Source organism: Streptomyces sp. NPDC000134, assembly GCF_042899225.1.
Classification (GTDB): Bacteria; Actinomycetota; Actinomycetes; order Streptomycetales; family Streptomycetaceae; genus Streptomyces.
Genome location: NZ_JBIAZN010000026.1, coordinates 54,982 through 112,652, shown reverse-complemented (window position 1 = coordinate 112,652; position 57,671 = coordinate 54,982). Strand labels below are relative to the sequence as shown.

Annotated in this window: 33 protein-coding genes (1 of these 33 running past the window's edge); 19 read left to right on the top strand and 14 right to left on the bottom strand. The window is 73.3% G+C overall.

Going from position 1 to position 57,671, the window contains the following annotated elements:
* From ACFY32_RS30510 to ACFY32_RS30470, 9 genes are all read left to right on the top strand, one after another.
* Positions 1 to 2,022, top strand: partial view of an amino acid adenylation domain-containing protein gene (locus ACFY32_RS30510; RefSeq protein WP_390675977.1) — the final stretch only. 3,903 nt of this gene lie to the left of the window's left edge; only the last 2,022 of its 5,925 coding nucleotides appear in the window; the start codon falls outside the window, past its left edge; the stop codon is at positions 2,020 to 2,022.
* Positions 2,023 to 3,180 carry a cytochrome P450 gene (locus tag ACFY32_RS30505; protein ID WP_390675976.1) on the top strand — a complete coding sequence of 386 codons (1,158 nt, stop codon included), beginning with the start codon at positions 2,023 to 2,025 and terminating at the stop codon, positions 3,178 to 3,180.
* A gap of 15 nt (positions 3,181 to 3,195) precedes the next feature.
* On the top strand, positions 3,196 to 18,645 hold the full coding sequence (locus tag ACFY32_RS30500; RefSeq protein WP_390675975.1) for an amino acid adenylation domain-containing protein: 15,450 nt from the start codon (positions 3,196 to 3,198) through the stop codon (positions 18,643 to 18,645).
* 108 nt (positions 18,646 to 18,753) lie between these two features.
* Positions 18,754 to 24,507 carry a condensation domain-containing protein gene (locus ACFY32_RS30495; RefSeq protein WP_390675974.1) on the top strand — a complete coding sequence of 1,918 codons (5,754 nt, stop codon included), beginning with the start codon at positions 18,754 to 18,756 and terminating at the stop codon, positions 24,505 to 24,507.
* Positions 24,504 to 25,493 (top strand): 3-oxoacyl-ACP synthase, encoded by a 990-nt coding sequence (locus ACFY32_RS30490; RefSeq protein WP_359201250.1) that lies wholly within the window; start codon positions 24,504 to 24,506, stop codon positions 25,491 to 25,493. The genes ACFY32_RS30495 and ACFY32_RS30490 overlap by 4 nt, the downstream gene beginning before the upstream one ends.
* A gap of 38 nt (positions 25,494 to 25,531) precedes the next feature.
* A complete protein-coding gene (locus tag ACFY32_RS30485) occupies positions 25,532 to 25,810 on the top strand; it encodes a phosphopantetheine-binding protein (protein ID WP_359201248.1) in 279 nt (92 codons plus the stop codon).
* Positions 25,803 to 26,924: an acyl-CoA dehydrogenase family protein gene (locus tag ACFY32_RS30480; protein ID WP_359201246.1), complete on the top strand. Its 1,122-nt coding sequence runs from the start codon at positions 25,803 to 25,805 to the stop codon at positions 26,922 to 26,924. The genes ACFY32_RS30485 and ACFY32_RS30480 overlap by 8 nt, the downstream gene beginning before the upstream one ends.
* Before the next feature lie 8 nt (positions 26,925 to 26,932).
* Positions 26,933 to 27,973 (top strand): HAD-IIIC family phosphatase, encoded by a 1,041-nt coding sequence (locus tag ACFY32_RS30475; RefSeq protein WP_359201244.1) that lies wholly within the window; start codon positions 26,933 to 26,935, stop codon positions 27,971 to 27,973.
* Complete coding sequence (locus ACFY32_RS30470; RefSeq protein WP_359201242.1) at positions 27,970 to 28,833, top strand: 3-hydroxyacyl-CoA dehydrogenase family protein; 864 nt, start codon at positions 27,970 to 27,972, stop codon at positions 28,831 to 28,833. Before ACFY32_RS30475 ends, ACFY32_RS30470 begins: the two co-directional genes overlap by 4 nt.
* 17 nt (positions 28,834 to 28,850) lie before the next feature.
* Here the strand turns inward: ACFY32_RS30470 and ACFY32_RS30465 are convergent, their stop codons facing one another.
* The 4 genes from ACFY32_RS30465 to ACFY32_RS30450 all read right to left on the bottom strand — a co-directional run bounded on the left by ACFY32_RS30465 (position 28,851) and on the right by ACFY32_RS30450 (position 32,811).
* Positions 28,851 to 29,495 carry a dihydrofolate reductase family protein gene (locus ACFY32_RS30465; protein ID WP_359201240.1) on the bottom strand — a complete coding sequence of 215 codons (645 nt, stop codon included), beginning with the start codon at positions 29,493 to 29,495 and terminating at the stop codon, positions 28,851 to 28,853.
* A 111-nt stretch (positions 29,496 to 29,606) separates the two neighbouring features.
* Positions 29,607 to 30,629, bottom strand: a complete 1,023-nt coding sequence (locus tag ACFY32_RS30460; RefSeq protein ID WP_359201238.1) for a TolB-like translocation protein — start codon at positions 30,627 to 30,629, stop codon at positions 29,607 to 29,609.
* A 32-nt stretch (positions 30,630 to 30,661) separates the two neighbouring features.
* On the bottom strand, positions 30,662 to 31,936 hold the full coding sequence (locus tag ACFY32_RS30455; RefSeq protein ID WP_359201236.1) for an MFS transporter: 1,275 nt from the start codon (positions 31,934 to 31,936) through the stop codon (positions 30,662 to 30,664).
* A 26-nt stretch (positions 31,937 to 31,962) separates the two neighbouring features.
* On the bottom strand, positions 31,963 to 32,811 hold the full coding sequence (locus tag ACFY32_RS30450; protein WP_359201234.1) for a glycosyltransferase: 849 nt from the start codon (positions 32,809 to 32,811) through the stop codon (positions 31,963 to 31,965).
* 342 nt (positions 32,812 to 33,153) lie between these two features.
* Here ACFY32_RS30450 and ACFY32_RS30445 point away from each other — a divergent pair, with 342 nt between their 5' ends.
* From ACFY32_RS30445 to ACFY32_RS30410, 8 genes are all read left to right on the top strand, one after another.
* The gene (locus ACFY32_RS30445) at positions 33,154 to 34,593 is read left to right on the top strand and encodes an exopolysaccharide biosynthesis polyprenyl glycosylphosphotransferase (protein WP_390675973.1); all 1,440 of its coding nucleotides are present in this window, start codon (positions 33,154 to 33,156) and stop codon (positions 34,591 to 34,593) included.
* A gap of 23 nt (positions 34,594 to 34,616) precedes the next feature.
* Positions 34,617 to 35,666, top strand: a complete 1,050-nt coding sequence (locus ACFY32_RS30440; protein ID WP_359201230.1) for a Gfo/Idh/MocA family oxidoreductase — start codon at positions 34,617 to 34,619, stop codon at positions 35,664 to 35,666.
* Positions 35,667 to 35,716: 50 nt separating this feature from the next.
* Positions 35,717 to 36,691, top strand: coding sequence for an NAD-dependent epimerase/dehydratase family protein (locus ACFY32_RS30435; protein WP_359201228.1), 975 nt, complete (start codon positions 35,717 to 35,719; stop codon positions 36,689 to 36,691).
* Positions 36,688 to 37,830 carry a DegT/DnrJ/EryC1/StrS family aminotransferase gene (locus ACFY32_RS30430; RefSeq protein WP_359201226.1) on the top strand — a complete coding sequence of 381 codons (1,143 nt, stop codon included), beginning with the start codon at positions 36,688 to 36,690 and terminating at the stop codon, positions 37,828 to 37,830. Before ACFY32_RS30435 ends, ACFY32_RS30430 begins: the two co-directional genes overlap by 4 nt.
* Positions 37,827 to 38,525 (top strand): NeuD/PglB/VioB family sugar acetyltransferase, encoded by a 699-nt coding sequence (locus ACFY32_RS30425; RefSeq protein WP_359201224.1) that lies wholly within the window; start codon positions 37,827 to 37,829, stop codon positions 38,523 to 38,525. Before ACFY32_RS30430 ends, ACFY32_RS30425 begins: the two co-directional genes overlap by 4 nt.
* On the top strand, positions 38,522 to 39,640 hold the full coding sequence (locus ACFY32_RS30420) for a DegT/DnrJ/EryC1/StrS family aminotransferase (protein WP_359201222.1): 1,119 nt from the start codon (positions 38,522 to 38,524) through the stop codon (positions 39,638 to 39,640). The genes ACFY32_RS30425 and ACFY32_RS30420 overlap by 4 nt, the downstream gene beginning before the upstream one ends.
* Positions 39,641 to 39,716: 76 nt before the next feature.
* On the top strand, positions 39,717 to 43,307 hold the full coding sequence (locus tag ACFY32_RS30415) for a DUF4082 domain-containing protein (RefSeq protein WP_359201220.1): 3,591 nt from the start codon (positions 39,717 to 39,719) through the stop codon (positions 43,305 to 43,307).
* A gap of 13 nt (positions 43,308 to 43,320) precedes the next feature.
* Positions 43,321 to 44,367: a glycosyltransferase gene (locus ACFY32_RS30410; RefSeq protein ID WP_359201218.1), complete on the top strand. Its 1,047-nt coding sequence runs from the start codon at positions 43,321 to 43,323 to the stop codon at positions 44,365 to 44,367.
* A 17-nt stretch (positions 44,368 to 44,384) separates the two neighbouring features.
* Here the strand turns inward: ACFY32_RS30410 and ACFY32_RS30405 are convergent, their stop codons facing one another.
* Positions 44,385 to 45,056 (bottom strand): hypothetical protein, encoded by a 672-nt coding sequence (locus ACFY32_RS30405; protein ID WP_359201216.1) that lies wholly within the window; start codon positions 45,054 to 45,056, stop codon positions 44,385 to 44,387.
* A gap of 125 nt (positions 45,057 to 45,181) precedes the next feature.
* Between ACFY32_RS30405 and ACFY32_RS30400 the strand changes: the two genes are divergently transcribed.
* Positions 45,182 to 47,203 carry an O-antigen ligase family protein gene (locus ACFY32_RS30400; RefSeq protein WP_390675972.1) on the top strand — a complete coding sequence of 674 codons (2,022 nt, stop codon included), beginning with the start codon at positions 45,182 to 45,184 and terminating at the stop codon, positions 47,201 to 47,203.
* Positions 47,200 to 48,099, top strand: a complete 900-nt coding sequence (locus ACFY32_RS30395; RefSeq protein WP_359201212.1) for a glycosyltransferase family 2 protein — start codon at positions 47,200 to 47,202, stop codon at positions 48,097 to 48,099. Before ACFY32_RS30400 ends, ACFY32_RS30395 begins: the two co-directional genes overlap by 4 nt.
* Positions 48,100 to 48,107: 8 nt before the next feature.
* Here the strand turns inward: ACFY32_RS30395 and ACFY32_RS30390 are convergent, their stop codons facing one another.
* From ACFY32_RS30390 to ACFY32_RS30350, 9 genes are read right to left on the bottom strand one after another with little or no spacing between them, the layout of a single operon-like run.
* The gene (locus ACFY32_RS30390; RefSeq protein ID WP_359201210.1) at positions 48,108 to 48,782 is read right to left on the bottom strand and encodes a class I SAM-dependent methyltransferase; all 675 of its coding nucleotides are present in this window, start codon (positions 48,780 to 48,782) and stop codon (positions 48,108 to 48,110) included.
* A 43-nt stretch (positions 48,783 to 48,825) separates the two neighbouring features.
* Entirely contained in the window at positions 48,826 to 49,629 is an 804-nt protein-coding gene (locus ACFY32_RS30385; protein WP_359201208.1) for a glycosyltransferase family 2 protein, read from the bottom strand.
* A complete protein-coding gene (locus tag ACFY32_RS30380) occupies positions 49,626 to 50,747 on the bottom strand; it encodes a hypothetical protein (protein WP_390675971.1) in 1,122 nt (373 codons plus the stop codon). The genes ACFY32_RS30385 and ACFY32_RS30380 overlap by 4 nt, the downstream gene beginning before the upstream one ends.
* A gap of 5 nt (positions 50,748 to 50,752) precedes the next feature.
* Positions 50,753 to 52,306, bottom strand: coding sequence for an oligosaccharide flippase family protein (locus ACFY32_RS30375; protein ID WP_390675970.1), 1,554 nt, complete (start codon positions 52,304 to 52,306; stop codon positions 50,753 to 50,755).
* The gene (locus tag ACFY32_RS30370; protein ID WP_390675969.1) at positions 52,278 to 53,123 is read right to left on the bottom strand and encodes a chain length determinant protein; all 846 of its coding nucleotides are present in this window, start codon (positions 53,121 to 53,123) and stop codon (positions 52,278 to 52,280) included. The genes ACFY32_RS30375 and ACFY32_RS30370 overlap by 29 nt, the downstream gene beginning before the upstream one ends.
* Positions 53,124 to 53,174: 51 nt before the next feature.
* Positions 53,175 to 54,344: a non-hydrolyzing UDP-N-acetylglucosamine 2-epimerase gene (wecB, locus tag ACFY32_RS30365; protein ID WP_359201200.1), complete on the bottom strand. Its 1,170-nt coding sequence runs from the start codon at positions 54,342 to 54,344 to the stop codon at positions 53,175 to 53,177.
* Between the two features lie 3 nt (positions 54,345 to 54,347).
* The gene (locus tag ACFY32_RS30360) at positions 54,348 to 55,607 is read right to left on the bottom strand and encodes a nucleotide sugar dehydrogenase (protein WP_359201198.1); all 1,260 of its coding nucleotides are present in this window, start codon (positions 55,605 to 55,607) and stop codon (positions 54,348 to 54,350) included.
* Positions 55,607 to 56,377, bottom strand: a complete 771-nt coding sequence (locus ACFY32_RS30355) for a WecB/TagA/CpsF family glycosyltransferase (RefSeq protein ID WP_359201196.1) — start codon at positions 56,375 to 56,377, stop codon at positions 55,607 to 55,609. Before ACFY32_RS30355 ends, ACFY32_RS30360 begins: the two co-directional genes overlap by 1 nt.
* Positions 56,374 to 57,540 (bottom strand): hypothetical protein, encoded by a 1,167-nt coding sequence (locus tag ACFY32_RS30350; protein ID WP_359201194.1) that lies wholly within the window; start codon positions 57,538 to 57,540, stop codon positions 56,374 to 56,376. The genes ACFY32_RS30355 and ACFY32_RS30350 overlap by 4 nt, the downstream gene beginning before the upstream one ends.
* Between the last annotated feature and the right edge of the window lie 131 nt (positions 57,541 to 57,671).

Sequence of the window (57,671 nt, the reverse complement as noted above, 5' to 3'; positions counted from 1 at the left end):
CTCGCCGGCAAGCTGGCCGCCCGGGGCATCGGACCGGAGGACGTCGTGGCCGTGGCGTCGCCGCCGACCACGACCCTTGCCGCCGCACTGCTGGGCGTGCTCAGGTCCGGCGCCGCCTGCCTCCTCACTCACCCCTCCCGACCGCTCGCCGCGGCGCCCCGCCCGGCAGCCCTGGTCCGCACCCCGGCCACGGCCCGGCAACGGCCCGCGGACAGTGCGGTGCCGGTGGTGACGCTCGACGATCCCCGGTCGGCCGCCACCACCGCCGACACCACCGCCACGACCACGACCACGACCACGGCCACGGCCACGGCCACGGTCACGCGGGGACACGCCGACGGTGGGCCGTCCTCCAACGGCGCTCGTAACCGCGCCGGCACACCACTGCCCGGTCACGCGGCACTCGTCCTCCCGGACCTCCACGCCCCCGACACCGGGGCCATCACCGGCCCGCACACGGTCATCGAGCACCGGGCACTGCTCAACCACACCGTGCACGGCATACCGGGCTCCCCGTCCGGCCGAGCGGTCACGCTCGACGTCCGTGCCCCGCTGCCCGCGCTGCTGACCCCGCTGCTCGCCGCCCTCGGCACGGGTACCGGCGTCCGCCTCCTCGACCCCACCCGCCCGGCCCATCACCCGGACGAATCCTCGACCCTGGTCACCACCGCCGACCTGCTGCGGGGCACCGAGTGGCCGGGCGGCGAGGAAACGCCGTACGCGCGGGTCGTGGTGGTGGACGACTCGGAACTGGAGGAGTGGCCCGTCCGGCGGCCCGGGACGGTGATGGCCGGTGGTCACGCCCTGGCGGAGACCGGCGGGCGGTGGCTGGACCGCCGTACCGGCCCCGGACTGACCCAGCCGTCCCCGGGGAAGCCGATGACCAACACCCGCGCCTACGTACTCGACGACCTCCTGCGGCCCGTGCCGCCCGGGGCCGTGGGAGACCTTTACGTGGCGGGCGCCTCGCTGGCACGGGGTTACGCCGGAGCCCCCGGCCGGACCGGTGAGCGCTTCGTCGCCTCCCCCTACGGCCCCGAGGGCGAACGGATGTTCCACACCGGCAGGCGGGCCAGGCGAACCGCCGAGGGCCTGCTCACGCTGTCGGCCAACGGCCGGGACACGGACCGCGGCGAGCGGCCGGCCCCGCTCCCGGGGACGGTCAGCAGGCGGTACAGCCTCGATGTGCTGCTGCCGCTGCGCGCCGGCGGCAGCCGCCCCCCGCTGTTCTGTCTGCACCACGGCAGCGGGCTGAGCTGGGGTTACGCGGCACTGCTCCAGCACCTGCCGCCCGATCTGCCGGTGTACGGCGTGCAGGCCCGCGGCCTGGTGGACGCCGCGCTCCTGCCAGAGACCGTCGGGGAGATGGCGGCGGACTACGCCGACCGGGTCCGCACCGTCCAGCCCGACGGCCCCTACCACCTGCTGGGCTGGTCGTTCGGCGGAATCGTCGCCCAGGCGATCGCCACCCGACTGCAAGAACAGGGCGCGGAGGTCCGGCTGCTGGCACTGCTCGACGCCTACCCGGACGGCGCCGGCGGAACCGCCACCGCCACCGCCACCGCCACCGGAGCCTCCTCCGCCACCGGAATCGCCACCGGAATCGCCACCGCCTCCGGGGCCTCCTCCGTCTCCGACGAGCCGGGCGCACGGCACCTCGTGCACGAGGCCGGCGACCCCCACCCCCCGGCCGGTGATCCGCTCCCCGTGGACGAACCGCTGCGGACGAACATGCGCACGGTGATGCGCCACGCCGCCCGGCTCGCGCGGCAGCACAGCCCCGACCGCTTCCGGGGTGACGCCGTCCTCTTCCTCGCCACCGAGAACCGTCCCGCGGATCTGCCGCTGCCGCTCGCGCGGACGAGCTGGGCGCCCTTCGTCACCGGCGAGATCGAGACGTACGAGCTGGCCACCGACCACGACGGCCTGCTCCAGGCCGCCCACCTGCCGCACGTCGGGCGGGTCATCACGGAGAAACTCCACGCCTCCGGCCGGGCCCGGACCGACGAAAGGGGCACGTGAATGTCAGACCCGTTGGACGTCGTCACACACCGGGACGGTCTCGACCCACTGCCGGAGCTGCGCCGCATGAGCGCCGAGACACCCCTCGTCGAAGCCGGCGACCACCTGTGGATGGCGGTCGGCCGGACAGAGATACGGGCGGTCCTCAGCGACACGGCAAGGTTCACCACCAGGCCGCCCGCGGAGAACGAGGAGGCGTCCCGAAGGCTGGCCGAACCCGGAAACCCCTTCCACTACGACCCGCCCGAACACACCCGCATCCGGCGGATGCTGACGCCCGAGTTCACGGTCGGCCGGACGCGGAGCATGCAGCCCCTCATCGAGGAGATCGTGCGGGAGCGCCTGGATTTCCTGGAGCGCACCGGCCCGCCCGCGGACCTCATGCGCCTCGTCGCCTGGCCCGTCACCGGCCTGATCACCTGCTCGCTGCTCGGTATCCCCCGCGACGACGTGGACGAGATCACACGCAACACCACCGTACGCGCCAACGGAACCGGCACCAAGCAACTGGCGGCCGGGAACGCGCACCGCGCCTACCTGGAGGCACTGGTGGCGCGGAAGCGCCGGCACCCCGATGGCGACGACCTGCCGAGCCGACTGATCCGGGAACACGGCCCGGAGGTCACCGACGACGAACTGCGGGGCATGTGCTCGGCCGTCCTGCTCTCCGAACTGGAGGGCGGCGCCCACATGCTGGGAGGGAGCGCGTTGGCGCTGATGCAACACCCGGACCAGTTCGCCCTCCTGCGCGCCCGGCCGGAGCTGACGGACCGGGCCGTGGAGGAACTGCTCCGCTACCTCACGATCGTTCCCGGTGTCTCACCCCGCACCGCCCGGGAGGACGTGCCCCTCGCCGGGCGGGTCATCAAGGCCGGTGACATCGTGCACTGCGCGCTGCTCGCCGCCAACCGCGCGCAGCCCCCCGGCGCACCGCGCGACGACCTCGACATCACCCGTGACAGCACCGGACACATGGCCTTCGGGCACGGTATCCACTTCTGCGTGGGGGCACCCCTGGCCAGGACGCAGACGAAGATCTTCCTCGCGGCGCTGGTCGAACGGTTCCCCGGCCTGCGCCTGGCCATACCGCCGGACAAGCTGCGCTTCCGGCTGCGGTCGCCACAGCACGGACTGGAAGCGCTGCCCGTCGCCTGGTAGGAGGGGGAGAAGAGGATGAACGCTCGGTCCGGCGAAAGCCTGCCGCTCTCGGACGCCCAGCAGGGAATCTGGCTGGCCCAGCACATCGACGGCGCCCGCGGCGCCTACCGCGCCGGCCAGCAGGTCGAGATACTGGGCCCGGTCGACACGGACCTCCTCGAACGCGCGCTGCGGCAGGTCACCGCCGAGACCGACGTCCTGCGCGTCCGCTTCACCGAGTCGGCCGCCGGCGTGCGCCAGCACCTGGGCCCGGCACCAGGGTGGCAGCTCCCCCTGATCGACCTCAGCCTGCGGGACGACCCGAGGCAGGCCGCGGAATCGTCGATGCGCGGCCAACTGCGCCGGCCGACGGACCCTGCCCGGGACCACCTCTTCTCCCACACCCTCTACCGACTGGCGGACGACCACTACCTCTGGTTCCACTCCTACCACCACCTCCTGATGGACGCCTTCGGATGCTCCCTGGTGGCCCGCCGCGCCGCCGACGTGTACACGGCCCTGCTGCACGGCGACCCCAGCGACCCGCCGCGACACGCAACCCTCCACGAGCTGGCGGCGCGGGAGGCCGCCTACCGGGACTCCGCACAGTACGAACGCGACCGCCGGTACTGGCGCGACCACTTCGCGGACCGGCCCGGCCTTCCGAGCCTCCCCGGCCACGGGGCGACCACCACCGCCGACGACGACGCACCACGCGAGACGGGCCGCCTCACCCCCGCCACCGCGGGCGCCCTGCGAACGACCGCCGCACGCGCCGGGACCAGCGTGTCCCGGCTCATCATCGCCGCGACGGCGCTGTTCACCAGCAGGCTGACCGGCACCCGTGAACCGGTGATCAGCCTCCCGGTCACTGGCCGCACGACGGAACAGGACCGGCACACGCCCTGCACGATGGCCAACCTGCTGCCACTCCGGCTGACGATCGGCCCCGGCACGAGCCTGACCGAACTGGCCCGGCAGACGGAGACCGAGGTGAGCGGGCTGCTGGACCACCAGCGCTTCCGCGGGGAGCGTCTGCGCCGGGAACTGAACTGGCCGGACGGCGACCGCCGGCACTTCGGCCCCTACGTGAACATCGTGCCCACCGGCGGTGACCTCTGGTTCGGCGAACACCGGGCCATCGTCCGGGACCTGTCCAGCCGACGCGTCGAGGAATTCGGCGTACTGGTCGACGGCATCCGAGACGACCAAGGTCCGCTGATCACCCTGGAATCCGACCCCGCGCGGAACGACCTGGCCTGGACCCGGGCCGCCCACGGCTCCTTCCTGCGGCTCCTGGAACACCTGGCCACCGACCCTTCGACAGCCGTGGACCGGCTCGACGGACTGGGCGAGGGCGAGCGGGCGCGGGTGGTGGGGGAGTGGAACGCCACCGCACGGGAGGTGCCTTCCGGTTCCGTGGCGGACCTCATCGCCGCGCGGGCCGGGCGGTCGCCGGGGGCGGTGGCGGTGCGGTGTGGTGCGGATGCGGTGTCGTACGGGGAGGTGGAGGTTCGGTCGAATCGGTTGGCGCGGTATCTGCGTGGTGTGGGGGTGGGGCGGGAGTCGCGGGTTGGGTTGTGTCTGCCGCGTGGGGTGGAGATGGTCGTCGGGATGCTCGCGGTGTGGAAGGCGGGTGGGGCGTATGTGCCGCTGGACCCGGCGTATCCCGCTGACCGGCTGGCGTTCATGCTCGCCGACAGCGGAGCCGACTTGGTGGTGTCCGTCTCGAGCCTGTCGCCGGTGGGCGAGCGGGTGCTGTTGCTCGATGAGTGCGCCGAGGCGATCGCGTCCGAGTCCGCTGAGCCGCTGGCTGATGTGCGGGTGGGACCGGACGAGTTGGCGTATGTGATCTATACGTCGGGTTCCACCGGGCGTCCCAAGGGCGTGGCCGTCGCTCACCGGGGCGTCGCGAACCTGGTGGCGGCTATGCGTCCCGTACTGGGTGCGGGTGAAGGGGTCACCACCCTCCAGTTCGCGTCCTTCAGCTTCGACGCGGCCGTTCTCGATGTCGCCGTGACTTTGGCGGCGGGTGGCACGCTGGCGATCGCCTCCGAGCAGGTGCGGGAGGACCCTGGGGCGCTGGCCGAGATGATCCGTGCCTGCGGTGTGAGCACGGCGAGTGTGGTGCCCTCGCTGTTGGGAGTGCTGGACCCGGCCGAGGTGCCGGGGGTGGAGAACTGGGTCCTGGGTGCGGAACGGCTGACGGCTGACCTGGCGGCGCGGTGGAGTGCGCGGGCTCGGGTGTGGAACACGTACGGGCCGACCGAGGCGACCGTGATCAGTACGGTGACGAGGGCTCCGCTGGATGCGGGAATCCGGCCGGGGGACGTGTCGCCGGCTATCGGTGCTCCGATCGGCAATGCCCGGGTGTACGTGCTCGATGGGTTCCTCCAGCCGGTGGCGCCGGGGTTGGTGGGGGAGGTGTATCTCGCCGGGCCGGGGCTGGCGCGGGGGTACGTCAGTCGTCCGGGGCTGACCGCTGAGCGGTTCGTGGCCTGCCCGTTCCTTCCCGGTCAGCGGATGTACCGCTCCGGTGACCTGGCGAAGTGGTCGGCGGACGGGCAGTTGCACTTCGCCGGGCGTGCTGATGAGCAGGTGAAGATCCGGGGCTTCCGGATCGAGCCGGGCGAGGTCGAGGCGGTGCTGGCCGCTCACCCGGATGTCGGCCAGGCCGCCGTGGTCGTACGCGAGGATCGCCCCGGGGACAGGCGGCTGGTCGCCTATGTCGTCCCCGGTGAGCTGGACGGTGCTGAACTGCGTGAGTACGTCGCGAAGACCTTGCCGGAGTACATGGTCCCCGCCGCCGTCGTGACCCTCGACGCGTTCCCCCTCACCCCCAACGGCAAGCTCGATCGCTCTGCTCTACCCGCCCCCGACCGGGTCGGCGGGGGTGTGCGGCGCGGGCCGGGCACGCCGACGGAGGAGGTGCTCTGCGGGCTGTTCGCCGAGGTGCTGGGTGTGGAACGGGTCGGTGCCGAGGACTCGTTCTTCGAACTGGGCGGGGATTCCATCCTCGCGATGCTGGTCGTCTCCGGCGCGCGACGGGCGGGACTGTCGATCACTTCGCGGCAGATGTTCGACCTGCGGACCCCGGCGGCCCTGGCGTCCGCGGCGAGCACACCCGAGGCGGCCGTCGACGGCGACGAGACCGGAGTCGGCGAGGTGCCGCTGACTCCGGTGATGCGGGAGCTGCTGGCGCGGGTCGGCCCCGACGAGGTGGGCGGGATCGTGCAGTCGGGCGTACTGCTGACTCCGCCCGACCTGGACATGGACGTGCTGGCCGGGGCGGTCCAGGCACTGGTCGACCACCACGACGTGTTGCGGGCACGGCTGGTCCACGGTCCGGGCAGGCAGGACTGGCGACTGGCGGTGCCGGAACCGGGGACCGTGCCGGCCGGCTCCTGGCCGCGTCGGGTCGACGCGGCCACGGGGGAACTGGACCGGTTGGTGGTGGAGCAGGCGCGGGCGGCGGTGGAGCGGCTGGACCCGCGGGCCGGGGTGATGGTGCAGGCGGTGTGGCTGGATGCCGGGGCGGGGGTGCCGGGCCGCTTGCTGCTGGTGGTGAATCACCTGGTGGTGGACTCGGTCTCCTGGCAGGCGCTGTTGCCGGACCTGGCCGAGGCGTACGCCGCGCTGGCGGCCGGCCGGGAGCCGATGTTACTTCCGGTGCCGACGTCGTTCAGGCAGTGGAGCCGTGCCTTGACCGACCAGGCCGAAAGCCGGGATCGTGCCGCGGAGTCGGCGCAGTGGACGAGCCTGCTTCAGGGGGCGGACGCTCTCCTGACGGCGGAGCCGGTGGACCCGGCCCGGGATGTGGGGGTCACCGTTCGGCGGACGTCGGTGACGGTCCCGGCCGAGACGACGACGGCCTTGCTGACGCAGTTGCCCGCCGCGTTCCATGCGGGAGTCGACGAGGTCCTGTTGACCGGCTTGGCGGCGGCGCTGGCGGAGTGGGCCGGCGGGAGTGCGGCCGACGGGTTCCTGGTGGACGTGGAGGGGCACGGCCGGGTGCCGCTGCGTCCGGGCATGGAACTGTCCCGCACTGTCGGCTGGTTCACCGGCATCCGCCCGGTACGGCTGGGCACAGGGACACTGGAACCGGCGGAGATACGGGCGGGCGGCCCGGCGGCGGGGCAGGCACTGAAGCGGGTCAAGGAGCAGATACGGTCCGTGCCCGGCGACGGACTCGGCCACGGGCTGCTCCGCCACCTGAACCCGCACACCGCGCCCACCTTCTCGACCCTCCCGGCCTCTCAGATCGGTTTCAACCACCTCGGGCGGCGCAGCGACCGTGTGCGGTACTGGGAGTTGATGGCCGAGCACGGCCCCGGTGACCACTCCGGCGGGCGGGCACCGGTGATGCACGCGCTCGAAGCCGAGACCGTGGTACGTGACCGGGCCGGCGGTCCCGAGCTGACGTTGAGTGTGGCGTGGCCGGAGCGGTTGCTGGGCGAGGCGCGTGCGCGGGAGTTGGTGGAGGGGTGGGCGGCGATGCTGGCCGGGCTCGCCGCTCAGCAGGCCGGTGGTCACACCCCGTCCGACTTCCCGCTGGTGGCACTGGAGCAGGCGCACGTCGAGGAGGTGGAGGCGGACCTGCCGCTGCTGGCGGACGTGCTGCCGGTCACGCCGTTGCAGGAGGGCCTGCTCTTCCACGCGCAGTACGACGACGTAGGCACCGACGTCTACGTCGAGCAGATCGTCCACTGTCTGGACGGCCCACTCGACACGGAGACCTTGCGGAAGTCCTGGCAGGCACTGCTCGACCGGCACACCAGCCTGCGCGCGGGCTTCCGGCAGCTCGCCGGGCTGGAACATCCCGTCCAGGTCGTCGCCCAGGGCGTGGCACTGCCGTGGCGGCAGGAAGACCTGTCCGCGCGTGCGACGGGCAGCGCCCAGGCCGAGGCGGAGCGGCTGGAGCGGACGGAACGGGCCCGCCGCTTCGATCCGACGAAGCCGCCGCTGCTGCGCATCCTTCTGATCGAGGTGTCGCCCGGCCGGTTCCGCATGGTGATCACGTTGCATCACCTGGTGCTGGACGGCTGGTCGCTGCCGGTGCTGATGCGTGAGCTGTGGGCCTGTTACGAGGCGGGCGGCAGTGCGGCCGGGCTGCCTGCTGTGACGCCGTACCGGGAGTATCTGGCGTGGCTGGCCCGGCAGGACAAGGAGGCCGCGCGGCGGGCGTGGCGGGAGGCGTTGGCCGGGGCCGACGAACCGACCCTGGTCGCACCCACCACTTCGCAGGCCGGACAGGCGGCCGTCGGCCATGTGAGCAGCACGCCGGACGAGGAACTGGTCGCCTCGCTACGAGACCTGGCGCGAGGCCACGACCTCACCCTCAACACGGTCCTCCAGGGCGCCTGGGCCCTGCTGATCGCCAAGCTGACCGGGCGGTCCGACGTGGTGTTCGGGGCGACGGTGGCGGGGCGGCCCGCGGAACTCCCCGGCATGGAGAACATGCTCGGACTGTTCCTCAACACCGTGCCGGTGCGGGTGCGGATCACCCCCACCGGGACCGTCGGCGGGTTGCTTGCCGAACTTCAGTCCCAGCAGTCCGCGTTGCTCGACCACCAGCATCTGGGGCTGACCGAGATCCAGCGGGTGGCCGGGACCGGTGCCACCTTCGACACGCTGCTGGCCTTCGAGAACTACCAGGCGGATCGGAGCGGCCCGCCCGAGCCCCTCCGCCTCACGCGGACCACCTTCAAGGAGTCGACCAACTACGCACTGGTCCTGGGCGTTGATCCGCGCGAGGGACTGCGGCTGCGGCTGGACCACCGGCTGGACGTGTTCGAAGAGGACACCGCCCAGGCATTGATCGACCGGTTGACGCGGGTGCTGGGACAGATCGCGGCAGATCCTCAGATCCGACTCGGTGACGTGGAGGTGTTGAGCGCGGGTGAGCGGGCGCGGGTGGTGGGGGAGTGGAACGCCACCGCGCTACCGGTCGCCGAAGACCTGCTGCCCGACCTGATCCGATCCCGCGCGCTGGCTTCACCCGCTGCTGTTGCCCTTCGCTGCGGCGCGGATGCGGTGTCGTACGGGGAGGTGGAGGGTCGGTCGAATCGGTTGGCGCGGTATCTGCGTGGTGTGGGGGTGGGGCGGGAGTTGCGGGTGGGGTTGTGTCTGCCGCGTGGGGTGGAGATGGTCGTCGCGATGCTCGCGGTGTGGAAGGCGGGTGGGGCGTATGTGCCGCTGGACCCGGCGTATCCCGCTGACCGGCTGGCGTTCATGCTCGCCGACAGCGGAGCCGACTTGGTGGTGTCCGTCTCGGGTCTGTCGCCGGTGGGCGAGCGGATGCTGTTGCTCGATGAGTGCGCCGAGGCGGTCGCGTCCGAGTCCGCTGAGCCGCTGGCTGATGTGCGGGTGGGACCGGACGAGTTGGCGTATGTGATCTATACGTCGGGTTCGACCGGGCGTCCCAAGGGCGTGGCCGTCGCTCACCGAGGTGTTGCGAACCTGGCGGCGGCTATGCGTCCCGTGCTCGGTGCGGGTGCAGGGGTTACCACCCTTCAGTTCGCGTCCTTCAGCTTTGACGCGGCTGTTCTGGATGTCGCCGTGACATTGGCCGCCGGTGGCACGCTGGCCATCGCCACGGATGAGGAACGGGAAGACTCGCAGGCGTTGGCGGAGATGATCCGTACCTCCGGTGTGTCGGTGGCGAGTGTGGTGCCGTCCCTGCTGGGAGTGCTGGACCCGGCCGAGGTGCCGGGGGTGGAGAACTGGGTCCTGGGTGCGGAACGGCTGACGGTCGATCTGGCGGCGCGGTGGAGTGCGCGGGCCCGGGTGTGGAACACGTACGGGCCGACCGAGGCGACCGTCATCACCACCGCCACCCACGCACCCGTGGTCGCGGATTCCCGGCCGCCCGCTATCGGCGGCCCGATCGGCAACATGCGCGTCTTTGTCCTCGACGGTTTCCTCCAGCCGGTGCCGACAGGCGCGGTCGGTGAGGTCTACATCAGCGGTCCCGGTCTGGCCCGTGGCTACATCGGCCGCTCCGGTCCGACCGCCGAGCGGTTCGTGGCCTGCCCGTTCGTCCACAGCCAGCGCATGTACCGGTCCGGTGACCTGGCGAAGTGGTCGGCGGACGGGCAGTTGCACTTCGCCGGGCGTGCTGATGAGCAGGTGAAGATCCGGGGCTTCCGGATCGAGCCGGGCGAGGTCGAGACGGTACTGGCCGCTCACCCCGATGTCGTCCAGGCCGCCGTCGTCGTACGCGAGGACCAGCCCGGCGACCGGCGGCTGGTCGCTTACGTCGTCCCGGCTGCTCTGGACCGCGCTGAACTGCGCGAGTACGCCGCGAGGACCCTGCCGGAGTACATGGTCCCCGCCGCCGTCGTGACCCTCGACGCCTTCCCCCTCACCCCCAACGGCAAGCTCGACCGCCCCGCCCTGCCCACCCCCGGACCCGCGGTCGAGGGAGGCCGTGCTCCTGGCAGTCCCGTCGAGGAACTGCTCTGCGGACTCTTCGCCGAGGTGCTGGGCGTGGAGCAGGTCGGTGCCGAGGACTCGTTCTTCGAACGCGGCGGGGATTCCATCCTGTCGATGCTGCTGGTCTCCAACGCCCGCCGCGCCGGGTTGGCCATCACCTCGGCGCAGGTCTTCGAGCGGCGTACCCCGTCCGGGCTGGCGGTGGTCGCCGCCGCTACCGCCACCCCGGGCGCGGTGGAGACCGGAGTCGGTGAGGCGCCGCTGACGCCGGTGATGCACGAGGTGCTGGACCGGGTCGGGGCCGATCGCGTCGGCCAGGTGGTGCAGTCGGCGCTCGTACGTACCCCTGCCGGGGCGCGGTTGGAGACGTTGACCCGGGCCCTGGAAGTCGTGGTGGACCGGCATGACGTGCTGCGGGCGCGGCTGGACGTGGAGCCGCGGCGGTTGGTGATACCGGAGCCGGACGGCGGGAGGGTCGGTTCGTGGATTCGTCGGGTCGACGCGGCCACGGGGGAACTGGACCGGTTGGTGGTGGAGCAGGCGCGGGCGGCGGTGGAGCGGCTGGACCCGCGGGCCGGGGTGATGGTGCAGGCGGTGTGGCTGGATGCCGGGGCAGGGGTGCCGGGCCGCTTGCTGCTGGTGGTGAATCACCTGGTGGTGGACTCGGTCTCCTGGCAGGTGCTGTTGCCGGACCTGGCGGAGGCGTACGCCGCGCTGGCGGCCGGCCTGGAACCGGTGCTGCCCCCGGTCCCGACGTCGTTCCGGCACTGGGCGCAACTTCTTGCCGCCGAGGCGGATTCGCCCCGGCGAAAGGCGGAATCGTCGCGGTGGGCCGAACTGCTCCAGGGCGCTGACCCACTCCTGACGGCGGAGCCGGTCGATCCGGTGCGGGATGTGCAGGGCACGGTACGGCGGGTGGCGGTGACCGTTTCGGCCGGGACGGCGGACGCGCTGGTGAGCAGGGTACCGGCGGCCTTCCACGCCGGGGTCGACGAGGTGCTGCTGGCCGGGCTGGCGGCGGCGGTGGCCGACTGGCGCGGCGGGAGCGGCGGGTTCCTGGTGGACGTCGAGGGCCACGGCCGGGTGCCGCTGCGCGCGGGTACGGAGCTGTCCCGCACCGTGGGCTGGTTCACCGGCGTCCACCCGGTGAAGCTGGACGCCGGGACCGTCGCCGGGGTGCGCGCCGGAGGCCAAGCCGCGGGGGCGTTGCTCAAGCGGGTCAAAGAACAACTGCGGTCGGTGCCGGGCGACCGGCTGGGCTACGGACTGTTGCGCCACCTCGCCCACGACACCCCGGACACCCTCACGGCACTTCCGACACCCCAGGTGGGGTTCACCTACCTCGGCCGTGTCGCGACCGACCAGGGCGTCGCCGATTGGCAGTCGGCCGAGGAAGGCGGATTCGGGCACGGTCTGGGGTTCTACGGTACGTTTCCCGTCTTCCACGCGCTGGAGGTCATGGGCGTCGTCTACGACCGGGCCGGCGGTCCCGAGCTGACGTTGAGTGTGGCGTGGCCGGAGCGGTTGCTGGGTGAGGCGCGTGCGCGGGAGTTGTTGGAGGGGTGGGCGGCGATGCTGGCCGGGCTCGCCGCTCAGCAGGCGGGCGGTCACACCCCGTCCGACTTCCCGCTGGTGGCACTGGAGCAGGCGCACGTCGAGGAGTTGGAGGCGGACCTGCCGCTGCTGGCGGACGTGCTGCCGGTCACGCCGTTGCAGGAGGGTCTGCTCTTCCACGCGCAACATGACGTCGAAGGCATCGACGTCTACGTCGAACAGATGGCGCTGGGCCTGGAAGGGCCGTTGGACCCTGACGGGTTGCGGGCCTCCTGGCAGGCGTTGCTCGATCGGCACGAGCCCTTGCGCGTGGCCTTCCGGCAGCCGTCGGAGCACACGGAGCCACTCCAGGTGATCACGCGGGGGGTGACACTTCCCTGGCGGGAGGAGGATCTCACCGGCCTGGACGCGGACGCGGTGACGGCACAGGCGGAGCGGCTCGCGAACGAGGAGCGCGAGCGCGGCCTCGACATCACCCGGCCCCCGCTGCTGAAGGTGTTGCTGATCCACCTGTCGCCCGGCCGGTTCCGCATGGTGATCACGTTGCATCACCTGGTGCTGGACGGCTGGTCGCTGCCGGTGCTGATGCGTGAGCTGTGGGCATGTTACGAGGCGGGCGGCAGTGCGGCCGGGCTGCCCGCTGTGACGCCGTACCGGGAGTATCTGGCGTGGCTGGCCCGGCAGGACAAGGAGGCCGCGCGGCGGGCGTGGCGGGAGGCGTTGGCCGGGGCCGACGAACCGACCCTGGTCGCGCCGCTCGGCGCGGCTGCCACCTGGGTACCTCCCCAGGTCGTGGACGCCGAACTGGGCCAGGAGTCGACCGAGGCGTTGCGGGAGGCGGCTCGTGGGCTCGACGTGACCCTGAACACCGTCGTCCAGGGTGCCTGGGCGTTCGTGATCCGCCAGTTGACGGGGCGGTCCGACGTGGTGTTCGGGGCGACGGTGGCGGGGCGGCCCGCGGATCTCCCCGGCATGGAGAACATGCTCGGACTGTTCCTCAACACCGTGCCGGTGCGGGTGCCGATCACCCCCACCCGGACCGTCGGCGGGTTACTTGCCGAACTTCAGTCCCAGCAGTCCGCGTTGCTCGACCACCAGCATCTGGGGCTGACCGAGATCCAGCGGGTGGCCGGGACCGGTGCCGCCTTCGACACCCTGCTGGCCTTCGAGAACTACCCGGGCGACCCGATGGCGCTGACCGCCGCACAACTGTCGCTCACGGACATCGAGATGCGGGAGTCCACCAACTTCGCGCTGGCCCTGGGCGTGAACCCGCGCGACGGTCTGAAACTCCGCCTGGACTACCGGCCCGACCTGTTCGACGAAGAGACCGCGCGAAAGCTGACGGATCGCTTGATCCGGGTGCTGGAGCAGATCGCGGCCGACCCCCAGACACGCCTCAGCGACCTCGTCCCACTCGGAGAGGACGAGCGGGTACGGGTGGTCGAGGAGTGGAACGACACGGAGTTGCCGGTCACCGAGGACCCGCTGCCCGACCTGATCCGGGCTCGTGCGCTGCGGTCGCCTGACGCTGTTGCCCTCCGCTGCGGTGAGGATGCGCGCTCCTACGGGGCGTTGGAGGCCCGCTCCAATCGGACAGCGCGCTACTTGCGTCGGCTGGGGGTCGGGCAAGGGGCGCGGGTGGGGTTGTGTCTGCCGCGTGGGGTGGAGATGGTCGTCGGGATGCTCGCGGTGTGGAAGGCGGGTGGTGCGTATGTGCCGCTGGACCCGGCGTACCCTGCCGACCGTTTGGCGTTCATGGTGGCCGACAGCGGTGCTGACGTGGTGGTGTCCGTCTCGGGTCTGTCGCCGGTGGGCGAGCGGGTGCTGTTGCTCGATGAGTGCGCCGAGGCGATTGCGTTCGAGTCTGCTGAGCCGCTGGGTGATGTGCGGGTGGGGTCGGACGAGTTGGCGTATGTGATCTATACGTCGGGTTCGACCGGGCGTCCCAAGGGTGTGGCGGTCGCTCATCGGGGTGTTGCGAACCTGGCGGCGGCGATGCGTCCCGTGCTCGGCGCGGGCGAAGGTGTCACGACGCTCCAGTTCGCGTCCTTCAGTTTCGACGCGGCTGTTCTGGATGTCGCCGTGACATTGGCCGCCGGTGGCACGCTGGCCATCGCCACGGACGAGGAACGGGAAGACTCGCAGGCGCTGGCGGAGATGATCCGTGTCCACGGCGTCAGCACGGCGAGTGTGGTGCCGTCGCTGCTGGAGGTGCTGGACCCGGCCGAGGTGTCCGGAGTCACGAACTGGGTGTTGGGTGCCGAGCGGCTGACCGCCGATCTGGCGGCGCGGTGGAGTGCGCGGGCTCGGGTGTGGAACACGTACGGGCCGACCGAGGCGACCGTCATCACCACCGCCACCCACGCACCCGTGGTCGCGGGTTCCCGGCCGCCCGCCATCGGCGGCCCGATCGGCAACATGCGCGTCTTCGTTCTCGACGGTCTCCTCCAGCCGGTGCCGGCGGGTGTGGTGGGGGAGGTCTACATCAGCGGTCCCGGACTGGCCCGTGGCTACATCGGTCGCCCGGGTCTGACCGCTGAGCGGTTCGTGGCCTGCCCGTTCCTTCCCGGTCAGCGGATGTATCGGTCCGGTGATCTGGCGAAGTGGTCGGCGGACGGGCAGTTGTACTTCGCCGGGCGTGCTGATGAGCAGGTGAAGGTCCGGGGCTTCCGGATCGAGCCGGGTGAGGTCGAGGCGGTGCTGGCCGCTCACCCCGATGTCGGCCAGGCCGCCGTGGTCGTACGCGAGGACCAGCCCGGGGACAAACGCCTGGTCGCTTACGTCGTCCCGGCTGCTCTGGACCGCGCTGAACTGCGCGAGTACGCCGCGAGGACCCTGCCGGAGTACATGGTCCCCGCCGCCGTCGTGACCCTCGACGCCTTCCCTCTCACCCCCAACGGCAAGCTCGACCGCCCCGCCCTGCCCACCCCTGGCGAGGCGGTGCCGTCGGCCGGTGGTGGGAGCGGGCGGGTGGTCACCCCGCGAGAAGGGGTTCTCTGTTCCCTCTTCGCCCAGATCCTCCAGATGCCGCGGGTCGGTGTGGACGACAGTTTCTTCCTGCTGGGCGGTGACTCCCTGCTCGCCACCCGGCTGGCCGCCCGCATCCGCACGGTGCTCGGCGTGGAGGTCTCCACACGGACGCTGTTCGCGTGCCCGTCCCCCGCGTCGCTGGCCGACAGGCTGGACGGACCGGCCCCGGCGCGGCCGGTGGTGCGGCGGGTGACCGAGCGGCCCGCGCGGTTGCCGATGTCGTACGGGCAGCGGCAGATGTGGTTCGTGGACCGGCTGACGGAAGCCGGTCCGAACAACATCGTGCTGTGCCTGCGGCTGACCGGTCCCCTGGACTCCCGGGCCATGCGGGACGCCTGGGACGACGTGGTCGGCCGGCACGAGACGCTGCGGACGGTGTACGGCGAGGCGGACGGCGTGCCGTACCAGCGCGTCCTGGCGGACGCGCCTGCCCGGATGACGACCGCCCACGTCCGAGCGGGCGAGCTGCGCGCGGTGCTCTCCGCCGAGGCGGACCGGTGTTTCGACCTGGAGGCGGCACCGCCGTGGCACGCCGTCCTGTACGAGACCGGGCGGGACGAGCACGTGCTGCTGGTGGTGCTGCACCACATCGGTGCGGACGGCTGGTCGCTGGACGTGCTGACCCGCGACCTCGCGGTGGCGTACGCCGCGCGGGCCACCGGTGCCACGCCCGGCTGGGCGCCGCTGCCGGTCCAGTACGCGGACTTCACGCTCTGGCAGCAGGAGATGCTGCGGGGCGAGGAGGACCCGGGTAGCCCGTACGGCCGTCAGATGGCGTACTGGACGGCGGCGCTGGCGGACCTGCCGGCCGAACTCGCCCTGCCCACCGACCGGCCGCGCCCCGCTCGGGCCGCCCACCGTGGCCGCACGCTGTCGACGACGACCTCCGCACGGACGCACCAACTGCTGCGGGAGGTCGTGCGGGAGTGCGGTGCGACGATGGCGATGGTGACCCGGGCGGCGGTGGCGGTGCTGCTCTCCAGGCTGGGCGCCGGTGAGGACGTTCCGCTGGGGTCGCCCGTCGCGGCCCGGGGGGACGAGTCACTGGGCGAGTTGGTGGGCTACTTCCTCAACACGCTGGTGCTGCGCGCGGACCTGAGCGGCAATCCGACCTTCGCCGACGTGGTCGCGCGGGTCCGGGAGACGGACCTGGCGGCGTACGCTCATCAGGATCTGCCGTTCGCGCGTCTGGTGGAGGTCCTCAACCCGGAGCGGTCGCTCGCCCGGCAGGCACTCTTCCAGGTGGCGTTCGCCTTCCAGAACACTCCCGATGCCGGGGCCGTCTTCCCCGGACTGACCGCCAAGGTGGAGCCGGTCTCCGGGTCCGCGGCGCGGTTCGACCTGTCGGTGCTGATCAGGGAGGTGCGGGACGCGGAAGGCGGGCCGGCGGGGCTCGACTGTTCGCTGGAGTACGCGACCGACCTGTTCGACGAGGGCACCGTACGGGGCATCGCCGGCCGGCTGACCCGGGTCCTGGAGCAGGTCGCGGCCGATCCGCGGGTCCGGCTCGCCGACCTCGACGTTCTGGACGCGGCCGAACGCCGGCGGATGGTGACGGAGTGGAACGACACCGCCCGGCCGGTGCCGGCGGACACGTGGTGGGAGCTGTTCCGGGCGCAGGTGGAGCGGGTTCCGGACGCCGTGGCGGTGCGCGCCGGGACCGAGGTGCTGTCGTACGCGGAACTGAACGCCCGCGCGAACCGTCTGGCCCGCCACCTGATCCGCCTGGGCGTGGGCCGGGAGAGCCGGGTCGGGCTGTGCCTGCCGCGCGGTACGGAACTGATCGTCGCCGTCCTCGCGGTGTGGCGGGCGGGCGGGGCGTACGTACCGCTGGAGCCGCTCCATCCCGCCGACCGGATCGGGTACATGATCGGGGAGAGCGGCGCGACGGTGGTCCTCGCCACGGCCGGGACCGCGGGCGGGGCCACGGCCGGGACCGCGCGCCGGTACGCCGCCGCGTCCGTCGGCGGCGGCCCGGCGGGTCCTGCGAGTGCGGCGGGTGCGGGTCCGGCGGGTCCGGCGGGTCCGGCGGGTCCGGTGAGGGTCGTACTCCTGGACGATCCCGCTACCGGAGCCGCGATCGCCGACGAGCCGCCCGAGCCGCCGGAGGTGGTGGTCGATCCGCGGCAGCTCGCGTACGTGATGTTCACCTCGGGCTCCACGGGACGGCCGAAGGGCGTGGCCGTGCCGCACGGTGCGGTGCTCAACTCCGCCGTGGCGCTGCGGGGAGCGCTGGCCGTCGACGCGGGCGTGGTGGCGCTGCAGTTCGCCTCGTGCGGGTTCGACGCGTCGGTGCTCGACGTGACCGCCACGCTGTCCGTCGGAGGCACCCTGGCGATCGCCTCCGACGACGAGCGCGCCGACCCCGTTCTGCTGGCGGAGATGATCCGCGCGACCGGCGTGAGCGTGGCGTGCGTGGTGCCGTCGCTGCTGGCGGTGCTGGACCCCGCGGCCGTGCCGGGCGTGCGCAACTGGCTGCTGGGCGGGGAGCGGGTCACGGTGGAGCTGGCCGGCCGGTGGGCCCGGCGGACGGGGGTGTACAACGGCTACGGCCCCACCGAGACGACGATCATGGCGACGGGGCACCGACTCGACCCGGACGCCGACGCGGAGGGTCCGCCGCCGATCGGGCGTCCGATCGCCAACATGCGGGTCTTCGTGCTGGACGGGTTCCTGCGGCCGGTACCGGTCGGCACGACCGGTGAGCTGTACATCGCCGGGCCCGGTGTGGCCCGCGGTTACGTGGGGCGGCCGGGGCTGACCGCGGAACGGTTCGTGGCCTGTCCCTTCGCGGGCACCGGCGAGCGGATGTACCGGACCGGGGACCTGGCCCGGTGGACGGCCGGGGGACTGGTGGACTACGTGGGCCGCGTCGACGACCAGGTGAAGATCCGTGGCTTCCGGGTCGAGCCGGGCGAGGTGGAAGCGGTGCTCGCGGCACATCCCCGGGTCGCCCGGACCACGGTGACCGTACGCGAGGACCGGCCCGGCGACCCCTACCTGGTCGGCTACGTCGTGCCCGAGGGGCCGGACGGAGCCGACCCGCAACTGCTGCGCGACCACGTGGCCGGGGTCCTGCCCGACTACATGGTCCCGGCGGCCGTCGTACCCCTCGCCGAGCTGCCCCTGACGCCCAACGGGAAGATCGACCGCGCCGCCCTGCCCGTACCGGCGCGCACCGGCCCGGCGAACGACCGCGGTCCCCGCACGCCCACCGAGCACGCCGTCCACCGGATCTGGCAGGAGGTGCTGGGGCGTGCGGACTTCGGCACGCACGAGAAGTTCTTCGACGTGGGCGGAAACTCCCTGTCGCTGCTGGCGGTACGGAAGGAACTCGTCCGGCTCTGCGGCCGGGACCTGCGCGTGGCGCTGTTCTTCGAGCACTCGACCATCGCGGCGATGGCCGAGACCGTCGACCGGCATCGCCCCGCCCCTGCCGATGACGACCGCAGCGTCGAGCTGTGACCCGGACCGGCACGCCGCGAACGTACCCCGCGAGAGACCTGCGACCCCTGCGAGCCCTGCGAGAGACCTGCGAGCCCTGCGAGACCTTCGAGATCGGAGAAGAGAGAGATGAGGAAGGACGACGTAGCGATCATCGGGGCCGCGGGGGTGTTTCCGGGAGCCGACGATGCCGAGGCGCTGCACGCCCGGTTGCGGGCGGGGCGGGAGTCCGTCGGCGAGCCGGGTGAGGCGCGGGTGCGCTCGGGCGCCGACGATCCCGGGGCTCGCTATCTGACCATGGGCTACCTGGACCGTATCGACCTGTTCGACCACGAGCTCTTCGGCATGTCGCTGCGCGAGGCCGAGCAGTTGGACCCGCACCAGCGGCTGCTGCTGCACCTCACCCACCAGGCGATCGAGTCCGCCGGCTACGCGCCCGCGGGGCTGCGGGGGACGTCCGCGGCGGTGCTGCTGGCCGCGGTCGACCCGGGGGCGTTCCTGGAGGGGGAGCGGGACGTGGAGGCGATGCTCGGCACCTCGCCGGCCGCGCTCGCCGCGCGGATCAGCTACCTGTTCGACCTCCGGGGGCCCGCCCTCGTGCTGGACACCGCGTGCAGCAGCGGACTGTCCGCGCTCGGTGTCGCCGTGGGCAAGCTGCGGGCCGGGGAGGTGCCGCTCGCGGTCGTCGGGGGTGTCAACGTCTTCCCCCGGCTGATCCGGCGCTCCGACTGGCTCCCGTTGCAGGGGCTGGAGTCGGTCGACGGGCACTGCCGCCCGTTCGACGCCGACGCCCAGGGCCTGGTCGCCGGGGAGGGCGGCGGTGTCGTCCTGATGAAGCTGCTCTCCGACGCGGTCGCCGACGGTGACAACGTCCTCGCCGTCGTCAAGGGCGTCGCGGTCAACCACAACGGATTCCGGGCCGCGAGCATGGCCGCCCCGAGCCCGCTCGGCCAGGCGAGCGCGATGACCGAAGCCTGGCGGGACGGGGAGGTGCCGGCGGACACCATCGGCTACATCGAATGCCACGGCTCGGGCACACCGCTCGGCGACGTCGTGGAAGTGGAGGCGCTGCGCAAGGCGTTCGCCGACTCGGGCGTGACGGAGCGGAGCTGCGCGATCGGCTCGGTCAAGGGGAACATCGGGCACCTCGGGAACGCGGCGGGGTTCGCCGGCCTGTTCAAGGTCATGTCGGCGTTCCGGCACGGCGTCCACTACCCGGCGGCCAACTTCGCCTCGCCGAACCCGCTCATCGACTTCAGCGGTCCGGTGTACGTCAACACCGCCTCCCGGCCCTGGCCGCGATCCGACGGCCACCCGCGCCGGGCGGGCCTGAGCAGTTGGGGACTGACCGGCACGAACGCGCACGCCGTACTGGAGCAGGCGCCGCCCGCCGTCCGGCGGCCGGACGAGGAGCCGGCCGCCGAGCTGGTCACCGTGTCCGCGAGGTCGCCCGCGGCGCTGGCTCGTTACCGGGACCGGCTGGCCGGCTTCGCGGAGCGCACCGACCAGCCGCTGCGGGCGGTCGCGCACGTCCTGAACCGGGGCCGCGACGACCACCCGTACCGGCTGGCGGTGACCGCGGCGAGCACCGGCGAGCTGGCCGCGCACCTGCGGGCGGCGGCCGTCCCGGACCGGCCGGCGGGCGACGCGCCGCGAGCGGTCCTGCTGCTGTCCGGGGACGCACTCCTCGACGATGCCGCCTGGTCGAGGCTGTGCGCCGGCCTCCCCCTGCCGGCGCGGTGCGCGGAACTCGACGCCGCCGCACAGCAACCGGCGGCCCGGCTCGTCGTACGGCAGTACGCGCTGTGCCGGGTCGCGGAGGCACTGGGACTGACGGACCTCACCCTGATCGGGTCCGGGGCGGGCAACCTGGCCGTCCGCGCGGCCCGCGGCAGGCTCCCGCTCGCCGACGCGGTGGCCGAGGCGGTCCGCGAGGAGCGTTCCCCGGCCCCCGACCGGGAGCGGCTGAGGCAGGTGGTGGCCGGGTTCGTACGCGACGGGGCAGTCCTCGTGGAACCGGCCGCCGGGGGCGTCCTCGCGCGGGAGATCCGCTCGCTGGCCCCGGAGTCACCGGTGGTCGACCTGGCCGCGGACGGCTCCCGGGCCGGCGTACTGGAACGGCTCGGCCGCCTGTACGCGCTCGGCGTCCAGGTCGACTGGGACCGCCACTACGGGGACGCCGCGCCGCCGCGGATCGAGGCGCCGACCTATCCGTTCGAACCCACCCCGTGCCGGCTCCCCGCCGCAGTCGCCCCGGCACGGTCCGGTGACGCGCCCGCGCCGACCGGGGGACCCGCGGCGCTGCCCGCCCTCGCGGAGACCGAGAGGCGCCTCGCCGCGATATGGGCGGAACTCCTCGAACAGCCGGACGTCGGCCCCGACTCCGACTACTTCCGACTGGGCGGCACCTCCCTGCTGGGCGTCGGCCTGCTCCGCCGCCTCCAGCAGAGCTTCGGGGTCGCGGCCACGTTCGCGGACCTGTACGCCCACCCCACGGTCCGGGAACTGGCCGCGCGACTGCACGCCGCCGCCGGGGAACGCGTCACCGCGCCGGGCGGCGCGGCGGCCGGGCCGATCACCCCGGTCGAGCGCGGCGGCCCGCTGCCGCTGTCGCCCGGCCAGGAGGCCCTCTGGCACCTGGAGCAGGTCAACCCGGCCGGCCCGCTCTACAACGTGCCCACCCCGATGCACCTCACTGGCCCACTGGACGCGGACGCCCTCCAGGACGCGCTGATCGGCATGACCGAGCGGCACGAGACGCTGCGCAGCCTCTTCCTCACCGGCGACGACGGCACTCCTTACGTGTCTCCCACCGCCCCCGAGCCGCTGATGTCCGTCGTCAATCTCAGCCGGATGCCGCCGGAGCAGCGCGTCCGGCGCGTCCGGACACTCGTCCACGACGAGGTCTCGGCCCCCTTCGACCTCACCAGGCACTCCCCGCTCCGCGCGGTCCTCGTCAAACTGGCCGAAGAGGAACACGTCTTCCTGCTGACCTTCCACCACATCGTCTTCGACGGCGGTTCGCAGGCGGTGTTCGGCCGCGACCTGGCCGAGCTGTACCGGGCCCGCAGCACCGGTACCGAGGCCGAACTGCCCCACCTGCCCGTCCAGTACCAGGACTACGCCGCCTGGCACCGCGCCCTGCTCGACGGGCCGCACCTGGAACGCGGCCTGGAGTACTGGCGGCAGCACCTGAGCGGACTCGACCGGCCGGAACTGCCGCTGGACCGCCCGCGGCCCGAGACCCGGTCGTACGCGGGCGACCAGCTCACCTTCGCCGTCGACGCCGGGGTCGCGGAGCGGATTCGGGAGTACAGCAGGGACCACGGGGTCACGACCTTCGTCACCATGCTCGCCGCGCTGGACACCCTGCTCCACCTCTGGTCGGGCCAGACCGACCTGGTCGTCGGCGTCGCCACCTCCGGCCGGGTCCACGCCGACCTGCAGAACCTCGTCGGCTACTTCAACAACCTCCTGCCGTTCCGCACCGGCATCACCCCGCGGATGTCGTTCGACGAGGTGGTCCGGCGCTGCGCCGACACCGTCGCGGGCGCGCTGGACCACGAGGACGTCCCGCTGAGCAAGGTCATCACCGCGGCGGACGCCCCGCGCCACCTCGGCCGGCACCCGCTCTACGACGTCACGTACACCTACCAGAACGTGCCGCAGTACGAGGACGGCATGGGCGGCGTGACCCGTGCCCGCTACACCGGCACCGACGTCGGCGGCACCGCACCGGGCACGTCGAAGTTCGACCTCACCTTCGCGATCGTCGACGCCGGGAACGGGCCGATGTCGGGCGAGCTGGAGTACGCGACGTCCCTCTTCGACCGGGCCACCGCGCGGCGGCTCGCCGACTGGTTCCCCGCCCTGGTGGCCGCGGTCGCGGCGGGGCCGGAACGGGCGGTCGGCGACCTGGCCCGCCCGGTGGGCATACCGGCGCCCGCCCGCCCGGCCGGCCCACCGGCCCGGCGGACGGCGCCGCCGGCACCGGCCGACGGCGAGCCCTCGCCGCCCGGCGCGCAGGAGGTCCTCGTCCGGCTCTTCCGCGAGCTGATCGGCGTCGACGGGGTGGGCGCCGACGACGACTTCTTCACGCTCGGCGGGGACTCCGTGATGTCCATCCGCATGGCGGCGCGGGCCCGCGAGGAGGGCGTACGGATCACCCAACGGCAGGTGTTCGAGCTGCGGACCCCGGCGGCACTCGCGGCGGCGGCAGCGGGACGCCCCGCCGAACGCCCCGTACGGCGACCCGCGACGGCACCGGACACCGGAGCGAGCGCCGGGTTCGGGACCGAAACCGGGCCCGGCCCCAGGACCACGACCGGGCCCGCCCCCCAGCCCCCGACCGGCGCGGACCGGGAAGCCGCTGCCTCCGACACGATCCCCCTCACCCCCGCCATGCGCGAGGTCGCCGAGCGGACCGGCCTGCCCGGCCGGTTCACGCAGTCCGCGGTCGTGGCCGTACCGGCCGGGCTGGACCACGCCACGCTGACGGCCGCCGTACGGGCGCTCGTCGGCCTCCACGGCATACTGCGCGCCGAGCTGCTGCGCCCCGACCCCGGCGACCCGGCCACGTGGTCGCTCTGGGTACCCGGCGCGGAGCCGGCCGACGGGCGCGGTGGGGCGGGCGCCGAGGTCCGCCGGGTGGACGCGGCGGGACTCGGGGAACGCGAACTGACCGAGGCCGCGCGGCGGGAGAGCCGTACCGCCTCCGGGCAGCTCGACCCCGGCGCCGGGGTCATGGCGCGGTTCGTCTGGCTGGACCGGGGCGCGGCCGAGGACGGCAGGCTGGTCGTCGCCGCGCACCACCTGGTCGTCGACATCCTGTCCTGGCAGGTGCTGCTGCCCGACCTGCGGACGGCGTACGAGGCCCTGGCGGGCGGGAACGCGGCGGAACTGCCGCCGGTGCCCGTCCCGTTCGCCCGGTGGGCGCGGGAGCTGGCGGCGCGGGCCGGCGACCCCTCGTGGCAGACGGAGCTTCCGGTGTGGGAGCGGGTCCTCGCCCCGGTCGCGGCACCGCTCGGCGGACGGCCCCTCGACCCGGAGCGCGACACCGTCGCCGAGGGCCGACGCGCCTCTGTCCGGGTGCCGCCGTCGGTCACCGCCGAGCTGCTGACCGCGGCCCCCGCCGTCTACTACACCGGCACCGCCGACCTCGTACTGGCCGCCCTGGCCGCGGCCGTCGCCGAGTGGTCCGCGACCGGCGGCGGCGACGCGCGGGCGGTCGTCGTCGACATCGAGAGCCACGGCCGGGAACCCCTGACCGACGACATGGACCTGTCGCGGACGGTCGGCTGGTTCACCAGCGTGTACCCGGTACGGCTGGAGCCCGGCCCGCTGGACTTCACCGAGGTGCGCTCCGGCGGACCGGCCGCCGGGCGGCTCGTCAAACGGATCAAGGAGCAGCTCGGCGCCGTCCCCGGCAACGGCCTGGGGTACGGCCTGCTGCGCCACGTCACCCCGGGCGCCGACGGCCCCCTGGCCGCGCTGCCCGGCGCGTCGATCGGGTTCAACTACGTCGGCCGGCTCGGCCAGGGCCCCGCCCCCTCCCCGGCCCAGCCGGTCCCCGGTCACTGGCGGCAGGTGGACGGCGGCGGCGACCTGGCGGAGTCGACCCCCTTCGGCCACGCCCTGGAGGCGGACGCGGTGGCGCAGGGCACTCCGGACGGGGCGGCGCTCGAACTGTCCCTGCGGGGCTCGCGCCATCTGATCGGCGAACACGCGATGCGCGAGCTGTGCGAGAGCTGGGCCGCGCTGCTCACCGGTCTGGCCGCCCACGCGCGCCGGCCGGACGCGGGCGGTCACGTGCCCTCCGACTTCCCGCTGGTCTCGCTCAGCCAGGCCCAGATCGACCAGTTGGAGAGGGAGTTGCGCGAATGACCGTAGCCCTGCACACCATGACCACCCACCTGCCCGGCCGGGTGGCCCTGACGGACCTGCCGGAGCTGGGCGAGCAGTCCGAGGCGGAACGCACGGCGTGCCTGTCCCTCGGCATCGAGCAGGTGGCCGCCGCCGACGACCTGTCCGCCGTCGACCTCGCCGCCCGAGCCGGCCGCCGGGCGCTCGCCGACGCCGGGCTGAGCCCGGACCGGCTGGACGGCCTGATCATGATCGAGCCGCGGGCCCCGGGGACGTTCTCCAGCTCCGAGGCGACCCGGGTCCAGGCGGCCCTCGGCGCCGACCGGGCGTGGGCGTTCTCGGTCGGTGGGCTGGGCTGCGCGTCGGTGGTGCCCGCCGTGCTCGCCGCCTCCGGGCTGCTCGCCGCCCGCCCCGACACCGCCCGGGTCCTCGTCGTGCACGGCAGCAAGCCGGTGACGCGCCGCCGCTACCGGCATCCGGTGACCGTCAACGGCGACAGCGGGCAGGCGTTCCTGGTCGCCCGCGACGGGCCGCTGCGGGTCCGGGACGTGCTGCTGGAGACCAGCGGCGCGTACTGGGACCTGTTCCAGGTCGACTACCGCGGCCGGAGCGAGGACGAGTGGCGCGAGGAGTGCACCGACCTGCCGGCCTACGGCTTCCGGCTGGCGGTGGAGTCCAGGAAGCGGATCGCGGCCCTGACCCGGCGGCTGCTCGAACGCAACGGCGTGGACCGCGCCGACATCTCCTGTTACGTCGGCCAGAACCTGTCGCTGGCCGCGCTGCGGGTCATCGGCGAGTCGCTGGACGTGAAACTCTCCGGCGCCTGCGCCGACAACCTGCGCGTCAACGGACACCTGGGCCCCAACGACGCGCTGCTGAACCTGGAGACCGCCCTGGCCCGGGGCGAGTTGCCCGAGGGCGGGCTGGCCGTCGTCCTCAATCTCAGCCCCGCCGCGGCCTGGAGCGCGATGCTCGTCGAGCACGGCGGCCGAGCAGTGCACTTGTAGCGGCCCGACCTACGCAGACTCCGACGAATGGGAGTGTCATGTCCTCGCCGCAGACCATGACCGACGAGATCACCGGCAAGATCCTCGCCTTCCTCTCCGCCGCGACGGGCGGACGGAAGCTCACCCCGGACCAGGACTACATCGCCGAGGGCCTGATCGACTCACTGCTCGCCCTCGAACTGGTCACCCGGGTGGAGACGCTGTTCGGCATCGAGGTCGAGGTGGACGACCTCGACCTCGACAACTTCCGTACCGCGTCCCGCGTCGCGGCGTTCGTCAGCCGCAAACGCGGCGCGCCGGAGCCGGCCGATGGCTGACCTGATGGACGTCACCGGCTTCGCCGACGCGGTGCGCGCCGACGCCGACGCCTGGGACCACGCCGGCGCGGTCCCCGCCGAGGTCGTCCGGGCGATGGCCGCCGGCGGGCTGCTGGGCGCCGACCTTCCCGCGCGGTACGGCGGCGGCGGCCTCGGCGCGCGGGAACTGGGCGAGATCTGCGCCGTGCTCGGCGGTGTGTGCAGCGCGCTGCGCGGGCTCGTCACCGTCCAGGGCATGGTGGCGGCCGCGCTGCTGCGCTGGGGCACCGACGAGCAGCGGGCGTACTGGCTTCCCGCGCTGGCCGCCGGCGACCGGCTGGCGGGCTTCGCGGCCACCGAGGAGGGCGCGGGCAGCGACCTCGCGGCGCTGAGCACCGCGGTGGTACGGCACGGCTCCCGCCTGGGGGTGACCGGGCGCAAGAGATGGGTGACCTTCGGGCGGCTGGCCGACGTGTTCCTCGTCGTCGGCCGGCTCGACGGCCGGCCGGCCGCCCTGCTCGTCGAGGCCGACCGGCCCGGGATCACCGTGGAGCCGGTCGCCGAACCCTTCGGCATGCGCGCCGCGCACCTGGCGCACATCGCCTTCGACGACGTACGGGTGCCGGAGGCCGCGCTCGTCGCCCCGCCCGGGTTCGGCCTGTCCCACGTCGCCGCGACCGCCGTCGACCACGGACGGCACACCGTCGCGTGGGGATGCGCCGGGCTCGCCGCCGCCTGCCTGGCGTACGCGGCCGAACACACCGCACACCGCGCCCAGGCCGGCGTGCGGCTCGCGGACTACGAGGCGGTGCGGGCCGTGCTCGGCCGGGCCCGGGTCGCGACCGCGAGCGCGAGGCTGCACTGCGCCCACGCCGCCGATCTGCGCGACCGGAACTCGCCCGCGGCGGCCGCGGAGACGGTCGTCGCCAAGTACGCCGCCGCCGGTGCCGCCGCCGCCGTCAGCCAGGACGCGTTCCAACTGCACGGCGCCGCGGCCTGCGGGCCGGGCAGCGCGGTCGGCCGGCTGTTCCGGGACGCGCGGATCATGCAGATCATCGAGGGCTCCCGGGAGGCGGCCGAGGTCCAGATCGGGGACCTCGCGCTGCGTCGGGGCGGCCCTGCGGAGACGTCCTGAGGAGGGACATGACGACGATCAAGTGCCTGGTGTGGGACCTCGACGACACCGTCTGGGACGGGGTCGTCGTCGAGGGCGACGCGGCCCGGCCCCGGCCGGCCGCGGTGACGGCGATCCGGACGCTGGACCGCAGGGGCGTCCTGCAGGCCGTGGCCAGCCGGGGCGACCACGGCACCGCGCACGACCACCTGAGCGCCCACGGCCTCGCCGACTACTTCTGTGCCCTGGAGATCGGCTGGGGCGCGAAGTCCCAGGCGGTCCGGCGCATCGCGGAAGCCCTCAACATCGGCCTGGACACCGTCGCCTTCATCGACAACGACCCCCTCGAACGGGCCGAGGTCGCCGCCGCGCTCCCCGAGGTGCGCTGCTACCCGGCGAGCCGGGCCGGCGAACTGGCCGCCCTGCCGGAGTTCCGCCCGGACGTGATCACCCCCGAGGCCGGAATGCGCCGCCGCATGTACCAGGCGGAGCGCCGGCGGGTCGCCGCCGAGGAGGAGTTCGCCGGAACGCCCGAGGAGTTCCTGACCGGCCTCGGTCTCGTCCTGAACCTGCGCAGGGCCACCGAGGACGACATAGCCCGAGCCCACGAACTGACCGTCCGCACCCACCAGCTCAACACCACCGGCATCACCTACGACGAGCGGGAGCTGCGGGAGCTGACCCGCTCGCCCGACCACGAGGTGCTGGTCGCCGGCCTGACGGACCGCTTCGGGCACTACGGCACGATCGGCCTGTCCGTCACCGAGTTCACCGGCAGTCGCGCCGTACTCCACCTGCTGCTGATGTCCTGCCGGGTGATGTCCCGCCGGGTCGGTTCGGTGCTGCTCGACCACGTGATGCGCGGTGCCCTGGAGCGCGGTCTGCGGCCCTGTGCCTGGTTCGTCCCCACCGACGTCAACCGGATCATGCTGGTCACCCTGCGCTTCGCGGGCTTCAGGCCCGCCGAGGAACACGACGGCCGGCTGCTGCTGGACTACGACCCCGGCCGCCCCCTTCCCCCACCGCCCGGACACGTCCGGATCGTCACCGACGCGGGAGCACCCTCATGACCGAGACCACCGGCAGCAAACCCCCGGTAGGCATTGTCGGCGCCGGGCAGATGGGCGTGGGAGTCGCCCTCTGCTTCGCCCGCGCGGGCCACCCCGTGACGGTGACCGACCCGTCCGCCGAGGCCCGCGCCACGGCACCGGCACGGTTGCGCCGCGGCCTGCTGCACGCCGCCCTGGCCGGGGGCGAGCGGCCCGACGTGGCGGGGACCGCCGCCCGCGTCGTGTGGACCGGCGACCCGGCCGCACTGGGCGAAGCCGTCTTCGTCGTGGAGTGCGCCGTCGAGCGCCGGCCCGTGAAGGAGGAGGTCTTCCGGGCCCTGGACGCGATCTGTCCCCCGGACACCGTGCTGGCGTCGTGCACCTCGGCGATCCCCATCGCCGCGCTGGCCGCCGTGACCTCCCGCCCCGACCGGGTGCTGGGCACCCACTTCATGAACCCGGCCGCCGTCAGGCCCGCCGTGGAGGTGGTGCGGGCGGCCACGACCGGCGAGGAGACCCTGCGCCGGACCCTCGGTCTGCTCACCGCCATCGGCAAGTCCCCGATCGTCGTCTCCGACGCGCCCGGCTTCGTCACCAACCGGGTCCTCATGCTCACCATCAACGAGGCGGCCACCGTGGTCCACGAGGGCACCGCCACCCCCGAGGTCGTCGACCAGGTCTTCCGGGAGTGCTTCGGCCATCCCACCGGCCCGCTGGCCACCGCGGACCTCATCGGCCTGGACACCGTCCTCGACACCCTCCACGTACTGCACGCCCACACCTCGGACCCCCGCTTCCTCCCCAGCCCGCTGCTCGTGAAACTGGTCGAGGAGGGCCGAACCGGCCGCAAGCGCTCGGCCGGTTTCCACACCTACCCGTGACGGGAGGGGCCCTCCCGTCACCTGCGCCAGAACAGGTGGTGCGTCACGCCGCTCGGGCTGGGCACCACCTCCAGGTGGTACCGGTCGAGCAGTTCCTCCGGGGACCGCCAGAGCCGCAGCCCGGAGCCCAGCTCGACCGGTACCACCGCCACGTGCAGGGTGTCGACGAGGCCGGCGTCGAGGAACTGCCGGACCGTGCCGACCCCGCCGCCGAGCCGGACGTCCTGGCCCCGGGCCGCCTCCCGCGCCCGTTCCAGGACCGTGACCGGGGCACCGGCGACGAAGTGGAAGGTGGTGTCGGCGAGCGTGAACGACGGACGCGGGTGATGCGTCATGACGAACACCGGGGTGCGGAACGGGGGCTCCTCGCCCCACCAGCCGCGCCACTGGTGGTCCCGCCAGGGCCCGCGCTGCGGCCCGAACTTGTTGCGGCCCATGATCTCGGCGCCGATGCCGCGGGCGAAGTCCCGGGTGAAGTAGTCGTCGAGGCCCCGGCTGCCCCCGGAGTCGGTACGCATCGGCCAGCTCGCGGTGGCCCCGGCCCAGGAGAACAGCCGCTCGGCCCGGTCGAGACCGAACGGCCGCTCCAGGCTCTGGTGCTCGCCGGCGCCGATGCCGTCGCTCGACACGTTGAAGTTCATGACCCTCAGCAGTTGACCCATGTCGTCCCTCGCCGGTTCCTGTCGTATCGTCGCGGGGCCGGGCGCCCCGCACCATGACGTCGAACGGGACCGGGCCGGATCGACAACGACCCGTCCTCCGGCGGAAAAATCTCACAGCGGGGCCGGTGAGGACGCCCCGGCGAGCAGCCGTCGTGGGCTGCCCGTGCCGTCCGCCGGCACGCTCCACAGGTCACTGCCGCCGACCTCGCCCTCGGTGGGCAGGGCGTAGGCGACGGTGCCGTCGTCCAGCCAGGCGGCCTGGTCGTCGACGCTGCGGCGCTCGGCGAGAGGGGTCTCGCGCAGGGTGCGCAGATCGAGGACGTACTCGCGCCACAGGTCGGTCCGGGACAGCACCCGCTTCTTGAAGGCGACCCGGGTGCCGTCCGGGGAGAGCGAGGGGCACTCCACGTTCTCGGTGAGGGTGGTGACCGAGCGGCCGGAGACCGAACCGCGGACCAGGTAGGTCTTGTCGGCGGTGTTGAGGGTGGCGTAGAAGGTGTCGTCGTCCGCCGCGAAGGTCACGCCCCAGAAGTTGACGTCGGCGGCACGGTACGGCTCGCCGTCCAGGGTGATGGAGAAGTCCTCCAGGCTGGGCACGAGCCGCATGGTGCGGGTGTCGAGGATCGAGGTCCGGGTGGAGAAGAACGTCGAGGAGTAGGACTCGCCGGAGACGAAGACGGTCCAGGCGGCGAAGCGGCCGCTGGGCGAGACCCGGGCCCGGCTGGGCGTCCCCGCGAGCGCGAAGGTGCGCTCGACGCGCAGGCGGGAGTCGAGCAGCAGGGCGCGGTTGCGCTGCTTGAGCACACCGGGGTCGGACTGGAGGCAGACGCCGGTGCCGGCCGCCGCGTAGAAGCGCGCGCACTTCAGGCCGGACGCGGTGCGGGCGCCGTCCGGGTCGGCGGCGGGCACCGTGGCGACGGCCGTGCGGTGGGGGCCGGCGGTGCCGTTGACGAACGCCAGCCGGTCCTGCCCCCCGAGGGACACCGGGCCACCGGTCACGGCCGGGTCGCCCGACCGCGGCCGGTCGGCGCGGTCCGCGCGGTCGGCGGCGCGCAGCACCATGCCGGTCGCCGCGCCCGCGAGCACCAGGACCGCCGCGACGAGGACGAACAGGCGGCGGCGTAGCGATGTCATCTCGGTCCTCGCTGCTGGTCGGGTGGTGGTGGTCATCGGGCCGGGCGGGCGGGGCGCAGCACCAGGCCGGCCACGGCCGCGCAGCACAGCAGGCCGATCGCGGAGGCGGCCAGCGCGGGGCCGTCCCCCCACACCGTCCAGGCCGCGCCGAAGCCCAGCGAGCAGCCGAACCGGGCCAGTGCCTGGCCGGTGCCGACGATCGCGAGGCCGCTGGCCCGCAGGTGCTCGGGCACGATCCCGGCCAGCGCGGCCGGGAGCACCCCGTCGGTGGCGGCGTAGAAGACGCCGTGCAGGGCGAGGACGAGCGGGACGAGCACAGGGGTGGCCGGGGCCCACAGCAGCAGGGCGTAGGCGGTGAGCAGGCCCAGGTGTCCGGCGAGGAACACGACGTGCCGGCCGATCCGGTCGGCCAGCGCGCCCAGTGGCACGGCCAGCAGCAGGAACACCACGGCGGTGCCCAGCGGCAGCAGCGGGAACCACTCCTCGCCGATGCCCGCCCGGCGCTGCAGCAGCAGATACACGAACGCGTCGCTGACCGTGGTCAGCCCCAGCAGCGCGGCACAGCAGGCGATCGCCCGCAGGCGGGGCAGCTTCAGCAGCGCCACCGCCTCCCGCAGTCGCACGGGCGGCCGGGCACCGGCCGGACCGGTCCCGTCCCCGGCCGGCTCCGGCGGCCGGGGACGACCGGGCACGAACAGCACGAGGACGAGCACGCCGAGCGTGGCGACGCAGGCGCTCACGCCGAACACCGCGTCGTAGCCGTCGGCCGCCGCGCCCAGGACGAGGAACGCGGCCAGCGGCCCGAGCATCGCCCCGGTGGTGTCCATCGCCCGGTGCACACCGAAGGCGCGGCCCTGGTGGGCGACCGGCGTGGACAGGGAGATCATCGCGTCGCGGGGGGCGGTGCGCAGGCCCTTGCCGGTCCGCTCCAGCGCCAGGACGGTACCGAGCGCGGCGACGGAACCGGCCAGCATCAGCAGCGGTTTGCACAGCGCGGACAGCCCGTACCCGAGTCCCGCCAGCAGTTTGTGGCCGCGGACGCGGTCGGCGAGATGGCCGCCCATGAGCTGGACGAGCGCGCTGACGCCGTTGTAGACGCCGTCGAGGGCGCCGAACGCCATCGGGCTGAAGCCGAGGGTGGTGACGAGGTAGAGCGGGAGCACGGCGGTGACCATCTCCGAGGAGACGTCGGTGATCAGGCTGACCGTGCCGAGGACCAGCACGACCGGGGCGACCCGGGCCCGCCGGCCGCGTCTTCGGCCCGGTCCGGTGTCCGCCGGCGGGGCGGAGCGGTCGGTGAGGTACATGGACGGAGACTCCCCGTGCGGTCTGCTCAGTTCTGCCGGCTGCTGTCGTCGCGCAGCCAGGTGTCGAAGTCCTGGGCCCGGACGGCCCGCGCGGCCCGGCGGCGGGCGAGCAGCGCCGCCGCGAGGAACACGGCCACGCAGGGCAGCAGCTCCGGCTCCCGGCGGAGCATGGCCCCGAGGTCGGCCGGGCCGGTGCGCGCCGACGCGCCGTCCGGGCCCTGCCGCTGTTCCACCTGGGTGGTGGAGACCGCCGCCCGGACCCGCCGTCTCATCAGGTCCCGCCAGGTGCGCGGCGGCCGGACCACGACCTCGGCCGCGTCGACCACGAGCCGCTCCCGGGGGTCGAACGCCAGGGACGCGGCCAGGTCGTCCGCCATCAGCGGCGGCAGCGCGGCGATCCGGGCGTGGCCCTCCTCGGATACGGCGATGACACCCCGCCCGAACAGGCCCTCGCGGACGGCGGGCAGGCGCTGCCACACCCGGTAGTACGCCCGCACCCGCCAGGCGCAGCCGCCCAGCGGGATGCGGCGCGCGGGGGCGGTGGCGAGGACCCCGCAGGCGTCGTCGGCCAGCGGCCCGGTCAGGGCCCGTACGCCGGCGGACGTGAGCACGACGTCGGCGTCCACGTAGAGCCGGGGGAAGCCGAGGGCGTGCTCGTCGCCCGCGCGCAGGGCGGCGTGCTTGGAGGGGGCGGGGATCTCCACGACCCGGACGCGCGGGCCGTGTCCGGCGGCGATCCGGGCGGTGTCGTCCGTACAGCCGTTGCACACGACCACGATGTCGGTGTCGTCCTCGCCGGAGTCGGCCAGCAGCGCGTCCAGGAGCCGGCCGATCACCCGCGCCTCGTTGTGCGCCGGGATCACAATGCTCGTCACCTCGGCAGTATGCGGTCGGCCGGGCCCCCGCGAGGTGGGTTTCGTCCAACTGTTCCCGCGACTGCGGTCAATAGTCTAGATTGACGTGCGCTGGGCCGGAGTCGGGGAGGGGAACGTGTCGCGCATGGCATGCCATGGCGCGGCCCTCGAAGCCGGCGCGCGAGCAAGGATGTGCCAACTTGCAAGGGCCAGGCGGCGGTTGGGGAACCGCTAAGGCTGTCTCGTATGTCGGTGCCGGGGTGTGGAGGAGACACATCGGTACCGATCCAGCCCTGGCTGCGGACGTGTGACCTACGTTCCGCATGCTCGTGGTCGGGGGGAGCTGCGCGTGTGGTGGGGGCCATGACCATTGAGGTCACGCACGAGCCGGTGGAAGTGGAACACAGACGTCCGGAAGCTCGCCGAAGACCCTGGGAGCGGAAGTACCGGACGGTGCTGCTGGTGGCGGACGGCCTGGTGGCCGTGACCGCGTCCCTGGCGATCCATGGGACCTACGGCCGGTGGACGGTGGCCCTGGTGCTGCCGCCGACATGGATCGTCATGATGTTCGCCCATCGTTCCTACGACAGTTGTGTGCTGGGTCTGGGCACCGAGGAGTACCGGCGGGTGCTGCGCGCCGCCCTGGCGCTGCCGGCCCTGGCCGCCGCCGTGTACTGGCTGTTCACCCACGATCCGGACCTGCTCCACGACACGGCCGTCGCCGCGCTGCCGCTCGCCGCGATGGCCCCGGCGGCCCGTTGGGCGCTGCGCCGCCGGCTGCACCGCCGGTGGGCGCGGGGCCGGGAGCGCAGTTCGGCCCTGCTGGTCGGCCCGGCGCGCGACATCCTGGAACTGGTCGCCGTGCTGCGCCGCGGCGGCGTCCAGGAACTCCAGGTCACCGGGGTGTGCCTGAGCGACCCGGAGAACGCCTCGGAGATCCGCAAGGCGGGACTGCCCGTGCTCGGCGGCATCGGCGACATGAGCGACGTGGTCCGGGCCCTGGGCATCGGCACCGTCGTGGTGTTCCCCGCGCCCGGACTGGACGCCTCGGTGCTGCGCCGGATGTCCTGGACGGCCGCCGCGCAGGGCGTCGACTTCCTGCTGGTGCCCATGCTCGCCGACATCGCCGCGGCCCGGCTGGCGGTCCGGCCCGCTGGCGGCGTACCCCTGGTACGGATCAAGGCGCCCCGGCTCTCGGGAGCCGCCCGGCTGCCCAAGGAACTGCTGGACCGCGCCTGCGCCGCCGTACTCCTGCTGCTGCTGGCACTGCCCATGCTGCTCATCGCCCTCGTGGTCAAGCTGGACAGCTCCGGCTCCGCCTTCTTCCGCCAGCAGCGCGTGGGCCGCTACGGCGATCACTTCACGATGCTCAAGTTCCGCACCATGCGCACCGACGCCGAGGTGCTCCGGGCGGAGCTGGCCCACCTCAACCAGAACAGCGACGGCCTGCTGTTCAAGGTCAAGGCAGACCCGCGTATCACCCGCGTCGGCTCGCTGCTGCGCCGCAGCTCCCTCGACGAACTCCCGCAGTTGCTCAACGTGGTGCGCGGCCACATGTCGCTCGTCGGCCCGCGCCCGCCGCTGCCCGAAGAGGTCGAGGGCTACCCGCCGGACCTCAGGCGCCGGCTGCTCGTCAAACCCGGCCTCACCGGGCTCTGGCAGGTCAGCGGCCGCTCCGACCTGCCCTGGGACGAGGCCGTCCGCCTCGACCTCGGATACGTCGACAACTGGTCGATGGGCCTCGACCTGTCGATCCTGGCGCGCACCGGGTCCGCGGTGGTGCGCGGAACGGGGGCCTACTGATGGACCGAGGAAAGAAGACAGACGTGACACCGCAGCCGTTGGGGGTCGCCGTCGTCGGCGCCGGTTACTGGGGCCCCAACCTGGTGCGCAACTTCCAGGCCAGCGACCGCTTCCGGCTGCGCCACCTGTGCGACCTCGACGTGGCACGGGCGCGGCGCGTGCTCGGCGGCTACTCCACCGTCCAGGCCACCGCGGACTACGCGGCCGTCCTCGCCGACCCCGAGGTCGACGCCGTCGCCGTGGCCACCCCCGCCGGTACCCACCTCGACATCGCCCTGGCCGCCCTGCGCGCCGGCAAGCACGTCCTGGTGGAGAAACCCCTCGCCGCGACCTACGCCGACGGGATGCGCCTGGTCACCGAGGCGGCGGAGCGCGGCCTGACCCTCATGTGCGACCACACCTACTGCTACACCCCCGCCGTGGGCCGCATCCGGGAGGCGGTCCGCTCCGGCGAACTCGGCGAGATCCACTTCGTCGACTCGGTCCGCATCAACCTCGGACTCGTCCAGCGGGACATCGACGTCCTGTGGGACCTCGCCCCGCACGACCTGTCCATCCTGGACTTCATTCTCCCCGACACCGTCGAGCCGGTCGCCGTCGCCGCCCACGGCGCCGACCCGATCGGCGCCGGACACGCCTGCGTCGCCTATCTGACGCTCCGGCTGAACACGGGCGCCATCGCCCACGTGCACGTCAACTGGCTCTCGCCGACCAAGGTCCGCACCACCATGGTGGGCGGCGCCAAACGCACCCTGCTCTGGGACGACCTCAACCCCCTCCAGCGGGTGGCCGTCTACGACCGGGGCGTGGACCTCGCCTCCCCGCAGGAGATCGGCGTCGACGAACGCCGCGACATGCTCGTGTCGTACCGCTCCGGGGACATGGTCGCCCCCGCCCTCGGCGAGAAGGAGGCGCTGCGCTCCATGGTCGAGGAGTTCGCCGACGCCATCCGCGAACGCCGGGCACCGCTGACCGACGGCCGGGCGGGCCTGCGGGTGCTGGACATCCTGGAGGCGGCCTCCCGCAGCCTCCAGTTCCAGGGCGCGGTCGTCGGCCTGCGCGCCGGCCACTGACCGCACATGTCGAGGACAACACCGACAACCCCATCGAGAGGGCACCGCAGTTGAGCACCGTAGAAGGCAAGAAGATCCTGGTCACCGGGGGAGCGGGCACCATCGGCTCCAACCTCGTCGACCTCCTGGCGGCGGGCGGCGCCCGCGAGATCGTGGTGCTGGACAACTTCGTCCGCGGCCGGCGCGCCAACCTCGCCCGAGCCCTGGCCGGCGGTGCCGTGCAGATCGTCGAGGGCGACATCCGGGACACCGACACCGTACGGAAGGTCACCGAGGGCGCCGACCTGGTGTTCCACCTCGCCGCCATCCGCATCACCCAGTGCGCGGAGGAACCCCGGCTCGCCAATGAGGTCCTGGTCGACGGCACCTTCAACGTGCTGGAGGCGGCGGCCGAGGCCGGTGTCGCCAAGGTCGTCGCCTCCTCCTCGGCGTCCGTCTACGGCACGGCCGAGACCTTCCCCACCACCGAACGCCACCACCCGTACAACAACGACACCTTCTACGGCGCGGCCAAGGCGTTCAACGAGGGCATGCTGCGCAGCTTCCACGCCATGTACGGCCTGGACTACGTGGCGCTGCGCTACTTCAACGTGTACGGCCCCCGGATGGACATCCACGGCCTCTACACCGAGGTCCTCATCCGCTGGATGGAACGCATCGAGGCGGGCGAACCGCCGCTGATCCTCGGCGACGGCACCCAGACCATGGACTTCGTCGACGTCCGCGACATCGCCAGGGCCAACGTGCTGGCCGCCGAGTCGGACCTCACCGACGAGGTGTTCAACATCGCCAGCGGCACCGAGACCTCCCTGAAGGAACTGGCCGAAGCGCTGCTGGCGGCCATGGACGCCCGGGGCCTGGAGCCGGAGCACGGCCCGGCCCGCGCGGTCAACGGCGTCACCCGGCGGCTCGCGGACACCTCCCGGGCGGCCGAGCGGCTCGGCTTCACCGCCGAGATCGACCTGCGCACCGGCCTGGAGGACCTGGTCCGGTGGTGGCGCGCGGAGCGGGAGACGGCCCAGTGAGCGCCGCGGACCGCATCCCGGTCATGATCCCCTGGCTCGGCGAGGAGGAGGCACGGGCCGCCTCCGACGCCGTACTGTCCGGATGGGTCGCCCAGGGCCCCAGGGTCGCGGCCTTCGAGCGGGCCTTCGCCGAGCGGGTGGGCGCCGAGCACGCCGTCGCCGTCAGCTCCTGCACCACCGCCCTGCACCTGTCGCTGGTCGTGCTCGGCATCGGGCCCGGCGACGAGGTGGTGGTGCCCTCGCTGTCGTTCATCGCCACCGCCAACGCCGTACGGTACGTGGGCGCCGAACCCGTCTTCGCCGACGTCGACCTCGCCACCGGCAACGTGACCGCGGCGACCGTCGACGCCGTGCGCACCCCCCGCACCAAGGCCGTCCTCGCCGTCCACCAGGGCGGCGTCCCGGCCGATGTGCACGCGCTGCGCGCCGCCTGCGCCGACTGGGAACTGCCCCTGGTGGAGGACGCGGCCTGCGCCATCGGCGCCACCGTCGGCGGCAAGCCCGTCGGCCACGGCGCGCTGCTCGCCGCCTGGTCCTTCCACCCCCGCAAGCTGGTCACCACCGGCGAGGGCGGCATGGTCACCACCGACGACGCCGAACGGGCGGCCCGGCTGCGCAGGCTGCGCGAACACGGCATGAACGCCTCGGCGGCCGAGCGCCACGCCAGTGACAAGCCCGTCCTGGAGAGCTACCTGGAGGTCGGCTTCAACTACCGGATGACCGACATCCAGGCCGCCGTCGGCCTCGTCCAGCTCGGCAGGCTCGACGCGATGATCGCCCGCCGCCGCGAACTCGCCGCCCGCTACGACCGGTTGCTGCGCGACGTCCGGGGCCTCACCCCGGTGCGCGACCCCGCGCACGGGCAGGGCAACTTCCAGTCCTACTGGGTGCTGCTCGACGAGGACTTCCCCGGCGGCCGGGACGGGCTGCTCGGCGCGCTCGCCGACGCCGGTGTCTCCGCCCGGCGCGGCATCATGGCGGCCCACCTCGAACCCGCCTACGCCGACCACCCGGCCGCGCCCCTGCCGGTCACCGAACGCCTCAGCCGCGACTCGCTGATCCTGCCGCTGTTCCACACCATGACCGAGGCCCAGCAGGACCGGGTCGTGGCGGCCCTGGCCGGACCGGCCCGGCGATGACCGAGCTGGTGATCGTCGGCGCCGGCGGATTCGCCCGGGAGACCGCCCAGGCGGCCATCGCCACGGGCGGGTTCACGCTGCTCGGCCACCTCGACGACGACCCCGCCCTGCACGGCACCGAGGTGGACGGCGTACCCGTCCTCGGCGACTGCGGCCTGGTCCACCGGATGCCCGGGGCCCGCGTGGTGATCTGCGTGGGCAACGTCCGCGACTACGCGGCCCGCGCCCGCCTGGTCCGGCGCCTCGGCCTGCCCGAGGAGCGGTACGCCACCGTCGTCCACCCGACGGCGTCCCTCTCCGCCACCTCGGTCGTCGGGCCCGGCTCGGTGCTGCTCGCCCAGTGCGTGCTGACCGCCGCGGTACGCGTCGGCGCGCACGTCGCGGTGATGCCGGGGACCGTGCTCACCCACGACGACGTGGTCGAGGACTTCGCCACCCTCGCCTCCGGGGTCCGCCTGGGCGGCCGCGTCCGGCTCGGGCGGGGCGTCTACGTGGCCTCCGGGGCGCTGGTCAGGGAGGGCACCGCGGTCGGCGACTGGTCGCTGATCGGCATGGGCAGCGGCGTGCTCGCGGACGTACCGCCGGGCGAGGTCTGGGTGGGCAGCCCGGCCCGCAGGCTGCGCGCCGCGCCCGCGCCGGCGCTCGCCGAACTCGACACGCGCACCGCGCACGTACAGGGGGGACCTGTCAGATGAACCGGATACCGCTGGTGGACCTGAAGGCGGCCCACGAGGAGGTCGCCGACGAGGTACGCGCCGGATTCGAACGGGTGCTGGCCCGAACCGCGTTCGTCGGCGGCGAGGAGGTCCGCCTTTTCGAACGCGAGTACGCCGACTTCGGCCGTGTCGCGCACTGCGTGGGCGTCGCCAACGGCACCGACGCGGTGGAACTCGCCCTGCGCGCCGTCGGGGTGGGCCCCGGCGACGAGGTCGTGGTGCCCGCCAACACCTTCATCGCCACGGCCGGCGCGGTGGCCCGCATCGGCGCCCGCCCGGTCCTGGCCGACTGCCTGCCCGACACCCTGCTCCTCGACCCCGAGGCGGCCCTCGCCGCGGTCGGCCCGGCCACCCGCGCGGTCGTCCCCGTCCACCTGTACGGGCAGATGGCCGACGTCACCGCCCTGGCGGACCGGCTGCCCGGACACGTCCGGATCGTCGAGGACGCCGCGCAGTGCCAGGGCGCGGAGCGCGACGGCCGGACCCCGGGCAGCGGCGGCGTCGCGGCGACCAGCTTCTACCCGGGCAAGAACCTCGGCGCCTACGGCGACGCGGGCGCCGTCCTGACCGACGACGAGGAACTGGCCGGCCTGGTGCGCGCCACCGCCAACCACGGCGGCGTCGCCAAGTACCGCCACGACGTCCCCGGTTTCAACAGCCGCCTCGACGGGCTCCAGGCCGTCGTCCTGCGCGCCAAACTGGCCAGGCTGGCGGAGGGCAACGCGGCCCGCCGCGCGGCCGCCGCCCGCTACGACGCGCTGCTCGCCGGCCTCGCCGCGGCCGGCCGGGTCGTCCTGCCGGTCACCGCGCCCGGCAACCTCCACGTCCGGCACCTGTACGTCGTCCAGGTCACCGGCGCCGACCGGGACGCCGTGGTCGGCAAGCTGGCCGCCGAGGGCATCGGCGCCGGGGTGCACTATCCCGACCCGGTCCACCTCACCCCGGCCTACCGGCATCTCGGGTACGCCCGGGGCGACTTCCCGCACGCCGAGCGGGCGGCGGACCGGATGCTGTCCCTGCCGCTCTACCCGCAGATCACCCCCGGCCAGCAGCAGCGTGTGGTGGACGTCCTCGCCCGCGCGCTCGGCCGCTGACCGGTCCCGCTCGGTCCCACCGCTCCACCCGGCACGGCCCGCGCAGCAGCGCTGAGAGGTACGCATGAACAGATGGATGAGACGGATCAGGGGCACCCGCCTGGCCGTCGTGGCGGCGCTGATCTGGGCGGTGCTCCCGCCGGCCGGTTCGGCGCGGGCCGCGGCCGACCCCTGCGGCACGGGTTCGAACCCGATCGTCTGCGAGAACTCCAAACCGGGCAACCCGACCACCGACTGGTTCGCGCCCAACGCCTACGGCGACATCAAGGGGTTCGCCACCAAGGAGAGCGTGCGGGCCGGTGACACCGTCCAGTTCAAGGTGCAGTCGCCGGTGCCGTACCACGTGGAGGTCTACCGTCTGGGCTGGTACGGCGGCGACGGCGCGCGCAGGATGTCCACGGCTGCCCAGGCGGCCGTGACGTACTCGGCCAACTACCTCACCAAACCGGCCAGTTGCCTGCCCAAGAGCAGCACCGGTCTGGTCGACTGCGGGAACTGGCCGGTGACCGCCACCTGGACCGTGCCCGCCGACGCCGTCTCCGGCCTGTACATCGCCAACCTCGCGCAGGCCGACGGCGACGGGATGATGCCGTACCCGTTCGTCGTCCGCGACGACGGCTCCACCTCCGACATCGTCGTGCAGACCAGCGACCAGACCTGGCAGGCGTACAACGACTACGGCGGCCAGGACCTGTACGGCGGCGCCGGACCCGCGCCGGACGGCCGGGCCTACGAGGTGAGCTACAACCGGCCGCTGGACATCGGCGGCGACAACGGCATCTACGGCTCCGAGTTCATGATGCTGTCCTGGCTGGAACGCAACGGCTACGACGTCAGCTATCTGTCCGGCGTGGACGTGTCGGTCAACGGCGCCACCCTGCTGAAGAAGCACAAGGTGTACATCTCCTCCGGCCACGACGAGTACTGGACGCAGAGCCAGTACACCAACGTGCTCAACGCCCGGAAGACCGGTGTGCGGCAGGGCTTCTTCAGCGGCAACGAGGTCTTCTGGAAGACCCGGCTGGCCCCGAGCAACGACGGCACGAACACCGCCAACCGGACCCTGGTCTGCTACAAGATGACCAAGATGGCGCAGAACAACGGGATCGCCGACCCCAGCGGCACCTGGACCGGCACCTGGATGGACCCGGCCAGCACCCAGTACGGGCAGAGCTACCAGCCGCCGAACATCCTCACCGGCTCCATGTTCACGGTGAACGGCTACCGCGCCGACGCCATCACGGTGCCCGGCTCCTACGGCAGGAACCGGATCTGGCGCAACACCTCCATCGCGGGCCTCGGCGCGAGCCAGACCGCCACCTTCCCGACCGGCACCCTCGGCTACGAGTGGGACAGCGACATCGACAACGGCACCCGGCCCGCCGGGGCGATCGACGTGTCCTCCACCACCGTCGACATCGACGACGGCAAGCTCCGCCTGGACTGGGGCAACGTCTACGGCAACGGCACCGCCACCCACAGCCTGGTCCAGTTCCGCGACCAGGACTCCAAGGCCCTGGTGTTCGGCACCGGGACCGTGCAGTGGTCGTGGGGGCTGACCAACATCCCCACCTACGACCCCGAGGACACCGTGGTGACCGAGGACGCCCGGATGCAGCAGGCGACCGTCAACGTCCTGGCCGACATGGGCGTCCAGCCGCTGACCCGGCAGAGCAACCTCACCGCCGCCACCGCCACCACCGACACCACCGGACCGGCCGTCACCGTGACCGCGCCGAGCGCCGGGGCGACCGTACCGGCCCTGAAACCGGTCACCATCAAGGGCACCGCCACCGACACCGGCGGCGTGGTGGCCCGCGTGGAGGTCTCCACCGACGGCGGGACGACCTGGAAGGCCGCCACCGGACTGACCTCCTGGTCCTACAGTTGGACCCCGACCGCCCCCGGCACCGCCTCCCTCAGGGTCCGCGCGGTCGACGACAGCTCCAACATCGGCTCCGTCACCACGATCCCGCTGACCGTCGGCCCCCAGACCTGCCCCTGCACCGTCTGGCCGGCCTCGTCCGTGCCCGGCACCCTGAACTCCGGCGACGGCAGCTCGGTGGAGCTGGGCGTCAAGTTCCGCACCACGGTGGCCGGTTCCATCACCGGGGTGCGGTTCTACAAGTCGCCCGCCAACACCGGCACCCACACCGGCAGCCTGTGGAGCGCCTCCGGCACCAGGCTGGCCACCGGCACCTTCGGCAACGAGACGGCCTCCGGCTGGCAGACGCTGAACTTCGCCACCCCGGTCACCGTCAAGGCCAACACCACTTACGTGGCCTCCTACTTCGCACCGAAGGGCGGCTACTCCTACGACGCCGGGTACTTCGCCGGCAAGGACGCCGGCCTGGCGCCGCTGACCGCCCTGAAGTCCGGCACCGACGGCGGCAACGGCGTCTACAAGTACGGCTCGGCCAGCACCTTCCCGTCCACCCAGTCCGACGGCAGCAACTACTGGGTCGACGTCGTGCTGGACACCTCGACGGCGAGCACCACCCCGCCCACCGTCATCTCCACCTCCCCGACCTCCGGGGCCACCGACACCTCGATCACCGCCTCGGTGTCGGCCGTGCTCAGCGCGGCCGTCGACTCCGACGGACTGGCGTTCACCGTGAAGGACCCCGGCGGCAACACCGTGCCGGGCACCGTGAAGGTGACCGCGGCGGACCGGGTGACCTTCACCCCGTCCACCCAACTGTCCCTGCACACCGCCTACACCGCCTCCGTACGGGCCTCCGACGTCTGGGGCAACACCATGACCGAGCCGGTGACCTGGTCGTTCACCACCAGCTCCACCCCGCCCCCGGTCACCTGCCCCTGCACGCTGTGGGGCCCCTCCGCCGAGCCGGCCGTCACCGACATGACCGCCGACACCAACTCCGTGGAGCTGGGCACCCGGTTCACCTCCTCGGCCGCCGGCTGGATCACCGGCGTCACCTTCTACAAGGGCACCGGCAACACCGGGACCCACACCGGCAGCCTGTGGTCCGACGACGGCACGCTCCTGGCCGGCGGCACCTTCGTCAACGAGACGGCCTCCGGCTGGCAGACCCTGGTCTTCGCCACCCCGGTCAAGGTCACCGCGGGCACCGCCTACGTCGCCTCCTACCACGCGCCCAACGGCAGATACGCGGTCGACGGCGGCTACTTCGCCTCCGCCCACCAGTCCTATCCGCTGACCGCCACCGCCGACACCGCCGCCCATCCCAACGGGCGCTACAAGTACGGCGCCGCCCCCGCCTTCCCCACCGGTTCCTACGGTTCCGCGAACTACTGGGTGGGCCCCGTCTTCACCGCCGACGATCCGGGCGCCTCGCTGGCGGCGGAGGGCTCCGCGGAGCCGACCGGGTCCACGGTGACGTACACCGCAGACGCGGCGCATCCGCTGACGGTGACCGTGCCGGACGACGCCGAGGTGTCCTCGGTACGGGCCGACCTGGACATCCTGCCCGGCGCCCACCGGGACGCCGCCGAGGAACTCCGCGTCGAGGCCGTCACCTCCTACGACCGGGCCACCCGCAGGGCGACCGTCCACCTGTCCGCGCCGCTCCCGGACGGCACCCGGTTCCGGGTGGCGGTCGAGGCCCGGGACGGACACCGCGAGACGGTGGAGTCCCGGAGCTGGGACCTGACCGCCGAGTCCGTCCGCCGCCCGAAGAACTGATTGGCCTCCCACGATGAGCAGCGTCAGTGTCGTCATCCCCTGCTACAAGTACGGCCACTTCCTCGCCGACTGCCTGAGCAGCGTCCTCGACGAGCAGGACGGCGTCGATGTCCGGGTGCTCGTCATCGACGACGCCTCGCCCGACGACTCGGCGGAGGTCGCGCGGAAGCTGGCCGCCGCCGACCCGCGGATCGAGGTCCGCGTCCACCGCACCAACAAGGGGCACATCGCCACCTACAACGAGGGCCTGCTGGAGTGGGCCGACGGCGACTACGTGGCCCTGCTCTCCGCCGACGACCGGCTGGTGCCCGGCGCCCTGGTCCGGGCCGCCGCCCTCCTCGACGCCCACCCGGAGGCGGGGTTCGCCTACGGGCGGCCGCTGCGCTTCCGGCACGGCGGACCGCTGCCGAAGGCCCGCACCCGCGGCACCGGTTCGGTCGTCTACCCCGGGCAGTGGTGGCTGGAGCGCCGGTTCCGCGAGGGCACCGGCTGCATCACCTCACCGGAGGTCGTCGTCCGCACCCGCCTCCAGCGCGAGGTCGGCGGCTACGACCCCGCCCTCCCGCACGCCGGTGACATCGAGATGTGGATGCGGCTGGCCGCCCACGCCGACGTCGGATACGTACGCGGCGCCGACCAGGCCTACTACCGGGTGCACGGCGACAACATGTCGACCACCGACTTCGGCGGGCAGCTCGACGACCTGCGCCAGCGGCTGGTCGCCTTCGACTCCGTGCTCGCCAAGTGCGGCGACAGGCTGCCGCACGCCGACCGCCTCGCCGAGCAGGTCCACACCCGGCTGGCCCGCTTCGCCCTGCGCCGCGCCTACCGCGCCTACGACCGGGGCCGCACCGCCGTCGTCCCGGTCGAGGAGTGCGTGGCGTTCGCCGAGCGCTGCCTGCCCGGCTACCGGGAACTGCCCGAGTACCGCGCGCTGCGCCTGCGCCGGCGGATCGGCCCGCGGGCCATGCCCTACCTCCAGCCGCTGATCTGGTCGGCGGTGGCCGAACGCGGCCGGGAGCGGCTGTGGTGGGAGTCCTGGAAGCGGCGCGGCATCTGATGCGGCGGCGGTCCGGCTCAGCCCGCCACCGGAACCCGGCCGGCCCGGCGGACCGGCTCCGGCCGCCCGCCGCGCCCCGCGCCGCGGCGCCGCGCCCACCGGTCGCACCACAGCGCCCCCAGCACCGAGGCGGTCCCGCCCAGCAGCGCCGTACCGGCCAGGGCCCGGGTCCGGTCGCCCACCACCGGCACGGCGCTCGGCGCGACCAGCACCGAGGCGATGATCCGCGTACGGGGGGCGATGCCCTGGGCCTGCTGGATGCCGGTCACATGCCGGGTGTAGACGTCGATGACCCGCTGGACCATCGCGTCCGCCTCGGCGGCAGCGGCGCCTCGCGCCTGCACCTGGAGCGAGGGGATCAGGTACTGCGGTGTGGCACTGGTGCCGCTGTTGCGCGGGATCAGCTCGTAGGGCCCCCGCACCCCCGCGGCGGCCAGTTCCGCGCGTCCGGCGGGGGATCGGAGCTGCTGGACGACCCCGTAGGAGAAGGTGGCCAGCGGCGGCTGGAGATTGGTCAGTTGATTGGGCTGGTTCCCCGTCACGGGCGGCTTGAGCACGACCACCGCCGAACTCAGGTACCGCGGCGCCGGATGCAGGACCGGATAGGCTCCGGCGGCGGTCAGCAGCAGACCGAGCAGCAGTACGTACCAGCGGCGGAGCAGCGCTTCGGCGACGTCACGAGGCGACACGGGCAGTCCTTCCGTCGGCACCGATCCTCGCAGGCGCCGGGGCCGGCCGCCACCGAATCACGCGGCTCGTGCCGGGGGCGGGCCCACCGGCCCGGTCCCGCCGCACGGGTCCGGGGGGAGTCCTCGTGAGCCTTGCCGACCTGCTGGCCATCATGCGCCGCCGCTGGTACTTCGTCGTCCCGCTGACCCTGTTCAGCCTGCTCGCGGGCCTGTACCTGTACCGGACCGTCCCGGTGACCTACGAGTCGCAGAGTTCCGTCACGCTCCTGGACTCCACCGCGACCGCCGAACTCGCGCCCACCTTCGGCAACCCGCTGTCCAACGCGGGCGGTCCGCTGGTCGTCACCGCCGACGTGCTGATCCGGGCCCTGCAGTCGGCCGACGCGGCGAAGGAACTGCGCTCCCGGGGCGTCACGGACCCGTACACGGTCGCCTTCGCGGCCGATGCCGACGGCCCGCTGCTCACCCTCGGCGTGTCCGGCACCGACCGGGCGAAGGTGTACCGGGAGACCACCGCCCTCACCGCGTTCGCCGGGGAGCAGTTGACCGCCCTCCAGAACGCCTCGAAGGTGCCCTCGGTGTACGCGGTGCAGTCCGCGCCGGTGGTCCAGCCGCAGACCCCCGTCTCCCGGTCCAAGAGCCGCTACCAGGGGATCGCGGCGGTCGTCATCGTCGGGCTGGTGGCCGCGTTCCTGCTGTCCATCCTGGCCGAGGGCGTCGCCGTGGTCCGCCGCCGGGGCCGCGCCCTGGCCGGATACGTGCCCCGCCGCCACCGCGCCCGGCCACCGGAGCGGCCCAAGGGCCTGCTGGTGCGCAGGCTCGACGCCACGACGGTCCTGACCGGCTATCTGGTCCTGGCCGTCTTCGTGCCGTCCAACCTGACCCTGCCCGCGCTGGGCGGCGTCGGCACCCCGGCCAACGTCTTCGCCCTGCTGGGCCTGCTGTGGTACCTCGCCACCTGGCTCGGCGGACGCATCCTGCCCGCCGAGGGCACCAGACTGCCGCGGGTGGCCATGTGCGCCCTCGCCGCCGCCGTGCTGATGTCGTACCTGGCCGCCGCCACCCGCGGCAGCGCGCACAAGGAGATCCTCGGCGCCGACCGCGGGCTCATCGGACTCCTGGTGTGGGTGGCGCTGGTGGTGCTGGTCTCGGCCGGCATCCAGGAACGCGACCGGCTGGAGACCCTGATGCGGCGGCTCGTCGTCCTCGGCACGGTCGTCGCCCTGATCGGCTACTACGACTTCTTCGCCGCGACCAACGTCGCCGACTCCTTCAGCATCCCCGGCCTGCAGTCCAGCAGCGCCGGGATCAGCGCCATGGACCGCGGCTCCTTCACCCGGCCGCGCTCCACCACGGCCCACCCGCTGGAGTTCGGCGGCATGCTGGCCCTGCTGGTCCCCTTCGCCGTCCACCAGGCGTTCGACCCGGTGCGCCGGCACGCCGGCGCGCTGCGCCGCTGGGGACCCGTCGCCGTCATGGCGGGCGCCCTGCCGCTGACGGTGTCCCGGACCTCCATCGTCGGCGCGTTCATCGCGATCCTGGTGCTGGTGCCCCGCTGGAAGCCGCAGCGCCGCTGGGCCGCGATCGGCCTGATCCTCGGCTCGGTGGCCTGTTTCAAGGTGATCGTGCCGGGGCTGATCGGCACCATCACCAACCTGTTCGCCAGCTTCCTGTCCGACTCCGACAGCAGCACCCAGGCCCGCACCGTGAAGTACGGCGCCATCGTCCCCTACCTGGAGGAACACCCCTGGTTCGGGCGCGGGTTCGGCACCTTCACCCCCGACCTGTACTTCTTCACGGACAACGAGTACATGCTGATCCTGGCCGAGATGGGCATCGCCGGACTGCTCGCCTTCCTCGCCCTGATCGTCACCCAGATCCACACCGGCGGCGCCGTCCGCAGGCTCGCCCGCACCGAGTCGGACCGCGAACTCGGCCAGGCGTTCCTCGCCTCCGCCCTGGTCGCCCTGGTCATCAGCGCCACCTTCGACGCGCTCAGCTTCCCCATGTACGCGGGCATGTTCTTCCTGATCCTCGGCGCGGGCGGCAGCTACCTCGGCTTCATCCGCCGCGAAGCGGCCGCCGCCGTCCCCGCGCCCCGTAAGGCACCCGAAGCCCCGCTTCCCGAACTCGCGGAGTCCCGATGAGCCCCGTCGCCGTCCTCGTCGTCACCTGGAACAGCGCCCCGGTGCTCCCCGGGTTCCTCGCCGCCCTGCCCGAAGGCATGGCCGGCCTCGACTGGCGCCTGGTCGTCGCCGACAACGACTCCTGCGACGACACCGTCGGCCTCCTGCGGACCCTGGCCCCCGACGCGGTCGTCGTGGAGACCGGCCGCAACGCCGGGTACGCGGCCGGGATCAACGCCGCGCTGGACGCCGCCGGCGACCACGGGGCCGTACTGATCTGCAACCCCGACGTCCGGATGCGGCAGGGCTGCGCCGAACGCCTCGTCGACGGCCTCGGCGACGGCGTCGGCATCACCGTCCCCCTGCTGTACGAGGAGGACGGCCGGGCGCCCCAGCACTCGCTGCGCCGGGAGCCGAGCGTGCTGCGGGCGCTCGGCGAGGCGGTCATCGGCAACACCCGGGCCGGCCGCTTCCCGGCGCTCAGCGAGATCGTCACCGACCCCGCCGCGTACCGGGAGCCCACCCGCGCGGACTGGGCGACCGGCGCGCTCATGGCCGTGTCCGCCGACTGCCTGGCCGTCTGCGGCCGGTGGGACGAGTCGTTCTTCCTGTACTCGGAGGAGACCGAGTACTGCCTGCGGGCGCGGGACAGGGGCTTCGCCACCAGGCTGGAGCCGACCGCCGAGGCCGTCCACCTGGGCGGCGACTCCCAGGTCTCCCCCCGCCTGTGGACCCTGCTCACCCTCAACCGCGTCCGGCTGTACCGGCGCCGGCACGGCCCCCTCGCCACGGCCGCGTTCCGGGCCGCGGTGCTGCTGCGGGAGACCTCGCGCGCCGCGCTGGGCCGCCCGGCCGCCCGGACGGCCGCCGCCGCGCTGGCCAGGCCCGGCGCCCTGCGCGCGACGCCGGGACCCTGACCGGGGGTTCAGGCCGCCTTGTTCCGTACGGCGATCAGCGACTTCGGCGCGCCGAGCACCCGCTCGCTGAGGATCACCGACCGGGGGAAGAGGTAGCGCAGCTCGGCGCGGGTCAGCAGCTCGATGTTGACCACGGCGTCCATCGCCGACTCCGGGCTGTCCGGGCGGCTGTGCACGAGCGGCCAGCGCCTGACCAGACGCGCCCGCGCGGCCAGCGGCAGGAACTGGAACCCGGGCGCCACGAAGTGCGGTTCGACGGGGAAGTAGCGGTACGGCGTCTGCACCCAGTGCAGCGGCGCCAGTCGCTCGACGGCGCAGACGAACCGGCGGCGCTGGCTGTGGCCGCCCACGTGCTCGATGGTCGAGTTGGAGAAGACCAGGTCGTAGCCGCCCTCGGCGCTCAGGCCGGCGGCCACCGCCGGGTCGGTGACGTCGGCGTTCTCCGCGGTGATCCAGTCGGGCAGGTCGGCGGGGTGCGACTCCAGGTTGATCAGGTGCACGTGCTTGGGGCGCACCGGTGCGCGCTGCCACATCTCGGCGGTGCCGCCCAGGTCCACCACGCTCATGTTCTCGATGCCGGGGAAGCAGCGCCGGAACCGCTCCCAGCGGGCGAGCCGGAGCCGTTCGCCCAGTGAGCCGGGCGCGTCGACGAATCTGTTCCGCAGGGCGCGGGAGTGGGGCATGGGATCAACCACCTGTGGTCGGGGACGGAAAACGGATCGGTTCTCAACTGGTGGGCCGCCACCGCGTGTAGAAGCTGGACGGGTTCACCAGGTAGCGGACGGTGGGGTGCGGCAGGTGCAGCACCCGGTGCCGGCGGGCGTAGCGGCGGATCAGCTCCCAGTCCTCCCGGGGCAGCACCTCAGGGGTCCGGCGCAGGCGGCTGAAGCGCAGGGCGCGGGTACGGCGGGCGACGAAGGCGTTGGTGTCCAGGAACGCCTCGCGGGCGGACCGGCGCCGGTCGTAGGGGACGGACAGCACGTCCCGTTCGGTGCCGTCGGGCAGGACCCGGCGCAGCGCCGTGTAGACGCCGTCGGGACCGCCGGGGGACCGCAGCACCGCCAGGGCCCGTTCGAGGTGGTCGGGTTCCCACAGGTTGTCGTCGTCCAGGAAGGCCACGTACCGCGACCGGGTGAGGCGGATGCCCACGTTGCGCACCACCCCGGCGACCTTGGTGTTCCGCGCCAGGGAGACGGCGAACAGCCGCGGGTCGCCGGGGAGCGGGGGCAGTCCGGCGCCGTCGTCGACCACGATGACGACCTGGTCGCGGACGGTCTGGTCGAGCGCCGAGCGCACCGCGGCCCGCAGCGCCTCGGGGCGCCGGTGGGTGGCGATCACCGTGGCGACCAGCGCCGGGGGCGGCACCGGCCGGGCGGCGGCCAGCCGCCGGGTCTCGGCGTCCTCGAACCGGCGCAGCGCCACCGCGGTGGGCGCCAGCACCACCTTGTTCCTGGCCTCGAAGAGGACCAGCCAGCCGAACAGCGCCTTCAGCAGGGTCCAGGGGGCGCGCGCCGCCCGGCGGGCGCTCACCCGGACGGCTCCGGCCGGACCGGACGGCCGTCGGACATCCGGTTGTCCCGCCATACGTTCCCGGCGCCGTCCCCGTTCCAGTGGGCGACCGCGCCGTAGCCGCCGGAGGCGGGGTGGAACTGGGTGGAGAAGACGTTGCCGGTGACCCGGATGCCGGTGGCGTCCTCCCCGCCGGCGTAGAGGGCGTAGGCGCCCCCGGCGATCCAGTTGCGGTCGATGGTGACGTTGCGGACCGGGCCGCTGTCGGAGAACAGGCCGATGCCGCCCGACGCCCCCTGGTCGACGGGGGTGGGGTTGAGCAGGGTGTTGTGCCGGACGACCAGGTGCCCGGTGTTGCCGCCGCCGCTGATCACCGCGTTGGTGTGCTGCCACTCGCCGCCCTGGTTGACGAACGGGGCGAGGTCGTGGACGTAGTTGTCGTGCAGGTCGCCCTGCCCCATGGACAGGGCGTCGCCGAACACCGACACGTCGCACCAGCCGACCTCGACGGAGCTGGTCCCCATGTTGGACACCGCGTAGTCGACGCCGCCGTTGTCCGGTCCCTCGCCGGGGACCGCGGTGATGGTGGAGTGCAGGACCCGCAGACCGTGGTGGCCGGGGCGCAGGTTGACGCCCCACCAGTTGTCGGAGGTGATCCTGCTGTCGATGACGGTGACGTCGTCCGCGTAGACGTCGAGCGACCCGGCGAGGTCCCAGCCCCGGATGACCGCCCCGTCGGTACGGATCGTCAGGTGGCCGGACTTGCGGGTCTTCGGGGCGGTGCGGTGGCCGGTGGTGGCGGCGTCGGGGAAGCCGCAGGCGCGGGGCGAGGCGCAGGCGGCGGACCCGGCCGAGGGCGGGCGGGACGAGCCGGAGGGGCGGCGGGGGCGGGCCGGCGACGCGGTCGAGCCGGTCGCGCCGGTCGTACCGGTCGCGCTGTCCGGCGTGGTGCCGGCCGGGGTGGACGGTTCCGGGCTCGGCGGCGGCGGGGAGGTGTCCGGGGGGCAGGGCGACGCGGCGGCGGCCGGGCAGCCGGGCGCCGCGGAGTCCTGGGGCTGCGAGCAGGCCGCTGCCAGCACCGCCAGCGAGGCGGTGAGCAGTAACGCGGCCAGCGGGCCGCGGCCGGAACGCCGTGTCATCGGGTTCACCTCATGTCCTGGGGGGCGGGCGGGACCGGCGCGGACATCCGGTGCCGGCCGCGGTGCCGCCCCGCCCCGCGGTCCGCGCCGCGCAGGAAGTCCCGGCTGGGCAGTACGCACACCGCGTACCCGGCCAGGGCGACGGCACAGACGGCGAGGAGCCCCAGCGGCCCGTCGCCGAACGGGTGCCGCAGGCCGTAGACGACCGCGGCCATCACGGCACCGCCGAGGAAGGGCCACGCGCAGGCCCTGGCGATCAGGCCGAGGCCGATGCCGCCGCGGCCGAGGGCGATCAGGAAGACGGGCACCACCAGCGCGCCGGCCACCAGGACATGGCCCTGGGAGACCCCGACGATGCCGTTCAGCCGGGCGGCGACGAGGAGCACCGGGACCAGGGCCACCAGCCACAGGCCCTGCACCAGGAAGAGGGAGCGGCGCTGCCCCATCGCGACCAGGCAGTCGTAGGCGAGTTCGCTGCCGATGCGGATCAGCCCGAGGACCATCAGCCAGGGCAGCGCCCCGGCGGCGGGCGTCCACCGGCCGCCGTAGACCAGCCGGATCACCGGCTCCGCGAGGCCCGCCAGCAACACGCACAGCGGGACCGTGCCGGTGATCAGCACGCCCAGGGCGCGGCTGAACCCCTGGGCGAGTGCCGCCGGGGAGCCGGCCAGCCGGGAGAACCCGGCGAAGGAGACCCGGCGGGCGGCCTCGGAGATGATCCGCACCGGCCAGCCGGAGATGTTGAAGGCGAGCACGTAGAAGCCCAGCGCGACATTGCCCAGCGCGGCGCCCAGCACCATGGTGTCGACGTTGACCACGGCCAGGGCCAGCATGCTCGCCCCGGCCAGCGGCAGCCCGAACCTGAGCAGCGCGCGGGCCTGTTCGGGGTCCCAGCCGAATCTGAGGGTGCCGGGCGCGGCCAGCTTGCAGCCGACCAGCGACACCAGGTTCCCCGCCACCGCCCCGCAGGCGAAGCTCATCGCGCCCCAGTCCGCGAAGGCGAGCAGCAGCGTCACCGCCGTGCTCACCACGAAGTTCAGGGTGTCGATGACCATGCGCCTGCCCTGGGCGAACTCCCGGGTCAGGAAGCCCGCCGGTACCTGCGCGATCCCGTCGATCACCACGCACAGGCACATCACCCGCAGCACCCCGGCGGCGTCCGGCGAGCCCAGCAGGGAGCCCACCGCCGGTGCCGCCGCGAACAGCGCCACGTACAGCAGGCCGCTGGAGAGGGTGCTCAGGGTCAGCACGGTCGGCGCGAACCGCCGGGGGTCGCCCTCCCAGCGCACGATGGCCAGGCCCACGCCCAGCTCGTTGGCGGACAGCAGGACCAGCAGCACGGTCTGCGCGAGGCCGTACACCCCCCACTCGGCGGGGCCCAGGGCGAAGCGCGCCAGGACGATGCCGGTGGCGAAGTTGCCCAGGCGCAGCACGACGGTGTTGATCAGGCTCCACCGGGCCGCCGAACGGACCTTGCGGCCGAAGGCGTTCGAAGCGGGGCCCGCGGGGGCCTCGCTCGCCTCGCCCGGCTCACTGTCCGGAGCGCGGGCGATGTCCATGAGTCGACTCCTCGTCGCGTGGCTCTGCGGCGGACGGCACCGTCGCCACGGGCCGTGCCGCCCCGGGCCGTGCGGCGGCCGTACCGTCGTGCCCGGTGGTCCGCGACCAGCTCGGCGGACGCCGGATGGCGAGCGTCTCGTCCGTGGCCGGCCCGGCGTCCGGCGCGGCTGTCTCCCGCTCCGCCGGGGCGGGGCCGGGCGCCGCCGGCCCGGGTGCCTTCGGCCGCTTGCGGGCCTCCACGTAGAAGACGCCGACCAGGGTGAGGACCAGCCCCATGATCCCGGCCATGATCATGTACTGGAGGCGGGTCTTGGTCTGCGCCACCGGTTTCTGCGGCGGCACGATCGTCGTCATCCGGATCATGGCCTTCGGGTCGACCGACTGCCGGCGCTGGAAGTCGTCCAGGCGCTCCTCGGCGTACGCGGTCAGGATCTTGTCCGAGGCCAGTACCGAGTCCGCGTCGGTGCCGGTGACGGTGAGCCACATCAGCGGCCCCTGGGCGTTGTCGGCGAGCTTGGCCTCGATGGTGCCCTCGGCGCCCCGGGACTTCAGCTCCCTGAGCGCGTCGTCGGAGGTGAGGCTGCGCGCCAGGCTGTCGGCCATGCCGGTGAGCGAGGTCTGGGTGCTCAGGAAGGGGTTGCCGTCGTACGCCCGGGTGGCCTTCTCGGAGTTCAGCAGGACCACCGTGCTCTGCGACTGGTAGCCGACCGGGACCAGCACGATCACGGCGGCCACCAGGCCCGCGGTCAGCAGCAGTCCGGGCAGCAGCACCTGCCAGCGCCTGCGCAGCACCCGGAAGATCTCAGCGAGATCCATGGTGGTTCCCCCTAGCGACCACACGTTCGACGGTCATTTGTTGCCAGCGGATCATATGGGGAACGTTCGGTCCATGGGTCCGGACCGGGCGACGGGCTCCGGTCCGGGGCCGGACGCCGGGCGGTCGGTGGGCCGCGGCCGGGTGCGCGCGGTGCCGCCGCGCAGCAGCACCTCGGCGATCCGTTCGCTGGCCCGGCCGTCCCACAGCGCGGGCCGGCGCGGCGCGGGCGGGGCGTCCAGCACCCCGTTCACGGTGTTCAGGACGCGGGCCGGGTCCCGTCCGGCCAGCACATTGGTGCCCTCCTCGACGGTGATCGGCCGCTCGGTGTTGTCCCGCAGCGTCACGCACGGCACGCCCAGCGCGGTGGTCTCCTCCTGCACACCCCCCGAGTCGGTCAGCACGACACGGGCCGCGTCCTGGAGCGCGATGAAGTCCAGGTACCCGGCGGGCGGTACCAGCCGGATGCCGCCGGGCACGCCCAGCTCGGCCAGCCTGCCGGCCGCGCGGGGGTGCACCGGCCACACCAGCGGGCAGCGGCCCGCGATCTCACCCAGCGCCTTCAGCAGTCGGGCGAGTACTTCGGGGTCGTCCACGTTGGCGGGCCGGTGCAGGGTGACCAGGCCGTAGCCGCCCCGGGTCAGCCCGGAGCGGTCCAGGACGTCCGAGGCGCGGGCGCGCTCCAGGTTGGCCAGCAGGGTGTCGATCATGACGTTGCCGACCAGGTGGATCTGGTCCGCCCGGTAGCCCTCGGCGCGCAGATTGCCGGCCGCGTCGGGGGAGGGGGCCAGCAGGTAGTCGCTGACCCGGTCGGTGGCGACGCGGTTGACCTCCTCCGGCATGGACCAGTCGCGGCTGCGCAGTCCGGCCTCGACGTGGGCCAGCAGCGGGCCCGCCTTCGCGGTGACCAGGGCGCAGGCCAGCGTGGAGTTGATGTCGCCGACCACGACGACGAGGTCCGGGGCCACCTCGTCGAGCAGCGGCTCGAACGCGGTCATCACCCGGCCGGTCTGCTCGGCGTGGCTGCCGGAGCCGACGCCGAGGAAGCGGTCCGGCGGCCGGATGCCGAGGTCGGCGAAGAACACGTCGTTCATGGCCGGGTCGTAGTGCTGGCCGGTGTGGACCAGCAGTACCTCGGCGCCCCGGCGCTCCAGCGCGTCCATCACCGGTTTGATCTTCATGTAGTTGGGGCGCGCCCCGGCGACACAGATGATGCGCGGCATTGCTCAGAGCACCTCGATCGTGGGTCCGGACGGCAGTCTGCGACGGCAGTCGAGGACGACGGGAGCGTGTTCGGCGATGAGCCCGTAGTCGAAGCAGTCGTGGTCGGTGAGCAGTACCACCACGTCGGCGGCGGCCAGCTCCTCGGCCGCCACGTCGACCCGCACCAGCCGGGTGTCCACCGGCAGGCTCTCCACCACGTGCGGGTCCGCCGCCCTGACCTGCGCCCCCATGTCCAGCAGGAGTTGGGAGACGCGCAGCGCGGGCGACTCGCGGGCGTCGCCGGTGTTCTTCTTGTAGGCGAGGCCGAGCAGCAGGACCCGGGAGCCGTTGACGGACCGGCGCCTGGTGTTGAACAGGTCGGCGATCCGGCGGGTCACGTACTCGGGCATGTGGTTGTTGATGTCGTTGGCCAGCTCCACGAAGCGGAAGCTCTGGCCGAGTTCGCGCTGCACCCGCCAGGACAGGTACGACGGGTCGATCGGCAGGCAGTGGCCGCCGACCCCGGGGCCGGGGGTGAACTTCATGAAGCCGAACGGCTTGCTGGAGGCGGCGTCGATGGCCTGCCAGACGTCGATGTCCAGGTGCCGGGCGAACATCGCGATCTCGTTGACCAGCGCGATGTTCACGTGCCGGAAGGTGTTCTCCAGCAGCTTGGCCAGCTCCGCCTCCTTCGGCGAACTCACCGGCACGGTGGTGTCGACCAGTTGCGCGTAGAAGCCCTGGACCGCCAGGAGCGACGCCTCGTCGACACCGGAGACCACCTTGGGGGTCTCCTTGAAGCCCCACACCGCGTTGCCGGGGTCGATGCGCTCCGGGCTGTAGCCGAGCTGGAAGTCGCTGCCCGCGGTGAGTCCCGAACCCTCCTCCAGGATCGGCGCGAACAGTTCCTGAGTGGTGCCCGGGTACGTGGTCGACTCCAGGACGACCGTGGCGCCGGGGCGCAGATAGCGGGCGAGGGTGACCGCCGACTCCTTGATGTACCGCAGGTCGGGGGTGCCCTCGTGCAGCGGGGTCGGCACGGTCACCACGGCGACGTCGAACCCGCCGCAGTCACGCGCCGCGTCGCTGGGGCGGTAGGTGCCGTTGTCCAGGGCCGCGCGGACGCGTTCGGAGGAGACGTCCTCCACGAAGGACTCACCGGCCGCGAGGCTCTTGATCCGCCGGGTGTCGACGTCGTAGCCGATCACCTCGTGCCCGGTCTCGGCGGCCCGGATGGCCAGCGGCAGACCGACGTATCCCTGTCCGACCACGACGACACGCATCAGTGACTCCTGTTCGCCGGGGCGGCCGACGGGGTGGGGCGCAGCCGCTCGCGTGCCGTCATGAGGACGAAGGCCGCGTTGGTGGTGAGGTAGCGCCGGCCCAGGCGGCGCGGTTCCTGCAACGCCCGGTAGAGCCACTCCAGTCCCCGGCGCTGCCAGGACTCGGGGGCTCGCCGGGTGACGCCGGCGAGGATGTCGAAGGAGCCGCCGACGCCGTGCACGACATGGGCGCCGGTGCGGGCGCCGTGGGCGGCGGTGAAGATCTCCTTCTTCGGCGAGGTCATGCCGAGGAAGAGCAACTGGGCGCCGCTGCGGGCGATCGCGTCCGCGACGGCCTCCTGCTCACAGTCGTCGAAGTAGCCGTGACGGCTGCCCGCCACCTTCAGGCCGGGGAACCGGTCGGCGACCCGGCGCAGCATCTCCTGGAGGACCTCCGGCCGGGCGCCGAGGAAGTACACCGGCAGGCCCGCCGACTCCGCCTCCGCCAGCAGCCGCAGGAACAGGTCGATCCCGGCGACCCGCTCCGGCAGCGGGGCGCCCAGCACCCGCCCGGCCCAGACCACCGCCTGCCCGTCGGCGAGGACCAGGTCGCAGTTGGTCACCGCCGCGGCGAGCCGCGGGTCGCGCCGCATGGTGACCAGCTTGGCCGCGTTGACCACGCCGATCTCCAGCCTGCGGCCCTCCCGCACGGCGGCCAGGCAGCGTTCGACGGTCTGGTCCATGGTCAGCGGGTCCAGCTCGAAGCCGAACAGCGTGCGACGCCCGCTCATATCCGGCCCCCCAGCCAGGCGTGCAGCATCCAGCCGAACTCGTACGGCCGGCATTCGCGGTCCACGGACAGCGGCCGGTACACCCGGTCCAGGGCCCGCAGCCGCAGCCCCGGCACCGCCCGGGTGGACAGCCCGCGCACCGCGCGCACCGCCTTCTTCGGGTCGCCCCGGTGGACCTTGCGCCAGGTGACGCCCAACTCATCCAGGATCAGCGGCTCCCGGGCGGCCGGGCGGCCGGCCAGTTCCGGTACGTCCGTCATCCAGCGCAGGCCCTTGCGGACGGCCGCGCCGAAGTCGCCGCCGCCGGCCTCGGTGAGGTCGAACAGGGCGGTCGGCGCCATCGCGTGCTGGTGGACGCTGTAGACGGGGTAGCCCTCCACCACACCGCCGGTGCGCGCGTCGTAGTGCCACCACCACTGGCCGCCCGTGCCCTGGAGCCGGCAGATGCGGGCCGCGCACGCCTCCGCCGCGGCCAGCGCCTCGGGGTCGCCGTCGCCGCTCGCGTGGGCGCGGGCCAGCGCCTGCAACGGGTACGTCTGGTCGGCGAAGCAGCTCACATGCGCCCGGTATCCGGGCAGCAGGCCGGGCCCGGTGGCGTGCGGGAACAGCGGGCTGCCGCCGATCCGGGCCCGCAGCAGCCGGTCCCGCGCCGCGGTGAAGTGCCGTTCCACGTCGGCCGATTCGCGGGCCGCCGCGAGCGCGGACAGCACCCAGGCGGCCTCCACCGTGTACTGCGGCCGGTCCCGGTGGTCCAGCGCCTCGACCCGGGCCAGGGCGTCGGACAGCTTGGGGTGCCCGGTGTCGGCGGCGGCCCAGGCGATCAGCGCCGCGTCGCCGAGGTCGGTCACCGAGGGCAGGGACTCCACCAGCAGACCGGTGAACTCCTGCGCGCTGCGCCCCGCGAGCACCGTCCGCTGGCGTTCCTCGGGCAGATACCGGACGCCGAGCGCGGTGATGGCCGCGTACCGCCTGCTGGTCCCGCGCTGCTCCACCCGCCAGGAACCGTCGGGGGCCCTCGTGCCGGCCATGGTGAAGGCGAACGCCTCCTTGCCGGGCAGCAGCATCGACGGCAGGCCCGACTCGGCGACGGAGAGCAGGCGTTGGGCGAGCGGGAGCAGCGACGGTTCGTCGCGTTCGAGCGCCGCCAGACGTGAAGTGGTCATCTTTCGGACACACCAACCCCCCTGTGGGACCTGTGGTGAACAGACTGGTGTCCGTCGGGTCACGACCGGCCGGACGGTGGAAAAGCAGACGTCAGACGCCGGATCGGCAGACGTTCCCGGTTGCGCGCACA

Excerpts from the sequence above, each read along its gene's own strand:
- ACFY32_RS30505 (WP_390675976.1), top strand. The coding sequence starts at position 2,023 with ATGTCAGACCCGTTGGACGTCGTCACACACCGGGACGGTCTCGACCCA.
- ACFY32_RS30500 (WP_390675975.1), top strand. The coding sequence starts at position 3,196 with ATGAACGCTCGGTCCGGCGAAAGCCTGCCGCTCTCGGACGCCCAGCAG.
- ACFY32_RS30495 (WP_390675974.1), top strand. The coding sequence starts at position 18,754 with ATGAGGAAGGACGACGTAGCGATCATCGGGGCCGCGGGGGTGTTTCCG.
- ACFY32_RS30490 (WP_359201250.1), top strand. The coding sequence starts at position 24,504 with ATGACCGTAGCCCTGCACACCATGACCACCCACCTGCCCGGCCGGGTG.
- ACFY32_RS30485 (WP_359201248.1), top strand. The coding sequence starts at position 25,532 with ATGTCCTCGCCGCAGACCATGACCGACGAGATCACCGGCAAGATCCTC.
- ACFY32_RS30480 (WP_359201246.1), top strand. The coding sequence starts at position 25,803 with ATGGCTGACCTGATGGACGTCACCGGCTTCGCCGACGCGGTGCGCGCC.
- ACFY32_RS30475 (WP_359201244.1), top strand. The coding sequence starts at position 26,933 with ATGACGACGATCAAGTGCCTGGTGTGGGACCTCGACGACACCGTCTGG.
- ACFY32_RS30470 (WP_359201242.1), top strand. The coding sequence starts at position 27,970 with ATGACCGAGACCACCGGCAGCAAACCCCCGGTAGGCATTGTCGGCGCC.
- ACFY32_RS30465 (WP_359201240.1), bottom strand. The coding sequence starts at position 29,495 with ATGGGTCAACTGCTGAGGGTCATGAACTTCAACGTGTCGAGCGACGGC.
- ACFY32_RS30460 (WP_359201238.1), bottom strand. The coding sequence starts at position 30,629 with ATGACATCGCTACGCCGCCGCCTGTTCGTCCTCGTCGCGGCGGTCCTG.
- ACFY32_RS30455 (WP_359201236.1), bottom strand. The coding sequence starts at position 31,936 with ATGTACCTCACCGACCGCTCCGCCCCGCCGGCGGACACCGGACCGGGC.
- ACFY32_RS30445 (WP_390675973.1), top strand. The coding sequence starts at position 33,154 with ATGACCATTGAGGTCACGCACGAGCCGGTGGAAGTGGAACACAGACGT.
- ACFY32_RS30425 (WP_359201224.1), top strand. The coding sequence starts at position 37,827 with ATGACCGAGCTGGTGATCGTCGGCGCCGGCGGATTCGCCCGGGAGACC.
- ACFY32_RS30420 (WP_359201222.1), top strand. The coding sequence starts at position 38,522 with ATGAACCGGATACCGCTGGTGGACCTGAAGGCGGCCCACGAGGAGGTC.
- ACFY32_RS30415 (WP_359201220.1), top strand. The coding sequence starts at position 39,717 with ATGAGACGGATCAGGGGCACCCGCCTGGCCGTCGTGGCGGCGCTGATC.
- ACFY32_RS30410 (WP_359201218.1), top strand. The coding sequence starts at position 43,321 with ATGAGCAGCGTCAGTGTCGTCATCCCCTGCTACAAGTACGGCCACTTC.
- ACFY32_RS30395 (WP_359201212.1), top strand. The coding sequence starts at position 47,200 with ATGAGCCCCGTCGCCGTCCTCGTCGTCACCTGGAACAGCGCCCCGGTG.
- ACFY32_RS30390 (WP_359201210.1), bottom strand. The coding sequence starts at position 48,782 with ATGCCCCACTCCCGCGCCCTGCGGAACAGATTCGTCGACGCGCCCGGC.
- ACFY32_RS30380 (WP_390675971.1), bottom strand. The coding sequence starts at position 50,747 with ATGACACGGCGTTCCGGCCGCGGCCCGCTGGCCGCGTTACTGCTCACC.
- ACFY32_RS30375 (WP_390675970.1), bottom strand. The coding sequence starts at position 52,306 with ATGGACATCGCCCGCGCTCCGGACAGTGAGCCGGGCGAGGCGAGCGAG.
- ACFY32_RS30370 (WP_390675969.1), bottom strand. The coding sequence starts at position 53,123 with ATGGATCTCGCTGAGATCTTCCGGGTGCTGCGCAGGCGCTGGCAGGTG.
- wecB (WP_359201200.1), bottom strand. The coding sequence starts at position 54,344 with ATGCCGCGCATCATCTGTGTCGCCGGGGCGCGCCCCAACTACATGAAG.
- ACFY32_RS30360 (WP_359201198.1), bottom strand. The coding sequence starts at position 55,607 with ATGCGTGTCGTCGTGGTCGGACAGGGATACGTCGGTCTGCCGCTGGCC.
- ACFY32_RS30355 (WP_359201196.1), bottom strand. The coding sequence starts at position 56,377 with ATGAGCGGGCGTCGCACGCTGTTCGGCTTCGAGCTGGACCCGCTGACC.
- ACFY32_RS30350 (WP_359201194.1), bottom strand. The coding sequence starts at position 57,540 with ATGACCACTTCACGTCTGGCGGCGCTCGAACGCGACGAACCGTCGCTG.